41 protein-coding genes, 2 pseudogenes and 1 other annotated feature (1 of these 44 running past the window's edge) are annotated in these 57,671 nt (G+C 59.2%); of the genes and pseudogenes, 21 read left to right on the forward strand and 22 right to left on the reverse strand.

Annotation, left to right across the window (positions count from 1 at the left end):
• Positions 1–336 precede the first annotated feature (336 nt).
• The gene (locus WH303_RS16585; RefSeq protein WP_339519845.1) at positions 337–663 is read right to left on the reverse strand and encodes a helix-turn-helix domain-containing protein; all 327 of its coding nucleotides are present in this window, start codon (positions 661–663) and stop codon (positions 337–339) included.
• 534 nt (positions 664–1,197) lie between these two features.
• Here WH303_RS16585 and WH303_RS16590 point away from each other — a divergent pair.
• Positions 1,198–2,250 (forward strand): hypothetical protein, encoded by a 1,053-nt coding sequence (locus WH303_RS16590; protein ID WP_339519846.1) that lies wholly within the window; start codon positions 1,198–1,200, stop codon positions 2,248–2,250.
• 432 nt (positions 2,251–2,682) lie between these two features.
• Here the strand turns inward: WH303_RS16590 and WH303_RS16595 are convergent, their stop codons facing one another.
• Entirely contained in the window at positions 2,683–7,218 is a 4,536-nt protein-coding gene (locus WH303_RS16595) for an AAA domain-containing protein (protein ID WP_339519848.1), read from the reverse strand.
• Positions 7,219–7,241: 23 nt separating this feature from the next.
• The gene (locus WH303_RS16600) at positions 7,242–7,652 is read right to left on the reverse strand and encodes a hypothetical protein (RefSeq protein ID WP_339519849.1); all 411 of its coding nucleotides are present in this window, start codon (positions 7,650–7,652) and stop codon (positions 7,242–7,244) included.
• A 411-nt stretch (positions 7,653–8,063) separates the two neighbouring features.
• Between WH303_RS16600 and WH303_RS16605 the strand changes: the two genes are divergently transcribed.
• Positions 8,064–10,112: an IPTL-CTERM sorting domain-containing protein gene (locus WH303_RS16605; protein ID WP_339519850.1), complete on the forward strand. Its 2,049-nt coding sequence runs from the start codon at positions 8,064–8,066 to the stop codon at positions 10,110–10,112.
• 268 nt (positions 10,113–10,380) lie between these two features.
• Here the strand turns inward: WH303_RS16605 and WH303_RS16610 are convergent.
• From WH303_RS16610 to WH303_RS16620, 3 genes and pseudogenes are all read right to left on the reverse strand, one after another.
• Positions 10,381–11,248: pseudogene (locus WH303_RS16610) on the reverse strand (IS5 family transposase).
• 202 nt (positions 11,249–11,450) lie between these two features.
• Positions 11,451–12,773 (reverse strand): PDDEXK-like family protein, encoded by a 1,323-nt coding sequence (locus WH303_RS16615; protein ID WP_339519851.1) that lies wholly within the window; start codon positions 12,771–12,773, stop codon positions 11,451–11,453.
• 714 nt (positions 12,774–13,487) lie between these two features.
• Positions 13,488–14,719, reverse strand: a pseudogene (locus WH303_RS16620) (IS3 family transposase).
• Positions 14,325–14,441: a sequence feature (AL1L pseudoknot), on the reverse strand. It overlaps the preceding pseudogene by 117 nt.
• 317 nt (positions 14,720–15,036) lie before the next feature.
• On the opposite strand from WH303_RS16620, the gene WH303_RS16625 reads away from it, so the two are divergent.
• Positions 15,037–19,548: a tetratricopeptide repeat protein gene (locus tag WH303_RS16625; protein ID WP_339519852.1), complete on the forward strand. Its 4,512-nt coding sequence runs from the start codon at positions 15,037–15,039 to the stop codon at positions 19,546–19,548.
• 137 nt (positions 19,549–19,685) lie between these two features.
• On the forward strand, positions 19,686–20,048 hold the full coding sequence (locus WH303_RS16630; protein WP_339519854.1) for a hypothetical protein: 363 nt from the start codon (positions 19,686–19,688) through the stop codon (positions 20,046–20,048).
• Between the two features lie 155 nt (positions 20,049–20,203).
• On the opposite strand, the gene WH303_RS16635 is transcribed toward WH303_RS16630, so the two are convergent.
• Positions 20,204–20,752 carry an HAD domain-containing protein gene (locus WH303_RS16635; protein ID WP_339519856.1) on the reverse strand — a complete coding sequence of 183 codons (549 nt, stop codon included), beginning with the start codon at positions 20,750–20,752 and terminating at the stop codon, positions 20,204–20,206.
• Between the two features lie 37 nt (positions 20,753–20,789).
• The gene (locus tag WH303_RS16640) at positions 20,790–21,344 is read right to left on the reverse strand and encodes an HAD domain-containing protein (protein ID WP_339519857.1); all 555 of its coding nucleotides are present in this window, start codon (positions 21,342–21,344) and stop codon (positions 20,790–20,792) included.
• A 558-nt stretch (positions 21,345–21,902) separates the two neighbouring features.
• On the opposite strand from WH303_RS16640, the gene WH303_RS16645 reads away from it, so the two are divergent.
• From WH303_RS16645 to WH303_RS16670, 6 genes are all read left to right on the forward strand, one after another.
• Positions 21,903–22,163 carry a helix-turn-helix domain-containing protein gene (locus tag WH303_RS16645; RefSeq protein ID WP_339519858.1) on the forward strand — a complete coding sequence of 87 codons (261 nt, stop codon included), beginning with the start codon at positions 21,903–21,905 and terminating at the stop codon, positions 22,161–22,163.
• A 905-nt stretch (positions 22,164–23,068) separates the two neighbouring features.
• A complete protein-coding gene (locus WH303_RS16650) occupies positions 23,069–24,775 on the forward strand; it encodes an electron transfer flavoprotein-ubiquinone oxidoreductase (RefSeq protein ID WP_339519859.1) in 1,707 nt (568 codons plus the stop codon).
• A gap of 211 nt (positions 24,776–24,986) precedes the next feature.
• Positions 24,987–25,655 carry a lipocalin family protein gene (locus tag WH303_RS16655; protein ID WP_339519861.1) on the forward strand — a complete coding sequence of 223 codons (669 nt, stop codon included), beginning with the start codon at positions 24,987–24,989 and terminating at the stop codon, positions 25,653–25,655.
• A gap of 343 nt (positions 25,656–25,998) precedes the next feature.
• A complete protein-coding gene (locus tag WH303_RS16660; RefSeq protein ID WP_021025994.1) occupies positions 25,999–26,967 on the forward strand; it encodes an ABC transporter substrate-binding protein in 969 nt (322 codons plus the stop codon).
• A gap of 116 nt (positions 26,968–27,083) precedes the next feature.
• Entirely contained in the window at positions 27,084–27,968 is an 885-nt protein-coding gene (locus WH303_RS16665; protein WP_021025995.1) for an ABC transporter permease, read from the forward strand.
• Between the two features lie 13 nt (positions 27,969–27,981).
• The gene (locus tag WH303_RS16670) at positions 27,982–28,776 is read left to right on the forward strand and encodes an ABC transporter ATP-binding protein (protein ID WP_021025996.1); all 795 of its coding nucleotides are present in this window, start codon (positions 27,982–27,984) and stop codon (positions 28,774–28,776) included.
• A gap of 65 nt (positions 28,777–28,841) precedes the next feature.
• On the opposite strand, the gene WH303_RS16675 is transcribed toward WH303_RS16670, so the two are convergent.
• Positions 28,842–30,296 (reverse strand): MFS transporter, encoded by a 1,455-nt coding sequence (locus tag WH303_RS16675; RefSeq protein WP_339519865.1) that lies wholly within the window; start codon positions 30,294–30,296, stop codon positions 28,842–28,844.
• A gap of 88 nt (positions 30,297–30,384) precedes the next feature.
• Here WH303_RS16675 and WH303_RS16680 point away from each other — a divergent pair, with 88 nt between their 5' ends.
• Positions 30,385–31,023, forward strand: coding sequence for a helix-turn-helix transcriptional regulator (locus tag WH303_RS16680; RefSeq protein ID WP_339519867.1), 639 nt, complete (start codon positions 30,385–30,387; stop codon positions 31,021–31,023).
• Between the two features lie 15 nt (positions 31,024–31,038).
• On the opposite strand, the gene WH303_RS16685 is transcribed toward WH303_RS16680, so the two are convergent.
• A complete protein-coding gene (locus tag WH303_RS16685) occupies positions 31,039–32,517 on the reverse strand; it encodes an MFS transporter (RefSeq protein ID WP_339519868.1) in 1,479 nt (492 codons plus the stop codon).
• Between the two features lie 162 nt (positions 32,518–32,679).
• On the opposite strand from WH303_RS16685, the gene WH303_RS16690 reads away from it, so the two are divergent.
• Both WH303_RS16690 and wrbA read left to right on the forward strand, forming a co-directional pair.
• Positions 32,680–33,570, forward strand: a complete 891-nt coding sequence (locus WH303_RS16690; protein ID WP_339519869.1) for a LysR family transcriptional regulator — start codon at positions 32,680–32,682, stop codon at positions 33,568–33,570.
• Positions 33,571–33,763: 193 nt separating this feature from the next.
• Positions 33,764–34,363, forward strand: coding sequence for an NAD(P)H:quinone oxidoreductase (gene wrbA / locus WH303_RS16695; RefSeq protein ID WP_339519870.1), 600 nt, complete (start codon positions 33,764–33,766; stop codon positions 34,361–34,363).
• Between the two features lie 130 nt (positions 34,364–34,493).
• Here wrbA and ppsA read toward each other — a convergent pair whose 3' ends face one another.
• Entirely contained in the window at positions 34,494–36,887 is a 2,394-nt protein-coding gene (gene ppsA, locus WH303_RS16700) for a phosphoenolpyruvate synthase (protein WP_021026839.1), read from the reverse strand.
• 299 nt (positions 36,888–37,186) lie between these two features.
• On the opposite strand from ppsA, the gene ppsR reads away from it, so the two are divergent.
• Both ppsR and WH303_RS16710 read left to right on the forward strand, forming a co-directional pair.
• Positions 37,187–37,999: a posphoenolpyruvate synthetase regulatory kinase/phosphorylase PpsR gene (gene ppsR / locus WH303_RS16705; RefSeq protein WP_021026838.1), complete on the forward strand. Its 813-nt coding sequence runs from the start codon at positions 37,187–37,189 to the stop codon at positions 37,997–37,999.
• A 197-nt stretch (positions 38,000–38,196) separates the two neighbouring features.
• Entirely contained in the window at positions 38,197–38,652 is a 456-nt protein-coding gene (locus tag WH303_RS16710) for a hypothetical protein (protein WP_148293148.1), read from the forward strand.
• 40 nt (positions 38,653–38,692) lie between these two features.
• Here WH303_RS16710 and WH303_RS16715 read toward each other — a convergent pair whose 3' ends face one another.
• The 9 genes from WH303_RS16715 to WH303_RS16755 all read right to left on the reverse strand — a co-directional run bounded on the left by WH303_RS16715 (position 38,693) and on the right by WH303_RS16755 (position 48,368).
• Positions 38,693–39,559, reverse strand: coding sequence for a heme ABC transporter ATP-binding protein (locus tag WH303_RS16715; protein WP_339519874.1), 867 nt, complete (start codon positions 39,557–39,559; stop codon positions 38,693–38,695).
• A gap of 12 nt (positions 39,560–39,571) precedes the next feature.
• Positions 39,572–40,777, reverse strand: a complete 1,206-nt coding sequence (locus WH303_RS16720; protein ID WP_445228300.1) for a FecCD family ABC transporter permease — start codon at positions 40,775–40,777, stop codon at positions 39,572–39,574.
• Entirely contained in the window at positions 40,774–41,718 is a 945-nt protein-coding gene (locus WH303_RS16725; protein ID WP_339519876.1) for a heme/hemin ABC transporter substrate-binding protein, read from the reverse strand. Before WH303_RS16725 ends, WH303_RS16720 begins: the two co-directional genes overlap by 4 nt.
• Positions 41,719–41,728: 10 nt before the next feature.
• On the reverse strand, positions 41,729–42,898 hold the full coding sequence (locus WH303_RS16730) for a hemin-degrading factor (RefSeq protein ID WP_339519877.1): 1,170 nt from the start codon (positions 42,896–42,898) through the stop codon (positions 41,729–41,731).
• A gap of 64 nt (positions 42,899–42,962) precedes the next feature.
• Positions 42,963–45,251 (reverse strand): TonB-dependent hemoglobin/transferrin/lactoferrin family receptor, encoded by a 2,289-nt coding sequence (locus tag WH303_RS16735; protein WP_339519878.1) that lies wholly within the window; start codon positions 45,249–45,251, stop codon positions 42,963–42,965.
• 424 nt (positions 45,252–45,675) lie between these two features.
• On the reverse strand, positions 45,676–46,464 hold the full coding sequence (locus WH303_RS16740) for a transporter substrate-binding domain-containing protein (protein WP_339519879.1): 789 nt from the start codon (positions 46,462–46,464) through the stop codon (positions 45,676–45,678).
• A 163-nt stretch (positions 46,465–46,627) separates the two neighbouring features.
• Positions 46,628–47,176 (reverse strand): glycine zipper 2TM domain-containing protein, encoded by a 549-nt coding sequence (locus WH303_RS16745; RefSeq protein ID WP_339519881.1) that lies wholly within the window; start codon positions 47,174–47,176, stop codon positions 46,628–46,630.
• An 81-nt stretch (positions 47,177–47,257) separates the two neighbouring features.
• Positions 47,258–47,707, reverse strand: a complete 450-nt coding sequence (gene dut / locus WH303_RS16750) for a dUTP diphosphatase (RefSeq protein ID WP_021026601.1) — start codon at positions 47,705–47,707, stop codon at positions 47,258–47,260.
• Between the two features lie 169 nt (positions 47,708–47,876).
• A complete protein-coding gene (locus tag WH303_RS16755; RefSeq protein WP_339519882.1) occupies positions 47,877–48,368 on the reverse strand; it encodes a hypothetical protein in 492 nt (163 codons plus the stop codon).
• 260 nt (positions 48,369–48,628) lie between these two features.
• On the opposite strand from WH303_RS16755, the gene trxA reads away from it, so the two are divergent.
• Positions 48,629–48,961, forward strand: a complete 333-nt coding sequence (gene trxA / locus WH303_RS16760; RefSeq protein ID WP_027010832.1) for a thioredoxin TrxA — start codon at positions 48,629–48,631, stop codon at positions 48,959–48,961.
• A 363-nt stretch (positions 48,962–49,324) separates the two neighbouring features.
• On the forward strand, positions 49,325–50,587 hold the full coding sequence (gene rho, locus WH303_RS16765; protein ID WP_021026598.1) for a transcription termination factor Rho: 1,263 nt from the start codon (positions 49,325–49,327) through the stop codon (positions 50,585–50,587).
• A 55-nt stretch (positions 50,588–50,642) separates the two neighbouring features.
• Here the strand turns inward: rho and WH303_RS16770 are convergent, their stop codons facing one another.
• Positions 50,643–51,608: a helix-turn-helix transcriptional regulator gene (locus WH303_RS16770; RefSeq protein WP_339519883.1), complete on the reverse strand. Its 966-nt coding sequence runs from the start codon at positions 51,606–51,608 to the stop codon at positions 50,643–50,645.
• A gap of 230 nt (positions 51,609–51,838) precedes the next feature.
• Between WH303_RS16770 and WH303_RS16775 the strand changes: the two genes are divergently transcribed.
• The 4 genes from WH303_RS16775 to WH303_RS16790 all read left to right on the forward strand — a co-directional run bounded on the left by WH303_RS16775 (position 51,839) and on the right by WH303_RS16790 (position 56,609).
• Positions 51,839–52,864, forward strand: coding sequence for a methyltransferase (locus WH303_RS16775; protein ID WP_339519884.1), 1,026 nt, complete (start codon positions 51,839–51,841; stop codon positions 52,862–52,864).
• A 203-nt stretch (positions 52,865–53,067) separates the two neighbouring features.
• A complete protein-coding gene (locus WH303_RS16780) occupies positions 53,068–53,313 on the forward strand; it encodes a type B 50S ribosomal protein L31 (RefSeq protein ID WP_021026595.1) in 246 nt (81 codons plus the stop codon).
• A 195-nt stretch (positions 53,314–53,508) separates the two neighbouring features.
• Positions 53,509–55,221 (forward strand): hypothetical protein, encoded by a 1,713-nt coding sequence (locus WH303_RS16785; RefSeq protein WP_339519886.1) that lies wholly within the window; start codon positions 53,509–53,511, stop codon positions 55,219–55,221.
• Between the two features lie 8 nt (positions 55,222–55,229).
• Positions 55,230–56,609, forward strand: a complete 1,380-nt coding sequence (locus WH303_RS16790) for an MATE family efflux transporter (protein WP_339519887.1) — start codon at positions 55,230–55,232, stop codon at positions 56,607–56,609.
• Here WH303_RS16790 and phoR read toward each other — a convergent pair.
• Positions 56,606–57,671: the 3' portion of a phosphate regulon sensor histidine kinase PhoR gene (phoR, locus tag WH303_RS16795; protein WP_021026592.1), read on the reverse strand. 284 nt of this gene lie beyond the right edge of the window; 1,066 of the gene's 1,350 nt are visible here — the last part of the coding sequence; its start codon lies beyond the right edge, outside the window; it ends in the stop codon at positions 56,606–56,608. The genes WH303_RS16790 and phoR overlap by 4 nt on opposite strands.

The following is a 57,671-nucleotide window of genomic DNA, read 5'->3' on the forward strand; positions in this document are numbered from 1 at the left end:
TTTACCATTCAGTTCGGAGACCGCATCTCCATCAACTGAAGCCCGTCCCGTTTACACAAAATATCGGACACGCCCCGAGAAAGAAAAGTGAGTCTTCCTTTGTCTCGGGCCGTCTGGTCTGGGACCCGGGAGTGGCAGCAAGGTCCGGAGATAGGTTGAATGTGTCAGCGTGCTCGAGCCACTCCTGGAAGTAGCTGAACTGCGAGAGTGCTCGCGGTCCGTTGCGTACAAAAACGAGCTTGCCCACGGGAGTGCCCTTTTTTCCCAGACACACATCCAGTTCCATCTTGATGTTTTAGGCAGCAACACTTGCTCTAGTCACCATCGCGGAAACTTTCAGAAAGCTATGGGGGTGCCACGACGCTTGCTATGAATCCGAGTTGGGAGTTCTGCGTCCATGAGCGCGAGTCCAACGGAATCCGTCTGCGTGTCCATCAGGAGGCTTAGCTTCTCCAAATCGCCAAAAACCTCAAGCGCACTAGCCAGGTAAATGAGCGCAGTGCCTTGGCTGCCATCTTCCAGCCGGCGCACCGTGCTCACCGAGATGCCCATGCGGGAGGCCAAGTCAGCCTGGGAGAGTCCACGGCGCCTGCGAGCGAGCTCAATGTTCTTACCCAAAGACTTGAGAGCCCGGTCTACAGCCAGGTTAGGAGCAGAAACCATATAAGCATCCTCAGAAGAGCATTTAAATCACACAAGAGCTCTAATTGGAGCAATTGTATGACATTTTTGCGACTTTTCGAGATGCACTCTTATCTGAATGCTTATCTGCGATAGGCTATCTTAAAAGATGACCAATTGCGAACATCTGCACACAATTCAATATTCTCGCTGAGAACAGAAAAAAGGATTTGGTCCTGGCTCACACAGATTTGAATCTAAGGTGCGTTACCCGCTTGTGTACCGTCGCACCATGCGTACGGCACGCTCACGAACCTGAGGCGACAAATTGTTGACCACTTCCTGGCTTCATCATTTCAGGAGTTGAAGCGTCCTCAAAAGCCAAATCACTTACTGATGCTTCTCATACGGCACGGAGCGTCCACTCATGGGTGAGCGTGGCAGCTTTTTCGAGAAACTAGGCAGTGAATGTCATGAAGCTGCCTTATAGCCCTCTGTTTAATGAAAAACGTATAGAATTTTTGTGGCTGCGACTATCGCGGTGCTTCTGACTTGCTACCAGCCAGCTCATATCAAATGTCTGAATATCAAAAAAGTATCTTTGACAGCCCATCCCCCTCTCTAAATCTTCAGCGTCCGCTCAGTGTATTTGGAAAGGCTTTCAAAGTGAGCTATTCATCCAAATTATCACTTTGTCCGGAAACAGTCTGTCGAGCCGCTATAGGGAAAAGCATTGTAACGTTACTAAAGGAAAACGAGGTCTACCAACCTTTCAGGCAACTTCGATATGGTCTGCAGGGTAGGCATAAGCTATCCGAGACAAGCAAAAACAATATCCGTCAACTTTTTGGATGTCTTGGAGATAAAGTTGTTACCATTCTTAATGGTGCACCTATTCCCAAAGAATTTCTAGAACCTTCTCTCTGGGAAATTGTATCCTTTACCTGGAATACAGAAAATCCAGAAAACACGCTTGATTTGGTAGCCAGCTCTTTTATTGAACTAGAAAAATTTGCGACTTCTGTTCAAGTGCTCGCAGCTGACGGAGAGGCTCAAAAAGCGAAAACTCTAATTGAAAAGCGATTTGGAAAATTAGATGATTGGTCAAACTTTCATTTTGACACTTTTGCAGAATGCATCTTATTAATTGAGTCAAGTCTCCATGTTATCGTTAATTTGGAGATTTTTTCGGGCTTTTCTTTGCAAGACTGCTCTCCCACTGAAAGCCTTCTAAAGCTTGGAACTAAGCCCCTAGGAAATTGGCTTCGGCAAGTCGCCAAAGAAGTAGATTGCGATAACTACAAGGAGCTCGCAGACTTTCTGCTACGCAGCAATATTGACTCGAACCATAAGTTTATTAGTCATGATACGCTAAAAGGATGGTCTTCAATTAAAAAGGGAATGCTTATGCCCCTTGATGCGTGTAATTTGCTGCTTCGAATTCTCCCACCTGGAAAGGTTCAGGAGAATTTGCTTTCTAGGTTTGCTCTTGCCCGATTTCTTACGTTTCTATGCGACCTACTACGCTCATGTGTCCAACCCGGTACAATTAACTGGAATAATGCTCAGGAGCTGATTTACAAGCGCTATTCGGCGGTAGCCGCATTAAAAATGAAGACCAGTCACTAGGGGGTAGTTGAAATCTCCCCCCTTACTTCAAGCCTTAGACCTCTTTGATAATTCAGAAAATTATTTCCCGACCATCTTTTCTCGACTTTGCATACGCGACTTAGCTTCTTCTCGCTGGACGCGAGCATCAACCACAGACGCAAAGCTCCCTGCAGGTATCTTGCCGTCATGTATTGCGGAGGTGGCACGCGCAATTCGACTAGCGGCAGCGCGGTCAAAGGGTTTAGATTTCTTGCTCATTTCGGAATCCTACAACTTACACCGCGAAATTGCGGCTGGTGTTAGTGTGGCCCCGCTTTAATTTTTTGGAGTGAAGTATTCAGAACAAGTTTACTGGAGTCCATAAGAATGGGCCGCATTCCAGGAGGGATGCGGCCCATCGAAATGGTTGCCAGGACTGTGATGGTGTCCAAGGACAGTCACCCTAGTTCATCATTTGGCTGAAGCAAGCTCTTCCAACGAATTGTGCTCAGTAGGACCGCTGGAGTCCTCAGAGTTCGGCTGAGGCTTAGGATATTCACGTGTTTCCACTAGCTGAGGTAGCTGGGCTACCTTCCCCAGAGGCTGGATACGAAGAGCAGCCAGTCTCGTCAACAAGTCATTGAGACAAACCTCTCGTGAGGCCTTCCAGGATGACGCAAAGCAGCGCCAGAATTCCCATCCAGCTCGCTCAAGCACGCGCTGGCGGGCCATATCTGCCGGCCATCTGTCAGGACCGTGAAAAGCGTCTCCATCACATTCAATTGCCAATCGTCTGTCATCGGCACCTTCAACCACCATATCGATGCGGTAGGCACCTGCTTGAACCTGGGGGGTGACTCGATATCCACGTTCAGTCAGTGCCAAAAACACTTGGCGCTCAAAGCCAGATTCGCAGAGTTCAATGAGACCTTCTTCATCTATTTCTGGGCCGATAGTTGGGCGTGCGAAATGCTCGAGCAATCCACGACGCAAGTCAGCCGGAGAAAGCTCAGCAAGTTCCACCGAACGCACGAGGTACATGCGGTCGCGTGCTCGACTTGCAGCCACATTGAATCGCTGTTCATATTGGACTCCCGACAATGCCCTGCAATCGCCTGCGCTGACGACCATCGACAAGAACATAATGTCTCGCTCACCACCCTGGAACATACGTGCGTCCCCGCAGTAGAACTCCCGGTCCAGCAGTTCCTTCCCATCGATATGCATGCGGACCAAGGTGTCGATGTGCTTGGCCTGCTCCAAGCCAAGAAGTGAAACGACGCCTAAAGTCCGATTTGCCATTTTGGGGTCCGAAACGATAGCTTTGATTTCCTCAAGAATCGCCTCGGCTTCAAGCTTGTTCAAATCTCGGCCGTCCCGAACCCCACCACGAACAAAAATGTCCACGAGTGGAGGGTCTAGGCGTTCAGACACCTTGGGGATGCGCAAGGGCTGAATCTGGTTTCCGTAGAAGGCTTGATTGCTGTAGGAGATGATGGTTGGAACACACCGAAAGTGCTCTCTCAACATCACCCGTTGAGAGGCGAAAACTGTCGAGGCAAGGTCGTACAACGACTTGTCCACCGTCAGCACCGATTCGAAGGGCTGTTCAGTCAAGAAGCGGCGGCGAAGCTCTTGTATTCGAGCGCCCAAGATGAAGCTTCCGTCAGGCGACACCTGCTTGTCGTCACCCACCACCAGAATCTTCTTCGCGCGCAGGATGGCAGGAAGTGCCCAGAGGTTGGATTGACTGGCTTCGTCCACGATAACTAGGTCAAAGGAGCCAAGGTGTGAAGGCAGCGTCTCTGAGATTTTCGCGTGGCTCATAATCCAGCACGGCACCGCTCCTTGAGCGTCTTGCATCGCTTTCTGGGCGTCCCGGCGGTGTATGCCTGCGCTAGCGCCAGTGCCCTTGCCGAACTTGCGTACAGCAACCTTGTATGCTTCTAGCGCTGATAGCACGCGTCCCGAAGCGATGTTCTTTGTCGATAGCCACGCCGACTCTGACACCAAGTTGGTGTAGAGATGCGATAGCGCGTCTTCTAACTCGCGACGCTTCGTGCCAAGGACACTTAGCTCATCAATTTGTGGCAATCCTGCGATGTGGCCAGCAATTCGCTGGTACTGCCATGCACGGCTCCAGTTGACTGGCCACTGAGGGTCATCGCCGCTTTCGGGAGCAGCCAAGTTGCGAAGCCGGCTGGCCAAATTTGGGGCTCCAGCTTCGTCAATGCGGGCTGCCAAACGCCCCACTACGTCGAAGTGAGGTTTCAAAGAGTAAACACGTTTGAGCTCATCCAGTTCTGCGGCGTACTGTTCAGTGACCGCCGCAACTGACAGGCCAGTATTGCCCAATCGGTGGGCTTGAATCTCTCGCAGTTCAGGTATGCGGTAGCCCATGATTGCATGCAGCTGCTCGGCAAAGCGGGTCGCTGCAAGCTTTGCCTTCACCAGTTGCGCCTTGCTCAGTTGGCGAATCAGCTGGCTACGGATATCAAGCAGTTCAGCTTCATCGCCCTTAAGCTGGGCAAGTGGGGGCGCCGAAAAAACTTTCTTTGCAAGCTCGACTGTATGCCGGTCCAGTTGTGTCGCAAGGGCATGCACTCCATGTGCAGAAGTGGAAGTGAGGGCGAGTTCGCGCAGTATTTCTACACCACCTTGGAATTTCGGAATCCCCAGCAAGCCGGCGACTTCATTCCAGCGGGTTGTGAACGTGAGCACTTGAATGTGCAGCTTTTGGTAATTCTGGATGTGCAGCCAGTCGTCAGCTGTTGCGGGCTCCAGGCCGGAGACACGCATTTGGCTCAGAAGAGCCTTAGTATCCCCCGCGCCAAAAGCAAACATGCCGAACGGCTTACCTGTCTGGGCGCCTTTCGCAATTGCCTCTCTAACTTTGAGTTGAGCGAAGGCATCGGGAGGTACAACGACAGGACGCTGCAAGAATGCGGAGCGTGCAGCCTCAAGCTTGTCGACATCTGCGAACAAAGCTTCGAGTGCCAGTCTTTCCGTCTCAAATTTCTTCAACGACAGTCGCTGACGGAGAACATTCCACCATTGGTCTCCGGATTCGTTTAGCTCATGGATGACGGAGATGACCTTGTCAAGGTGAGCCTTAAGCTCCATCGCATGAACCATAACAGGCGGCTCGGCTGACTGCAGAGGCAAAAGGCTTCCATCACGCTCAGCGTCATCCAACCTTTGCGATTCGAGCAGCGCGCCGTGCCACTCTCCGACGTCGGAAGGTTGGGGAAGGCTATCGATTGCAGGTAGAGGCACGCTAAGCAATGCCAGGTCTTCGCCAATCAAGCGGCGAGCGTGTCGCAGTTGCACACCTTCTTCGTCAGTCAAAGGAACTCGGTGTACCTCGCCCAACGATAGCTTGTCATCAAACCAGTCGTAGGCGCCAAGACCTTCAACCACCATCTCAGCCAGTACTTCCGCTCGCTTGGGTACCCCGTCAACTTCAATTTCCGTCAAGTGCTTCATCGCCACTTCATGGATTCTTCGGTCGACTTCAATTTGTTCAGCTTGCGCGCGTGTGATGGCACTACGCAAATTGGCAATCTTGGTCTCGGTTTGAGCCGGCTGCAGCTGCGTAATTCGGTGGGTGATGCTCTCGATGGAGGCCTGGAACTGACGCATGCCTTCGCGGTCGCCTGCCAGCAGTGACACCGTGAGGGAGCGTACCTCTTCTGGAATCTTGCTTTGAAGAACAGCCAAGGCTGGCTCACCCTTTGAAGTGACCAGTACCTTTCGTCCCGTAGCTAGGTAGTGGCAGATGATGTTGGCGATGGTATGTGTCTTGCCCGTACCTGGCGGCCCTTGCACGACCACTCCATCGGTACGCTCAAGCTGCTCCACCACAGCGACCTGCTCTTGGTTGTACGGGAGCGGGAAGTAGAGCTCACGCGCGCTCGTCAGCGAATGACCTTCTCGCGTCATACCGGACATGCCGCGGAAGACCACAGGAGTGATGTCCGGTGCACTGTCGCTTGGAGGCGTCACCAGCGCGAGGGTCGCGCTGGGCAAAGAGTCGCCGCAATTGATGCGGTCCTTGAGGCGGTTGATGTCCTCATGCAGGTAGTTGCTGGGTTTAGGACGACCCAAAAGCATGCATCCGCGAGTAACAACGAGGTCCTCGCCGATGGGCGGGATGACATCAATCGCATCGAAGCGTCCGCGCTCGCTCAAGTTGCCAGCTACGAAGCGCGCGACCGGCTCGAAGGTGGCTGGTTGAAAGGGCGAGACGTCCGCACTGGACTCTTCCAGCATCTGACGCGCCGCTTTCTCTGTCTCAGTAGACAGTGGGACCTGGGTGCTGGCAATAGCATCAAACTCTAGACGTGGAGGAACGTTGCGAGGACGGACCTCCAAAACAAGGGACTTGGGGTCCAAGCTGATTTCTACCGCCTGAGTAATCAACGGGTATTGGTAGCTGACTTGGCCATACTTTTCATGGTGCAGCATCCACGTTGCCATGGCCATGCCCCACACAAGTTCAATAGGCTTGGCAGTCTCCTCAACCTCCATCTGTGTCTTGCAGGCAAAGAGTTGGCTGTATAGCTCGATAGTGCGTAGACGTATGCGCTGCCGTTCAGCCCACTCTAGCCATTTGGGCGTGTAGTCAGCTACCAGCGAATCCAACAATGCGTCAAGCTCTTCATCTGTCAAAGCGAGCTCGGTCGCAGTTGACTCGAGCAAGCGCTCGCGTTGTGCATATGGTGGCGACCCATGCGGGTCGCTGGAAACAGCCACACCAGAGGCTGCTACGGTGTCTGGAAGGTCGGGCAGCGGCTCAAGCTCAAGACGGGGCACTCGCAACCAAATTGGACCGTCCTCATCTTCAAGACTGAGCTGAACGCCGATATGCTCAGCGAGCTCTGCCTGTGTGCGCTTAAAAATTTTGGAGCTTAGGGCCATGAACCCTCGAGGGTCCACATCCTTATCTTGCTCAATGACGTAGTCGAGAAGTTTTGTGAGCAGCTCGCTCGCCTGTGCGTTCAACATTGCCTGTCAGCTCCGGTATCCAGTTATCCCAAGTGCCATTCCATGGTCAGCGTTGCAACAGGCACTGTCAAGCGGTTCTCAAGCTCGCGGGAGACCACTGATTCTCGGCTATATCGCGAGAGGTGGTCGTGAACTTGCGAGTGTTTTGAGACTACTCGATGTCTGCTGAGCTGGGCAATCAATCGGGGGCGGCCGGCCAACATCCAGCTGTGAGTTATCTCGTGAGCGATTTTGTAGCGAGCACAGTTGTAGAGCTCCAGATGGTCAAGCTCAGTTTTCGCGATTGCCCGAATGGCCGCTTCATCCTTCTTCTCCACCAGCGCTTCTGCTACCGCGTCTTTAAGGGCCTTGCAGTGGACCACCGCCCTCTGCATTACCTCAGTCAGCGACTGTCGGTACTTGATGCGAAGCGGGTCGGGTGCATGTACCTGCATGCGTGGCAGCCGAGTTCGATGAGGATGATGCCTAGCTTGGCATGTGAGCAGCCATAGTCTTGGCTCCCTCATCTCTACTACGCGCTCTCTGACGTGTAGTTGCACTAGATGTGAGAGTGAGAGTGAGAGTGAGAGTGAGAGGGTACCCTCGTTCAGGGTTACAAGTTTTGGTCAAATACCTGATTTGCGGGATAGACAGATAAGTTCACATTTCATAAGAATCAGAATGTAAACAAATATTTCACATTGCGCTATCTCCCAGCCTCCACACCTCACGCGCTCTCGGGGGGTGTTTTTGCCACTTCTTGCTAGATTCGCTTTTCCCGGATTTCCGCGTCTGAGTGAAGCATGACTGTAGCTTTCCAAGGTGTGGCGTGTGGAAATGGTTTATTTATTTAGAAGGAGCCAAACTTGCAACACACCAATACACTTAGCTCAGACCAGATGAAGTGGTACAGCCATGCTCAATCACGGAGAGCCAATAGCGCGCATGAGTGCTCCAAACCACTCCATTGCCAGCTAAACCGCACTAAGCAGGCGCAGGCAAAAGTGGCTGTCCTGGGTCTGCGTCACTGGGCGCGACTTGCTGCCGCAACTCTGCTGAGTGCCGTCTGGGTTAGCGCGAGTCATGCTGCGCTGCAAACCTATACCGATGCCGCCAGCTTTACGCCTTTGCTTGCACCCGGCTATTACTCGGAAGGAACATGGGCAGGCGCAAACGGACTAACCTCTTTCACTTTTCAGGGGCCGAGTCCTGCGAACAGCTTCGGCATGACATTTACTTCACCAGGGCCACAAGACAGTTTGATTTATGTTGGTAATGGATTCATTGGGAGCAACAATGCAACAAGCACGCTCACCATTACCTTCCCCAGCACCAAACAACCCAACATGTTTGGGGCAGATGCATTTGGCACAGATAGAATTGACACCCCTGATGCACGTGATGTCACGGTTACAGCCACTAGCAATTTAGGAGCTACCGCAACGCTTCTTCGCAACAAAGACAGTCGCTTTGCTGGATTTAGGGCGACGGCTCCAGGCGAGTTCATTACCCAGGTGACTGTCTCCCATACGCACGTGGCCAGCAATCAGATGTGGGACAACATTGACAATGCTTTCTTGGGTCTGTCCGCTGTTATTGCGCCGACGACTTCAGTCAGCCCCCCAAACACAGGTACGCTGGCGTGTACCACTGTGAATGCTGGCGATGCAAGCGCTTGCACGGCAGAACCCGCCATTGGCTACATCACCCAGTCCATCGGCGGCTGCGGCGGGACGGCTACAGTGTCGGGCGTTAACAGCTATACCACGGGTAATCTGAGTGCAGCATGTACAGTCACGGCAACGTTTGAACAGCTGACTTACAACATTGTCGCAACGCCTACGCCAGTAGACGCAGTCACGGCAGGGGGCAGCGTGAGCTGCAGCCCTAATCCGGTAAATCACGGCAGTGATGCTACATGCACCGCGACTGCACAGCCTGGTTATGCTTTCGGCAGCTGGGGCGACGATTGCACGGGCACGATGGCGAACAGTTGCACCCTGAGCAATGTAACGACTGCCAAGACGGTGTCGGCAAACTTCACGCTCAACAGCTACGACATCGCCACTACCGCCACCCCTTCAGAGGGTGGTAGCGTTAGCTGTACGCCTAGCACGGTCGCGCATGGCGGTGGCGCATCTTGTTCCGCTACGGCCCAAGCTGGATATACCTTTGCGAGCTGGGCAGGCGATTGCACGGGCACAGCCGCATCCTGCGTGTTGAGCAATGTGACAGCTAACAAGGCCGTAACCGCCAACTTCAGTCTCAACAGCTACACCATAACAACTTCTGCTAACCCACCAGAAGGTGGCAACTTGAGCTGTACTCCCAACCCAGTTGCACATGGCAGCAATGCCACTTGCACAGCTGTCCCTGCGGCCGGGTTTGCGGCGGCTAGCTTTTCGGGCTGCACGCGCGTTGGTTCCACCAACGACTGCGCACTAACCAATGTGACTGCCGCAGCAATTGTGTCGGCGGCATTTACGACGCTGCCAGTCATCACGAACACTGGTAACTTGCCCGATGCGACCGAAGGCCAGACGTACTCCCAAAGTCTGGAAGTGACAGGTGGCACAGCTCCTTACACCTGGGCGGTTGTGGATGGCAGCTTGCCTCCTGGCATGACGCTGGATACAGCCACAGGCGTCATCAGTGGAACGGTGCCCAAGCAGGCTGTTCAGAAAGCAGCATCCATAGCGAAAGCAACCGGAGCGTTTAGCTTCAGCGTGCAAGTCACTGACAGCAGCATTCCAAAGCTTCAAAGCACTGTGCAGCAATTGAGCTTGCAGGTGGTCGCAGCACCGGTCGCAGCGACGGCGACGCCAGTTCCAACTATGGGCACTTGGGCCTTGGCTCTCTTGGGCTTGCTCATTGCGGGTGTTGGCTTTCAGCGGCGAAGCACGATGCAGGGATAGCCATGGGGTGATGACCAATCTACCCGGCGACGGGTAGGTTAGGCCAAGTTCTGGGCGGTCTCCTTGCCGAGTTCAACTGCCCGTGAAGCACTGAGCATCTTTTCAAGCTCGAGCATTGGAGGCGTTGTTCGCCTGCCTGCTGCTGCAGACTCAAGGTAAGTGCCACGAGCATTACGCAAGCACAGTGCTCCCATGCGGCTGAAGTCATCAACTGGGCGTTGTTGCATAAATCGGCCATAGACCGAGGTATCCCCAGCCCCAGATGCAGTTATGCAGCAGCGACCGTCTGGGGTGTGCCCAGCGCGGTAAATTGATTGAGGATAGATGCACGGATATTGAGCTCGGCCAGCTGCCGCTCAAACGTCCTGGCCATCACCTTCTCGCCCAGGCGCCTGAAGCAATTCATCTTGGTCTCCACCAGAGACCGTCGGTGGTAGCCGCTCCAGCGTTTCCAGATAGTCCGCTCCAACAGCCTACACGCCTTGACCGCTTCATTGCGGTGAGCAAATGCCAGCCCTTTGCGCAGCTTCGCTCCTTTGCGTGGCGGCATGATTGGAATGGTTCCCCTCAGGTAGCACGCCTTATGTACATCCTGCGTGTCGTACGCTCCATCACCGGTAAAACTAGCTATCTCTTCATTGCTTGGGATTTAACCCTAGCAGGTCAGCTGCCATGGGCGAGTCGCCCACTTCATTGGTTGTGACTGCGATGGCCCGAATCTGCAGCGTCTGGGCATCAATACCCAGATGCACTTTGCGCCACTGGCGGCGGCGCTCGGCACCGTGCTTTTTGGTCTTCCACTCACCTTCGCCCAAGAACTTGATGCCCGTGGAGGCGGCCAGCCGGTGTAAGCCTTTCTCGCTTGCTCGGTAGTGCACCTGCACATTCAAGCTGTTTTGCCTGCCACACACCGTGCTGTAGTCGGGCACTGGCCAAGGCCGGCCTGCCATACGCAATAGCGATTGCACCAGGCCCAGTGTCTGGCGCAAGGGCTGGCCAAAAAGGCTCTTGATGGTCAGGCAAAACTGGATGTCCGTATCTGAGAACTTCTGGCAGCGACCACGCGTACCCGTGGGCAGGGCTAGCCACTGCATGTCCCTATCCAGCCTGATGCTCAGGTCCCCTCGCGCCTTCAACGCTGCGTTTTACGCCTTCCAGTTTGTGGTGCGGTATTTGCGCCGTCCCCAGCTCGTCTCATTCATCTCCTCAGCCTACGCTAGCTGAGGACGGCATTTGTGCAACAACGCCTACCTCCTACTGCTTGATATAGCTTATAAAGCTTCAAACCCTTAGCCCCATAAATTTACAAAAAAGATATTACAAATCATACGATAGACATTAATTTTTTCTCAATTTATCCAATAAAAATATTGTCAACCTTATAGCTGCATCTTTTTTCAAATCTCCATTTATTTGAATTTCAGAAGTTACTCTTTCCTTTTGAGATGCGAATTCAGGACTGCATGCAATAGTCTTTTTGTGAATTTCTTCAAATTCGTCTGAATGCATGCCCGGGAGAATATGCCGGGTTACCCAAACCCTAAACTCTTGATTACTTTTTTCTCCGAATGCAATAGTTAGATACAGTGGCCAATCACTCCCATCCTCCCACCCCTCAGGGCAGACATGCAAGTAATTCCTAGTTGTCTCGTAATTTATCTGAGAGAGATTAGGTAGCCTCTTTTCTAGGGTTATCCTGAAGGCATTTAATCCCTTTGCCTCTTCTAGCCATCTCATTACATATTTATTCTGTAGTGTAAAAATTAATTTAAAATTGTAGTTGGCATCGCTAAACCAAGTTGCTGGAGAGCAGGTCTTGCTAATATTTATTAATTCCCGCACTGTTTCGGGGTAGCGCTCGGTGAGCAAAGCCGCAAGTTCAACGCATCGCTTCTCTTCTGGGTCATTATGCCAGTCAGACTGCCTCTTACAGTAGCTCACGACCAACTGAGCAGCCGCATTACCTCTAGAGACGTGCTCAAGCGCTCGGGTAGCTGAGCTTTTGAGCCAGTCGTAACCGATGTGCAGCCAACCCACTTTACCAGGGGTCTGCGAGATTTTTCGTTCTCGCTTTTCAGAATCAAGCTTTTCCATCTCTTCGGGAGAAAAAAACTCCGAGAAATTTTTATCTAATGCGATATAAGCAAATTGATAGCTGGCTAGATGCCGATTTTCTTTTAGAATATTTTCAAAAGAATTCTTATATTCGCTTAATTGCTTATGATTGTGAGAAATTCCTGATTTATTTTCTATCAATATAATAAATTTATTTTGAGGGTCTATGATGTACAAATCCACTCGTTGTGACCTGTTGTGTCCAAACTCTCTTGCGTAGAAAACAGAGCCAAATCCTGAGGTCCGAATTTTCGCAGGCGTCCACTCTCTAAAAAACATCGCGGTTTCGCTATTAGCATCCAGCCACCTATCGTGCTGATTCGCCTGCACAGAAGCAGCTACCAGCAAGTCACGCAAGATGTTATCCCCTTGGCCATGACCTTCCCTAGGGTCTAGCAACCATGCCAATATGTCTGAGTGCTGATTCTCAGATAAATTAATTACATCGAGAACCTCATCCCCAATTCGCTGCAGCTCGCACAGAGTCAAAAGATTTTCATCAGCTGCAAAGAGATTAAACTGCCAGTCAAGTTCTTTTTCTGTCATTTTCATATTTATTTAAAAAGCTTTGTATTGGCTGCATACTAAGTTTTAAAGATACGCAGCAATCAATCATTAGTGAGGATTAAGCTAATTAACTGTAAACTAGTTAGTGCAGCAGTCAAATTAATAGCAATGCTCGCATTTTCCGCCAAGTGTCCAATGACACGGGTACACCAGCGCAGCCATCATAGTAGTTGAGCCTAGGAGTAGCGGTGCTTCGAGCCATCCGCGAGGCGACAGTTGCCGCCGCTCGGTTGAGCAAAAGAATCAAGCGCTGCAATCTATGGGGCTCACATCCGTGAAAGCGCCAGAAGTATGAACATCTAGTGCTTTGCAATACAGTTTCAGTCATGTCGGCTTGGCATCTGTCTGCCCGGCTCAGACGGAGGGACTTGGTCGGAATCTCCTGGCAATCTTCTCACTGTGATAAGAATGTGATGAGATTGATAAGATTAGTCTGCATGCAAGCTCATCGGGCATCAGAAGCTGAGCAGCCCAACCAGCTCAGGCTCCTTCACCGGCGAACTTTGTACTCCGGCTCCAGGGCCCTGAGAATCTTCGTCACAGAGCGCCGAGGCCAATCACCACCGCGAGTAGCTAGTGCTTCCACGTCGTTCAGCCTGAGGCCCTGTTTCCACTACCTGAGAGACTAGCTAGTCAACTCGCCACACCTAAGTCTGAATCGCCCCGAGATTCGCGGAGGCTGTGTTGTTTAAGTCAGGCCGCAACCGATGTAGCTTGACTGGCGAGTTGCCGGTAGTAGTTTGCCTCAGCCTCTGCAGGCGGGATATATCCGATGGGCTCGAGCAGGCGGTGGTGATTAAACCAGAAAACCCATTCGAGCGTCGCGAACTCCACCGACTCCTTTGTCTTCCAGGGTGCTCGGCGATGGATTAACTCGGCCTTGTAGAGCCCATTGATGGTCTCGGCCAACGCGTTGTCGTAGCTGTCGCCTTTGCTGCCCACGGACGGCTCGATGCCCGCTTCGGCCAGTCGCTCGGAGTAGCGGATGCTGACGTATTGGGAGCCTCTATCGCTGTGACATATCAGGCTTCCATTGCGTTCGGGTTGCCGGGCGTACAGGGCTTGCTCCAGCGCATCGAGCACGAAGTCCGTGCGCATTGAACTGCTCACCCGCCAACCCACGATACGACGGGCAAACACGTCGATGACGATGGCCACGTACAACCAGCCTTGCCAGGTCGAGACGTAGGTGAAGTCGCTGACCCACAATTGATTCGGTCGTTCTGCTTGGAACTAGCGGTTGACGCGGTCCATCGGACATGGCACCTTGCCATCACTGACGGTGGTTCGCACGACCTTGCCTCGCATCACCCCGCGCAGCCCCATCCTGCGCATCAGGTGCTCTACCGTGCAACGGGCCACCGTCACGCCTTCGCGTGCCAGTTGCCGCCATACCTTGTCGGCGCCGTATACCTGCACGTTAGCCTGCCAGATACGTTGAATCTCAGGCGCCAAAACTTCGTCTCGAAGAGAGCGAGCACAGCGCTTATGGGGCTCGCGAAGCAATGCGGCATGTCTTCGATATGCCGACGAGGCGACCTGCAATACCTTGCAGAGCGGCTCGACCCCAAAGGCATTGCGGTGTTGGTCGATGAAAGCTCTCACGACTTTAGGCGGCGGTCGAGCTCCGCCTGGGCGAAAAATGCGCTGGCCAGCTTCAGTATCTCGTTGGCCCTGCGCAGCTCCTTGACCTCACGCTCCAGGTCCTTGACTCGCTGGGCCTCACTGGTCGTCACGCCCTTGCGTACGCCGGCATCGACCTCGGCTCGCTTGACCCATTCGTTGAGCGTCTGCGGCACGCAGCCAATCTTGGGCGCGATGGATTCGATTGCCGCCCACAGCGACCGATACTCACCACGGTGCTCTTGCACCATCCTCACCGCACGTTCACGGACCTCGGGCGAGAACTTGTTCGACTTCTTCATAGCTTCATCTTCTCAGGAGTTGAAGCCTCCTCAAAACCCGGGGCGATTCATCAACGTTCATTTTTCGACATCTTAGCTTTGGTGTTGACCATCTTGTCGTATATCCTGTTGAAAATTGCGAACACCACTATCTTGGCCAGCACCTTGTCTGCTGTTCCGCTGGTAAACACAGGGAAGGTGATGTTTCCCTAGACTACAAGCTGGTCAGCAACTTAGTTGGAATTTAATAAATAGGTATGGATACGAATTCCAGGAATTGAGTCTGGAAATTATCGAGAGGCTTATGCCAAGTAATGCGTGGTTCATGCGAAGTTTGCATGTACCGACTGGGAAAAAAATTTCAGAAGTTCATTTCAATGAAGTCTAGTAAGAGCAAACACACTGGCAAACCAAAGGCAAAGCGACAATCGAATCCTGCCTCAACCGGAGGTAGTGGCATTGCCTTTGAAAATCGAGTGCAAGCTACAAGACTGTTGGCTATGTGTTTGGGCAACGGTGTACCCGGAGCTCCTGATGGACGGATATCTGCGCTTCAATTCCAAGCACGTATCCATGGCCATCATACTGATGACTTGGTCTGCCATATTGAGATGAATGATGGCAGACAATTTCGTACACTGCTACAGATGAAGAGAACACTGTCTGCCCGCGCGAACAACAAGGCATTTGTGGAATGTATAGAGGCAGCTTGGACCGACTTTAATTCCACCAACTTTGTCAGTGGCAGCGACTTAATATTTTTCATTTATGATACGGCAAGTGCCTCCACAATGAAAGGTGCTTCTACTGTATGCAGTTGGGCTCGATACTCGGCTTCATCTAGCGAATTTATTATGAAGGTGGATGCAGAGGGCTTCAGCAATACTGCAAATCGCACCGCTCTTTCTACGATTAAAGAAATCTTAGAGTCTTACGCCAAACGAGCTATCAATGACCAAGAGCTATTCGAGTTCGTCAAGCATTTGCACTGTTTGTCTCACGACCTTGATGGAGATAATACTTCTGAAATCTACAATCACCTGAATTCCATACGGCAAGCTCTAGCGCTGGTGGGTGAACAGGCTAACTCTCAAGACATCTGGTCGTCGCTAGTGATGGCTTGCATAAGTGCGAACGGAGCTGCAGGAACTATCACTTTTGAAAATCTGAAACTTCACATTGGCGAGCCCTTAAATGGCATATTCGGAGCAGCTCGAAGTCTTTTTACGTCACCTTATGCTGTTGCACCGACAGCAAGGCAATCGCATAACGAAATACCAGCAAATTTGTCTAATGAGCTTGCACGTCTCACAAATATGGTCGAGATGCTCGCTCATCGCCAACCCACAACTCAGGACCATCTACCAGCAGCTCGAGATGAATCTGTAAATAAACTAATTTCTCAGCAATTGGATGGAGCTCACTCCCGAATTAAAAGCCTTCGCTACAATGATGGTCTTGAGGACTTGTTGAGGTTGAGTGATTCACACGAACAGTTCGATAATCATCAGAAAGCGCGTTGGCACCTTCTTATAGCCACTTGCAAATGGCATGTTCAAGGTGCCGATGCAGCGGCCGAAGATTTTTTACGTGCAGCAGAACTTGTCAAAGATGAAGACAAGTTTGCTGCTGCTGGTGTTCGCGGTTTGCTTTTGCAAGCCAATGCCGCTGAAGCAGCATTGGCTGGAGCAAAGGCAATGAAGGCCTTCCCCGAATCAGTTGCCGTTTGGCAAGTGACTGCAAATGCTCGATTAAACCTAGGAGAGAAGCTATCACTTGAGGATGTACCTGCAGAACTTAGAGGGGACGCAGATGTGTTGCAGACGCTCGCATGGAGTCGACGCCGAGAAGGCGATATATCTGGTGCTGTGGAAATAGCGCTTCAAGCGGTCGATTCAAATACATCCAGTTTTTTTACTCGTGATACCGCTTTGTCCATATGTCTAGACCATGCCATAGGCGGCGAAATATGTACAGCATTGCATATAGTTAATGAAGAGGAGAAAAATAATCTTAACCGCTGCATAAATGAATTCTCTCCACGTTCAGAGCGTTTGTGGTCAGTTCAAAGTATTGATGCGGTATCAACTGTTGCAGCAAATTTAGCCATTGCTCATCTGCTGCTTGCACAACCAACAGTTGCACTGAATATTCTTCATGAGGCGCGTTCTCATGACGTATCGTCGCCGCATTTTATGCGCATAGAGATTGAAGCCTTAATTGCCGCAGGTAACCGCGACGAAGCAATGGCTTTGGGTAGGGCTAACATTGACAATATGCCTATCGAAGCACTTGTAGTTTTTGGTCAATTAGTAGGCGAAACCGGTGACATGGCTGCTTTGAACCACGTTATTGAGGCGGCAGAACTCCATCACGCTGAGCAGACAGGGCTGTTGCAAAACCTTAAAGGCATGCGATGGACGGTGCTAGCCAAATCTGATTTGCCCGCAACTCTCGACGCAATTCGGAGTAGTGATTGGTCGTCAGCGCATTCAATACCTGAACTCGTAGCAGGGGCGCAAGTTTTATGGACTAATGCATTTAACGATGAGGCAATGGAGCACCTACAGCGTGCGGTGGAATTACTCCCAAATAGCAATCACCAGGGTGAAAAATATTTAGTGGCGCATTCTTTGCTTGTAATGCGTGCATATACCCAAGCGGCGCAAATATTTGAACAGATTGCACCTAAAGACAAGCACAGCCAGTTCCACACAGATTTGCTGTTCTGCTATTTACGGACTGGGCGACGCGCGAAGGCCAAAGAGCTTATTGATGCCCTCCCTACTGGCTGGGAGTTGCATGCAGACACTCGGCATTTGGCTATGGAAATTGGCCAGCTTGCGGGTGACTGGGAACTATTGGCAAAACTTGTTCCTGTGGAATTTAATCAAGCCCCTACAGAAATAAGAAGTTGGCTGTTGAGAGTTATGGTCGCTGCGCGCACTTCTCCTGAGGATGTTAGTGCAGCACTTCAAAATGCGCCACTTGAGCTGACCGGAAGCACGCAAGAAATTACCCAGCTAGCTTCGCTAGAACTTCTGCATGGGCACAAAGAGCAAGCCATGCGCCGACTTTACGTCATGCGTCGGAACCATTTATATAGCACAGAAACTGCAGCAGCCCATATCATGGTTCTTTTGGCAAATTCTGAAGAGCTTCCATTCATGGAGGAAGAGTTAAATTTTGTAGGTCCTGCAACCTCTGTGACCTTAACAGACAAAGATGGGGGCAACCATGTCTTCACACTCGACCCTACAGATATCCCCCCACTCCCCGCCACACAAGAGTTCTTGAAATTCAACTCAACGGAAGCCTCTAGCATTTCGGGCCTTGTTGTTGGAGCGGAATTATCCATTCGTGAGATTCACGGGGAGACTCGAGTTCTAACGGTCACGCGTATTTGTTCAGCCTATCGACGTTTACTCGAACTATCACACATTTCGCTTAATACTCCCCTAGCTCCTTCCCCTATAGCGCAGGTCCTCACAGTTCACAACGAGAAAACTGGCGAGGTGGATTTTTCTCAGCTTACACACCAGCTTCAGCTGGCGAACGAGCATACCAAGAAAACTATTGAAATATATTCTTCCGCTCCGATTACGCTAGGGCGTCTCGCGATTTTACTTGGGCGAGACGTAATTGATGTTGTGCGCGGATGGAGCTCGGATGGTCCAGCCATTCAGGTTAGCGGTGGCAACCCCACAGAAAGAGCACAGGTAATCGAATCGCTAAGGACTGGAGGAGGAACGCATCTAATTGATGCAGTTACTCTCGTCGAACTCGGTCAGTTGGAATGCCTTAGTGCTCTAGAGACCGTGTCCAACCTACTTGTTACTTCACAAACGAGAGATGTTTTGGAGGCGAAGTTAGGCGCGGCTCAGAGTGAGCGCACGATGGGCAGAGCATTTGAAGAAGAAGGAAAATTAGGATTTATTGAAGTCACAGCTGAGCATCGTAAGCGAGAAGTTCAACTTCTCCAGACTATTGTTGATGCAGTACATAAGTATTGCCGTGTAGTTCCTGTCTATGGCAAAGATAACATCCCCCCAATTGTCTACCAATTAGAGCAGGTAATATCAGCTGAGGAATATTCCTTAATTCTTGCATCAGTGGAGCATCAGTCTACTTTGATTTCACTTGATGCGAGATTACGCGCAATAGCTTCAGTCATTAATATCCCGGGTGTGTGGCCTCAAGCGTTAATGATGCATGCCCGTGATGTAGGGAAAATTTCTGGGATGTCGTATTCGTTAGCTACCATACGACAGTTAATTGCTAACCGCACCTTCGTCTCGGTGGCCGCTGAAGACCTGACCGCGATGGCATACCAAGGCACGGAATGGCTCAAGTTGGGAATGTCTAGATTCACTAAATATATCGCGTTTGGAGATACAGAATTTAATTCCGCATTGACTGTGTCAGTAGACTTTATTCAATTATTAGCTTACCAAGGTCCCTGCCACTTCGGGGCACTTTGTAAGATTCTTGAGCGTCTTGTCGAAAGTCTTTTCCGACATAAAGATGCACCAGTAGCGCTTCCGGAACTAATTTTGCGTGAAGTATTGCAGGCTATCTCATTAGATAAAAATATCGACCCTTACAAAATTCATCTGCAAAAATCAATCCTAAATGGATGCATTGCCGCCAAGAACGCCGAGTTTGCCGAGCTTACAGATGTTCAAGTTCTCATGTGCAGCTCGCCCCCTTGGCTTGCCTATGCGGCACAAATCTCAGTAAGCGAGCAAGGTGAAAACGGCTTAATAAATGCCACCGCAGATGCTGCAAAGCCAGAATCTGACGCAATATCCACTTCTGCTGCAGAATCAGCAAACAACCCATTTAGATAAGTGCAATTATTGAATTTTAAATATTTATTGCATAAGAAAATTATTAATGTGAAACCATCTTACATTTTCCATTGCTAAGATAATTTATCGAGACAAGCATTTTAAATATTTTCAAAGATTTAAAAGAGGTTATTAAATTGGTAGATAGCAAAACCATTGCATCGATGGCTGGCAAGGTAGCATTTGAGCTCTTTGTTCCCGACTATATGAGAGCGGCATACGAGGCTCTCTCATCCTCTCAAGATGAATTAAAACAAGCCGAGTCGAAAGGGATTCACTCTCTAGAGGAAGAGGCAAGGAAACAGAAAATTGTAATGGAGTTCCAAGCTCATAAAGCACGCGTTGCTCAAGAACTTGCAATCGCTGAACGCATTGCTGCATCCTTCGAAGTTGTTATCGAAGAATATTATGAGCGGTCTGGAAAAGGACATGCAGGATTAAAGACTGAAGGTGACTCGATATCTTTGGGTGCTGGAGGCGAGGGCCAACGTGTCACTTAACGAGTGATTCGATTTAGTGGCTGGGGAGAGCCGTCCTCCAGTGAGGAGAAGGTCTAACTCTGTTTTCAGGGCACTTATTAAATAAGTTTTGATTCATAAGGCTTGAAGTGACGCTGGCATACAGTGTCGGCAACCTTACCTTTTGAATGACCTTCCTAAATCTTGCGCAGAGTGAGCGCTTCTCGTAGCCGCATTAGTTCGAGCTCCTGCAGCCCCACCCCTTCCTGGCATAGAACAACGAAATTCTCAAGATGCCACTGCCAAGTGGAAAAGCCAGTTCCTGACAGCTCATCATCAAGTGCAACCCATGAATTCGCACATTCAGGATGATTCGAGAGCCAACGCCGAATGTCCACTGCACGTTGCGCATTGCGCGAAATTTGAGGTGTGGACCAATCCTCGTGAAGATTTCGCGCAACAAAAGCGAGCCCAGAAGCCTCAAGAGTCTCTACGAACTTGGCACGGTCGAAAAACCAACGCCAGCTTGTCGACAACACATACAGTGGATGAAATTCTTCATTGAATTGAGTTAAGTTTTCTTTGGCAGATGAGTCGAATAACTCCGTCCACAAGTCGTCACTTCTATCTATTGGCAAACCCTTTCGTTCTGCATCACGAAAAGCATAGAGCACATCGTAGCCGCCGTAGGGATTGTTAAGGCAGATGACATCATCAAAGTCAAGAAACAGCACAGGCCTTTTCATCTTTCAACTCACGGGTGATTTTTGGAGTGGAGAGAGCTCAAGCTCGACATAGCCAAGCTTGTAATTTTTCTTGCACACTGGGCTTTGCAATGCCGAATTTGGCCTCACAAAGAATGAGCGTTGACCAAGCCCCAGGAAAGTACTCCTTCATATCATCAAGCACCACAAAGTCTTGAATGCAATTCACTTGTAGCCACTTTTGAATCGCTATGTCCCGCCCAAGATATTCACAGCCAGTTGTACCCACATACCAAGCACTGATAGGCGTCAGAAGTTCCCCAATTTGCTCATCATCTAAAAACATGCGCCAGGCGCTGCTGACGACAACTCCCACGTCCGCGTAGCCTTGGAGGAGCGCCTTAAGGATAGGCAGATGGAGGAAGGTACCAGGCCATCCAGTCCGTATTTGGGATGGTGTCAACGGTGGTCTCGCACCTTCTATTGCAGATGGCGGGTGTAAAACTCCGTCAAAGTCCAAGAAGATGACTCTACGACAACGCTCACGCGCTTCCGGTCTCATCAGTCTGGGCTCGAAGCGCGAGGCAGTTAGCTCACAGGCTTCACTGGTGGAGCTTAGTAATGGAGAACCCATGCAACCATCCTCATATCAAAAAAATTGAGTCCTAAAGTTATCAATCTCAGTACAGCATGAGTGTTAGCTCACAGACTGCGAACCTGCGAAGCCTTCAACCTCAGTTCTGTATGCCACCAAAGCACGTAATGCAGCCTCGATAAAACTCGCGCCCTCGCATCGCATCGCCCCGATGGTGCAGAAGTAGTCATCCCCACTTCTATGGAGAATTGCTCCAAGCTCTAGAGCGTCACTGAGCACCTCTCCCGCCAGCTCCTGATGAAAAGACTGACGAGTCAGTTCCTCTGCGTTCATTTGCCCAAATAGGAACAGCTTCCCTTGTTCTCCGTCAGCCAAAACGAAAGCGTCTGGACCACACCTTAGATGTGCGAATCCGCGAGACTTCGCATAGGCAAGCTCCAATGCCACCCCCGATAGCGCTGTTTTAGATAGGCATGCGCTGCTCGCCCGAGACATGATTTCTGGCATTAAATTACATCAAATTGGTGTACATCATTTTGGTGTAATTCTAATTCTATTGCAACCTACAGCCTCTTTAGTTACGAAAAGCCGCTGGGCATGCCTCTCCACACGCCAGAGTACAAAAAATTCTTAGAAATCCTAGTCCGTGCTCGTGTCGAAAAAAATGTCTCCCAGATTGAGCTTTCAAAGAGACTAGGCAAGACGCAGCAATTCGTCAGCAGGTGCGAAGTGGGAGAACGCCGTCTTGACGTCATTGAGTTTTACGATTGGTGTGAAGCGCTGGGTGTTGATGGAGAGTCCATGTTTAGGGCTCTCGGGGCTTGGCTACAAACGACAAAAGTTGAACCGCTCACTTGATGGTTCGTCGATAACCACCCTCAATTGATGTTGCGTAGTGGGAACGCATGAGACGCCAGCGGTTCAGGCCTGTTCTTCGTAAACGTCCTAGGACCGAGAGCGGTGCGTATCTGACTCCACCCTCGTTGTCTTGAAATTTCCCTGGTGTCGCAACCACGTAAGCAACATACCGCATGACGCTAGGCCTTACCCAAGACATGCCTGCATATGAATCAGGCTAGTACGGAGCGGCGGTCACATAGATAGACCCAAAATGCGAAACGCGCGCCTAAGGTCCTAAATGAGCTCGCGGTCACTCTTGAGGTGTCGGGGTTATATGCACCTCCGGCCCACACCGCCCCCTGGGGACGAAGAGAGGTGCTGCCATGACCGGACTGCTTTTTGACCTACTACACCCCTTACCTCGGTGGGAGAAGTGGCGCAACTTAAGATGTTGCCAGCCGTCTAAACAGCTATTAGATGAGGTTGGCGCGTCAAGTTCAAACCTACACCTTCATCTACTGAATCATGCATTAGATAAGGTTATTTTCCTATAGGATTTAACTGCATCTAACGTCGCGCCTACTATAACTAGCTGGCCCAGACTGTCCATATCTCCCCAGCGAACGTCCATCACCGAGTCATGAACCCAGCGTTTGTGGTCAGGCAGCAAGATTTTCATAGACTCGCATCTTACGGTGCGTCCATGAACGCCGGCGACAGCGCCTTGTCGCCGACTTTCACAAGCACAAAGCCCCTGTCTCAGAAATCAGAGCGGAGAAGCGCCTAAATCTAGGGCTAACCCTAGGATCAGGGCGGTTACCGCACTGCAACATCCTCATAAAATCCATGGCACTGCATGCAACCCAGGCTCAGATCTGCCGCATGCCTGCCACCCGCTTGAAAAGAATTTGTACGGAGCCCCGATGACCAACGAAGAAATACTGGCCCAATATGGCCCCCGCGAGTCGATGGAGTACGACGTTGTCATCGTCGGCGGCGGCCCAGGCGGCCTGGCCACGGCCATCCGTTTGAAGCAGCTGGCAGCGGAAAAAGGCAGCGATGTCTCCGTCGTCGTGCTGGAAAAAGGGTCCGAGCCTGGCGCCCACACCTTGTCGGGCGCCATCATGGACCCGCGCGCGCTGACCGAGCTGATCCCCGACTGGAAAGCCAAGGGCGCGCCTTTGACCCAGCCGGTGACCGAAGACGCGATGATTTTCCTCAGCGAAAAATCCGGTCTGCGCACGCCCAACTGGCTGCTGCCCCCCTGCTTTCACAACGAAGGCAACTACATCGTGCAGCTGGGCTTTGTCGTCAAATGGCTGGCCGAGCAGGCCGAGGCCCTGGGCGTCGAGATTTTCCCCGGCTTTGCCGCCGCTGAAGTGGTCTACAACGACGACGGCTCGGTCAAGGGCGTGGCCACCGGCAACATGGGCGTCGGCAAGAACGGCGAGCCCACCGGCGAGTTCCAGCTGGGCATGGAGCTGCATGGCAAATACACCATCTTTGCCGAAGGCGCGCGCGGCAACCTGGGCAAGCAACTGATCGCCAAGTTCAAGCTCGACGAAGGCAAGGACCCGCAGACCTATGGCCTGGGCGTCAAGGAACTCTGGGAGATCGATCCGCAGCGCCACCAGCCCGGCTTTGTGATGCACACCGCCGGCTGGCCGATGAACAATGACACCTACGGTGGCGCCTTCCTCTACCACCTCGATGACAACAAGGTCACCCTGGGCTTCATCACCGGTCTGGACTATTCCAACCCCTACCTGTCTCCGTTCGAGGAGATGCAGCGCTGGAAGACCCATCCCAACATCCGCTACTACCTCGAAGGCGACGAGTCCAAGGGCATCAAGCCGGCCAAGCGCATTGGCTATGGCGCCCGCGCCATCACCGCCGGCGGCCTGATGAGCCTGCCCAAGACCGTGTTCCCCGGTGGCGCGCTGGTGGGCTGCGATGCCGGTTTTCTGAACGTCAGCCGCATCAAGGGCAGCCACGCGGCCATCAAGACCGGCATGCTGGCCGCTGAAGCCGCTTTTGAAGCCATTGCCGCTGGCCGCCAGGGCGATGAACTGAGCGCCTACCCCGCTGCCTTTGAAAAGAGCTGGCTGTACGAAGAACTCAACAAGAGCCGCAACTTCAAGAGCTGGTTCAAGAAGGGCCTGGTCACCGCCTCGATCATGAACGGCCTGGAGCAGTTTGTGCTGCGCGGCAATATGCCCTGGACACTGCACCGCGACAAGCCCGACCACGCCTACCTCAAGCCCGCGTCGGAATGCAAGCCCATCGTCTACCCCAAACCCGATGGCAAGCTGACCTTTGACCGGCTCTCCAGCGTCTTCATCAGCGGCACCAACCATGCCGAAGACCAGCCCGTCCACCTGACCTTGAAAGATGCCAGCGTGCCGGTGCAGATCAACCTGGCCCAGTACGCCGGCCCCGAGCAGCGCTACTGCCCGGCGGGGGTCTATGAGTTCGTGGCCGACGAGAGCCAGGGCGGCAACGCCCAGCGCCTGCAGATCAATGCGCAAAACTGCGTGCACTGCAAGACCTGCGACATCAAGGACCCGACCCAGAACATCGTCTGGGTGACGCCCGAGGGCGGTGGCGGACCGAACTACACGGGCATGTAAAGACCGGGCTTGCTCGGGTTTCCATGGCAGGGCAAACACGGGCCGGCCCGCAATGGATTGCCGAATTTGGCCGACAAGCGCGCCCTGACGGGCGTGCGGACAATGGCCTATGTTTGTCTGGTCCCGCTTTTCCCGCCGTTCAGCCCGACCCGGGCCCTGCCAGGTCCGGGATCTGGCGGGTGTTGCCCAGACCCCTCTTCTGCGCAAGCTCATGTGTGTACTGCTGGCCGGTCTGGTCTGGGCCAGCGCCAGCCACGCAGCCCCTGCGGCCGTCGGCACAGCGCCCGCAGCGCCCAGCAAACGCGCCAAGCGCCCCCCTGCACCTGTAGCATCCAAGGCCGCAGCGCCATCCGCTCCCGCAGCAGCGTCCGCCCCCGCGCCTCTGGTATCGGCCACCGACCTCGATCTGGAGCGCTTTATGGGCCTGTGGTACAAGGCCGCCAAGGTCGAGGAGCCGCAAGATGCGCTGCGCACGCGCGAGCGCTATGAGTTCCTGCAACGTTACGACGGCGGCGTGCGGGTGATCGCCACCTCCTACGATCCGCTCTCCAACCGCTGGGACCGCCGGCAGGACTATATGGCCCCGGTCGATGCCAAGGGCGCGGCGCTGAGCAGCCACTACCAGCTGCCGATGCCGGTGCATTTCAGCATCAGCCGCTTTGGGCCCTTTGGTGTCAGCTACTACGTCGTGGCCCTCGACCCCCACTACCAATGGGCGATGGTGGCAGGACCCGGCCCCAAGTCCTTTTCCATCCTCAGCCGCCGCAGCGAGCTGGAGCCGGAGTTGCGCACAGCGCTGGAGCAGTTGGCGACACGCCAGAACCTGCTCAAGGCCGCCTTGCAATGGGCCGCGCCCGACCAGGAAGCCCCGCCTCGGTGAATACCCTGGGTGCGCAAAATCGGCAGGTCACAGGCTTGCCGCAGGCCAAATTTCAGGCACAGTTTTATTGCCAGAGCGCTGCATATTTTTCAGCCAGACACATTTTTATTGATTAAAAAGACTATTAAATGAAATTTAGCTGCAAGCATGCGCCAACTTGCGCAAGCCAACACAGCTTTTCAGGCAGGGCTGCAACTAGGGCAATCCCATAGATCACAAATGTGTCATCCCATGGGTGGTGGGGTGTAGACTGCTGCTACCTGTTTGCCACCTGTTGTTACAGGGGGCGGATCAAGCAGCAGTGCTGCAAACGCAATTCAACATATTTGGCGGAGATATACGCATGAAGAAATTGGCTTGGGCCCCCTTGGGCGCAGTGGCACTGGCAATCGCGGCCATCGCGCCCGCACAGGCAGCAGACCAGAAATCGGTGGCCGTGACGGCCATCGTGGAACACCCTGCGCTGGACGCCGTGCGCGACGGCGTCAAGGCGGCACTCAAGGCCGAGGGTTTCGAAGAAGGCAAGAACCTCAAGTGGCAGTACCAAAGCGCCCAGGGCAACCCTGGCACCGCCGCGCAGATCGCCCGCAAGTTTGTCGGTGACAAGCCCGATGCCATCGTGGCCATCGCCACGCCATCGGCCCAAGCCGTCGTCGCCGCCACCAAGACCGTGCCGGTGGTGTTCTCTGCAGTGACCGACCCCGTGGCCGCCAAGCTGGTGCCCAGCTGGGAGCCATCGAAGAACAACGTGACCGGTGTCTCCGACCTGCTGGCGCTGGACAAGCAGATGGAGCTGCTCAAGAAAGTGGTGCCCAATGCCAAGCGCGTGGGCATGGTCTACAACCCCGGCGAGGCCAACTCTGCCGTGGTGGTCAAGGAACTCAAGGAGCTGCTGCCCAAGATGGGCATGACCCTGGTCGAAGCAGCCGCGCCCCGCTCGGTCGATGTCTCCAGCGCAGCGCGCTCGCTGGTGGGCAAGGCCGATGTGATCTATACCAACACCGACAACAACGTGGTGTCGTCCTATGAAGCCCTGGTCAAGGTCGGCCAGGATTCCAAGCTGCCGCTGGTGGCCTCGGACACCGATTCCGTCGCCCGTGGCGCCGTGGCGGCCCTGGGTATCAACTACCGCGATCTGGGCGAGCAGACCGGCCGCATGGTGGCGCGTATCCTCAAGGGTGAAAAGCCCGGCGACATCAAGACCGAAGTCTCCAGCAAGATGGAACTGCATGTGAACCCCGGTGCCGCTGAGAAGCAAGGCATCAAGCTGTCCGACGAGCTGATCAAGTCGGCTGCCAAAGTCATTCAGTGATGGATGCCGCCTCACCTGTGGCTGTGCAACCCGCACAGCCCAGGGGGTGACAAGACGCAGCCCCGCCAGAAGCGGGGCTTGTTTGTTATCCGGACTAGCTCTGATAAGAAAACTCCATGACCTTATTTTCATTTTTGGGAGCCATCGAGATCGGCCTGATCTTTGCGCTGGTCGCGCTCGGTGTGTTCATCTCCTTTCGCCTGCTGCGCTTTCCTGACCTGACGGTCGATGGCAGCTTCCCCCTGGGCGCGGCCGTCTGCGCGGTGATGATCACCGGCGGCTACAGCCCGTTTCTGGCCACCATCGGCGCCACCTTGGCCGGCGCAGTGGCTGGCCTGATCACCGGCTGGCTCAACGTCAAGCTCAAGATCATGGACCTGCTCGCCTCCATCTTGATGATGATCGCGCTGTACTCCATCAACCTGCGCATCATGGGCGGCCCCAATGTGCCGCTGATCAACGACCCCACCCTCTTCAACCAGCTGCAGCCGGCCGGCATCGAAGACTATGTATTCCGCCCGCTGCTGATGTGCGCGATTGTGGTGCTCGCCAAGCTGGCGATGGACTGGTTCTTCCTGACCGAACGGGGCCTGGCCATTCGCGCCACCGGCACCAATGCCCGCATGGCCCGCGCGCAGGGCGTCAACACCGGCGGCATGATCCTGCTGGGCATGGCGGTCTCCAACGGCCTGGTCGGCCTGGCCGGCGCACTGTTTGCGCAGACCCAAGGCGGCGCCGACAGCTCGATGGGCATTGGCACCATCGTGATCGGTCTGGCAGCAGTGATCGTGGGCGAATCCATCCTGCCTTCGCGCAAGCTGATTTGGGCCACCCTGGCCGTGGTCCTCGGCGCCATCGTCTACCGCTTCTTCATTGCACTGGCACTCAACAGCGATTTCATCGGCCTCAAGGCCCAGGATCTGAACCTGGTGACCGCCTTGCTGGTCACGATCGCGCTGGTCATCCCCCAGCTCAAACGTCGTTTTGCGAAAAAGCACTGACAAGGAGAGAGACATGCTGAGCGCAAAAGACCTCAAGATCACCTTCAACCCCGGCACCCCGATCGAAACCCGCGCGCTGCGTGGCATGGCGCTGGATATTCCCGCCGGCCAGTTCGTCACCGTCATCGGCTCCAATGGCGCGGGCAAATCGACCTTTTTGAACGCCATCTCCGGCGACCTGATGGTCGACTCGGGCAGCATCGTCATCGACGGTGAAGATATGACGCGCAAGCCCGTCTGGGACCGCGCGCACAAGGTGGCCCGCGTGTTCCAGGACCCGATGGCCGGCACCTGCGAAGACCTGTCGATCGAAGAGAACATGGCCCTGGCGCATGAGCGCGGCAACTTTCGCGGCCTGTCCAAGGCCGTCAAGCAAGCCAACCGTGCGCTCTACCGCGAAAAGCTCGCCACCCTGGGCCTGGGCCTGGAAAACCGTTTGACCGACCGCATCGGCCTGCTCTCGGGCGGCCAGCGCCAGGCCGTGAGCCTGCTGATGGCAGCGCTCCAGCCTTCGCGCATTCTGCTGCTCGACGAGCACACCGCCGCGCTCGATCCGCGCACCGCCGACTTTGTGCTCAAGCTCACCGCCCGCATCGTCGAGGAAGGTCAGCTAACCACGATGATGGTGACCCACAGCATGCGCCAGGCGCTCGACGTGGGCGACCGCACCGTCATGCTGCACCAGGGCCAGGTGGTCCTCGACGTCAGCGGTGAGGAGCGCGCCCAGATGGACGTGCCCGATCTGCTGCAGATGTTCGAGAAGGTGCGCGGCGAAAAGCTCGCCGATGATGCGCTGCTGCTAGGCTAAACAGCCGCTCCAGCACCGCCACAACAGCGGAGACCACCCAGGTGGCTCCGCTGTTTTTTTATGCCTCAGAGCGCTGCAGCACGGCGCAAAAACCGCCGCAGCGACCAGGCCGCCAGCGCCGGGAACAGCGCAAACACCGCAAACAACCAGAGCGCGGAGCGGCCCAGCGCTGCCGGTTCGGCCAGCGCCGTCAGCCCCAGCGCATTGGCTACCAGGCCCACCAGCGCCGCGCCAACCGCCATGCCATAGAGTTGCACCGTCGTGATGCCCGAGGCGGCGCTGTCGGCCTCCTGCGCACTGGCGCTGTGCATGATGGCATTGAGCACATGGGGCCAGGCCATGCCCACCCCCAATCCCAGCACGGCCAGCGCGATGCCGCAGACCACCAGGGCCGCCATCCCCTGCCAGGGCATCGCAAGCGCCAAGGCCACCAAGGCCAAGGTGCAAAGCACCGGTCCGATCAGCATCAGCGCCCGGCCCGCCCGGCCGCTCTTGCCCGAGAACAGCACCGAGGCCACGGACCAGCCGCCCGCAAGCAAGGCCGTCACATAGCCGGCTGTCAAAGGCTGCAGGCCATGCAGGTGCTGCAGCAGATAGGGCACAAACACCTCCGTCATCGTGCCCACCAGCAGCAAGGCGACGGCGGCGTACAGCATGCCCAGCGGCTGACCGAGCGCCGTGCCGCCCTGGGGCAGCAAGCGGCGGCGGGCGCGGCGCTCATGCCAGATCGCGGCCGCACCGGCCAGCAAGCCGGCTGCGCTCAGCAGCCATTGCCAGAGCGGCGCAGTCACCACACTGGCGGCAGCCACCAAGAGCACCGACAGCGCCAGCAGCGCGATCTGCGACCCGGCAATGCCGCCATCCTGCGCGGGTGTGCTGCGCAGCAGGCGCTGCGGTGCCAGCTGGCGCTGCACCAGCAGCATTTGCAGCACCAGCAAGGGCAGCAAGGCGCCAAAGGCCAGGCGCCATTGGCCGGCCTGGGCAAACAGGCCGCCCACCGCGGGACCGCTGAGCGTGGCCACACCCCACATGGCCGAGATCAGCCCAATGGCACGCGGCCACAGCGCGGGTGGAAACACCAGCCGGATCAAGGTATAGCTCAGTGCCCCCACCGCGCCACCGCCCAGGCCCTGCACCGCGCGGCCCAGCAGCAGCATCGGCATGGATGGCGCGGTTGCACACAGCAGGCTGCCCAGGCCAAACACCAGCAGGCCCGCCAGCATGGCACCGCGCGCGCCCCAGCGGGCCAGCATGCGCACCGCCAGCGCCGCGCCAATGATCGAGGCCACAACAAACAAGGTGGTGCTCCAGGCATACCAGGCGAGGCCGCCAATCTCCTGCACCACCGAGGGCAGGATGGTGGTGACGATATGCACATTGATCGCATGCATGGCGACCGCGCCGGTCAGCGCCAGCGCCTTGAGACCATGGGGCCGGCCCAGCAGCTGGGCCCAGCCGGCAGCTGCTTCGGGCACCGGCACAGCGGCCGTGGTGAGGGGTGATGAAGAGGACGATGCCATGCCATTCCTGGTTATGAAATAATGCAAGCATTGTCTTTGATAATTCCCCGCCCCAAATAATAAAACAAGCTATCACTTGTATAAATAAATGCCATCGACCCCCATCGATCCCTCGTCCACCATGCGCATGCTCGAGGCCCTCAAGCGCCAGGCCCCCGCCAGCACCGCCGACCTGGCGCGCGCGCTGCAGATGACGGCCGAGGCCGCGCGCCAGCAGATCAACAAGCTGGCCGACCAGGGCCTCGTGCAGGCCGATCTGCAAAAGCCGGCCGGTGCGGGCCGGCCGCGCCAGTTGTGGACCTTGACCGCAGCGGGCCAGCGCTACTTCCCCGACGCCCATGCCCAGCTCACGGCGCAGCTGATTGGCGCGATCGAAAAACTGTTTGGCCAGCAGGGCATGGACGGCCTGATCAGCGAGCGTGAAGCGCAATCACGCAGCCGCTACCGCCAGGCCTGCACCGCCCCCGGCCTGCCCGAGCGCCTGGCCCAGCTGGCCGAGGTCCGCACGCAAGAGGGCTATATGGCCCATGTCGAGCCCCATCCCCAAGGCTGGCTGCTGGTGGAGCACCACTGCCCCATCTGCGCGGCGGCGCAAAGCTGCCGGGGCTTTTGCCGTTCGGAGCAGGCGCTGTTCCAGGAGGTGGTCGAAGGCCTCGCGACCTTGGAGCGCAGCGAATACCTGCTCGAAGGCGGCCAGCGCTGCGTCTACCTGGTCCAACCCCTGTAGCCGCTTAGAACAGGCTCAGGCGCAAGCGCTACTGCTGTCGCCCACCGGCTGGGCATCGGTGAGTGACTGCGCCTGCGGCTTGGCCATGCGCAGGCAGACCAGCCAGGCCAGCAAGGCCAGGCCCGCCGCGCCCCAGAGCGCATGCTGCAGGCCCTGGGCATTGGCCTGGCGCAGGGTCTCGGCGCTGGCCCCTTCCAGGCCGGCCAGCGGCGCTGCTGCCAGCATTACCAGCAAGGCCAGGCCCAGCGCCGCGCCCACCTGCTGCGCGGTGGCGGCCACCCCCGATGCCACGCCTTGGCGCGCCGGCACAATGCCCTGGCCCACGAGGACCCACATGCCGGTCCAGCTGGCGCCCTGGCCCAGGCTCATCACCACAAAGCCGGGCACCAGCCAGGCATAGTTGCCCGCCAGCGGCAGCACCGCTGCAATCCAGACCATGCCCAGCACACCGGCCGCCCAGCCCCGCAGCAGCACGCTGCGTGTGCCCTGCTGCGCCAGGCCGCGCTCGGCCAGGCGTATGCCCCAGGTGCACACCGCCGTTGGCAGCACAAAGGCCAGGCCGGCCTGCAGCGGGCTCCAGCCCAGCACCTGCTGGAAATACAGGCCCAGAAAGTAGTACTGCACGCCATAGCTGCTCATGAACAGCATGGCCAGCAGCATGCTGGTCTGCAAGCTGCCCACCCGCAGCATGGCCAGTGGCATCAAGGGCGCTGCCACCCGCGCCTCGGTGCGCCAGAACAGGCCCAGCGCGGCCAGCGCCAGCAGCAGCAGGCCCGCCGTGCGCCAGTCAGCCCAACCCCATTGCGGGCCCTGCACCAGCAGCGCCACCAAGGCGCTGGCACCCACGGTCACGCTGATGCAGCCCAGCAGGTCAAAACGCCGCTGCGCAGCGGGCACTGCAGGCATCGCCGGCAGGTAGCGGCCTGCGGCAATCGCGCAAGGCCAGGCAATCGGCACCAGCACCCAGAGCACCCAGTGCCAGCCCAGGGTCTGGGTGAGCAGGCCGCCCAGCAAGGCACCGGCCGCCAGGCCTCCAGCACTGGCCATGCTCCACACGGCCAGCGCGCGGTTGCGCTCAGCGCCTGCGGCATACAAGGTATTGATCATCGACAAGGTGGCCGGGAACAGCAGCGCCGCTGCCACGCCCTGCCCGGCACGCGCCGCCACCAGTTGCCAGGGCAGCTGCGCAAAGCCGCCAGCGAAGGAGGCCAGGCCAAACAGCGCCATCGCTGCCACATACATGCGGCGCTGGCCCAGCAGGTCCGCACAGCGCCCGCCCAGCAGCAGGCAGCCGCCAAAGGCCACGCTGTAGCCGCTGATGACCCATTGCAGGTGGCGGGCATCGAGCTGCAGCTGCTGGCCCATGGCGTCGAGCGCAACAAAGACAATCGTCGCATCGAGCGCAATCAGCAGCTGCGCAAACGACAGCAGGGCCAGCGCGGCGCGCGGATGGCGCAGCACCCCAGCGGGGTGCAAAGGTTTTTCAAGGGTCACTTCATCACTCCAAAACATACGAACCTGCAGTGCTGAGGCAGCAGCTGCAGGCGGGTGATGACCGGTCATGGCAGCATGGTATTTAAATCAATAACGAAGATAAATAGCAAACCCATCTTTTACTTATGCAAAAATGAATCAATAGTTGGCAGGAGCAGCCCCATGGATTTGAACGCAGTACAGATGCTGATCAAGGTGGCGGAGCACAAGAGCTTTACCCAGGCCGCGCACTGCCTGGGCACCACGCAGTCGCGCATCTCCCGCGCCGTTGCGCAGCTGGAGACCGAGCTGGGCACGCGCCTGCTGCACCGCAATACCCGCAATGTGTCGCTGACTCCCGATGGCTGCCTGCTGGTGGACCGCAGTGCCGCGTTGATCGCCGGGCTGGACGATGCCAGGCAGCAGCTGCTGGACCGGCGCTGCGAGCCCACCGGCGTGCTGCGCATGACAGCACCCTCGGTGCTGGGCCGTGTGGTGCTGACGCCCCTGCTCGGCCAGCTACTAGAGCAGCACCCGGGCCTGCAGATCGAGGCCAGCTTTACCGACCGCCTGGTGGACATGGTGGATGAAGGCTATGACGCCGCGGTGCGCATTGGCCCCCTGCTCGACAGCCGCATGATCGGCCGGCCACTGCCGCCGCTGCACTGGGTGACGGTGGCATCTCCCGCCTACACGGCCCGCCATGGCCGGCCACAAAACCTGGAAGAGCTGGCCAGGCACCGCTGCCTGTCGGTCTACAACCACTACCGGGGTTTTGCCGTGCCCTGGCAGTTTCGCCTGCCCGATGGCAGCACCATCGACTGGCCCGCACCCCATGCCATCCGCTTTGACAGTGGCGACCCCTTGATAGAAGGCGCGATCGCCGGCCTGGGCGTCGCCCAGGTGATGGGCTTTGCGGTGCGCGATGCACTGGCCGATGGCCGGCTGGAGCGGCTGCTGCCCACGCTCGAAGGCCGCAGCCGCGAGCTGTCGCTGGTTTACCCGCGCACACGCCATGCCTCACCCAAGGTGCAGGCGCTGTGCAAGCTGCTGCTGGGGCGCAGCGCCTGGTGATGGCCGCCAGCCTGTTGGCGGGTGGGTGGGCTTGCAGCGATTGTTCAAATCCATGCAACGCTGCGTTCAAACCAGCGGCACCCCAAACTAGCAGCCAAGCCCTACAGTGGATACAGGCGCCAAAAACAGATCGCAAGCAGGCGCTCCTCACCGCGGTTGCGGTCCGTATTTATCGACAAAGGAAATATTCACCATGGCTAAAGTTCTGGTTCTCTACCATTCCATGTACGGTCACATCGAGACCATGGCCGGCAAGATCGCCGAAGGCGCGCGCAGCGTGGCGGGCACCGAGGTCGTCATCAAGCGGGTGCCCGAAACCATGCCCCAGGAAGCCTTCCAGGCCGCCGGCGGCAAGGTGGACCAGGCAGCGGCTGTGGCTACGCCCGCCGAGCTGGCCGACTACGACGCCATCATCTTTGGCACCCCCACCCGTTTTGGCAATATGAGCGGCCAGATGCGCAGCTTCCTCGACCAGACCGGGGGCCTGTGGGCCAAGGGCGCGCTGTCGGGCAAGGTCGGCAGCGTGTTCACCTCCACCGGCACCCTGGGTGGCCAGGAAACCACCGTCACCTCGTTCTGGAACACCCTGGCCCACCACGGCATGGTGATCGTGCCCGCTGGCTTTGGCCTGCCCTCGCAGTTTGACCTGTCGCAGGCCAAGGGCGGCTCGCCCTACGGCGCCGCCACGCTGGCCGGTGCCGATGGCTCCCGCCAGCCATCTGCCCCCGAGCTGGAGCTGGCCTTTGCCCAGGGCGCCGAGGTCGCCGCACTGGCCGCCAAGCTGAGCGCCTGAGCCTTTAGCCGGCCTGGCCGGCTGCAGCATCCCGAGAACGTAAAAAAGCCAGTCAGAGGTTCTGACTGGCTTTTTGATTTTGACGCCTTGTGAGGCGCCTGCCACCGTGCTGGTGGCAGGGCAGTGCCGCTTACTTGGCGGCCAGGCGCTGCCAGGTGTCGATGACGCTGTCGGGGTTCAGCGAGATCGAGGCAATGCCCTTGTCCGCCAGCCACTGCGCAAAGTCCGGGTGGTCCGAAGGGCCCTGGCCACAGATACCGACGTACTTGTTCTGGGCCAGGCAGGCGGTGATGGCGCGCTCGAGCATCTTCTTGACGGCAGGGTCGCGCTCGTCAAAGTCGGCGGCCAGCAGCTCCAGACCGGAGTCACGGTCCAGGCCCAGGGTCAGTTGGGTCAGGTCGTTCGAGCCGATCGAGAAGCCGTCGAAGTACTCCAGGAACTCATCGGCCAGGATGGCGTTCGAGGGCACTTCGCACATCATGATGACCTCCAGACCGTTCTCGCCGCGCTGGAGGCCATTGGCCGCCAGCAACTCGGTCACGCGCTTGGCCTGGTCCAGCGTGCGCACAAACGGGATCATGATCTTGACATTGGTCAGGCCCATGTCGTTGCGCACGCGCTTCAAGGCCTCGCATTCCATCTTGAAGGCTTCGCCGAAATCCTTGGAGATGTAGCGCGCCGCACCACGGAAGCCCAGCATCGGGTTTTCTTCATCGGGCTCGTAGCGGCTGCCACCGATCAGCTTGCGGTACTCGTTGGACTTGAAGTCCGACATGCGCACGATGACCGGCTTGGGGTAGAACGCCGCAGCGATCGTTGCCACACCTTCGGTGATCTTGTCCACGTAGAACGCGCGCGGCGAGGCATGGCCACGGGCCACGGATTCAACGGCCTTCTTCAGGTCGGCATCCACAGCGGGGTAGTCCAGGATGGCCTTGGGGTGCACGCCGATGTTGTTGTTGATGATGAATTCCAGACGTGCCAGACCCACGCCATCGTTAGGCAGCTGGGCAAAGTCAAAGGCCAGCTGGGGGTTGCCCACGTTCATCATGATCTTGGTCTTGATGGGCGGCATCTCGCCGCGCTTGACCTCGGTCACTTCGGTTTCGAGCAGGCCGTCATAGATGCGGCCGGTGTCGCCTTCTGCGCAGCTGACCGTCACCAGGGTGCCGTTCTTCAGCAGCTCGGTGGCATTGCCGCAGCCCACGACGGCAGGGATGCCCAGCTCGCGCGCAATGATGGCAGCGTGGCAGGTACGGCCACCGCGGTTGGTGACGATGGCCGCGGCCTTTTTCATCACCGGCTCCCAGTTCGGGTCGGTCATGTCGGTCACCAGCACATCACCGGCTTCGACCTGGTCCATCTGCGAGATGTCGGAGACCAGACGCACGCGGCCGGTGCCGATCTTCTGGCCAATCGCACGGCCTTCGGCCAGCACGGTGCCGCTGCCCTTGAGCTTGTAGCGCTGTTCGGCCTGGCCCTTGGACTGGCTCTTCACCGTCTCAGGGCGTGCCTGCAGAATGTAGAGCTTGCCGTCGGTACCGTCCTTGCCCCATTCGATGTCCATCGGGCGGGCATAGTGCTTCTCGATCACCAGCGCGTACTGCGCCAGCTCCTGCACTTCGGCATCGGTCAGCGAATAGCGGTTGCGCAGCTCGGGGCTGACATCGGTGGTGCTCACCAGCTTGCCGGAGGCGGCTTTTTCTTCAGGCGTTGCAAACACCATCTGCAGCAGCTTGGAGCCCAGGTTGCGGCGGATCAGCGCCTGCTTGCCCGCTTCGAGCATGGGCTTGTGCACATAGAACTCGTCCGGGTTCACGGCGCCCTGCACCACGGTCTCACCCAGGCCGTAGCTGGAGGTGATGAAGACCACCTGGTCAAAGCCCGACTCGGTGTCAATGGTGAACATCACGCCTGCGGCACCCTTGTCCGAGCGCACCATGCGCTGCACACCGGCCGACAGGGCCACCACGTCGTGCTCAAAGCCCTTGTGCACGCGGTAGGAGATGGCGCGGTCGTTGTAGAGCGAGGCAAACACTTCCTTCATCTTGTGCAGCACATCGTCGATGCCCACCACGTTGAGGAAGGTTTCTTGCTGGCCGGCGAAAGAGGCGTCAGGCAGGTCTTCTGCGGTAGCTGACGAGCGCACGGCAAAGGAGGCCTCGGTATTGCCCGCTTGCAGAGTCACAAAGGCCTCGGCAATGGCTTTTTGCAGATCGAGCGGGAAAGGCTGGGCCTCGACCATGGCTCGGATTTCGGCACCGACCTGGGCCAGCGCGCGCACATCGTCCACATCCAGCGCCGCGAGCTTGGCGCTGATCTTGTCAGCCAGGCCTTCGTGGGCCAGGAACTCGCGGAAGGCGTGGGCCGTCGTGGCAAAGCCGGTCGGCACGCGCACGCCTTGCGGCAGTTGCGAGATCATTTCGCCGAGCGAGGCGTTCTTGCCGCCTACGACCTCGACGTCGGTCATTCTCAGGTTCTCAAACGGTACGACCAGGGCGGTCGCGCTGTAGAGGTTGGACATGGTGAAGCTCCGGAAGTTAAAAACTGGCTCGGGCGCCCATGGCCGCAGTGGGGGCAATGGCACGCACGCATAGACTCCTGCCCGGCCGCTGCGGGCTCGGACATCTGGCTTTGTATTTGTACTGGTAGGCCGGAGTACATGCGGGAAATGTGAATAATGGGCGTCATTGTAGGCGTGCCGCCGCCGTTTTGCTTGCGACTTGCTGAACACCGTGGTCAACAATGACAAACCCCGCAGGCAACCGTCCACCGCCTGCGACAGAATTCGCCCGTTACCGCCGATGTAGCATTAGGCCCAACATGCACCAACGCACCATTTTCTTTATCTCTGATGGCACCGGCGTGACAGCCGAGACCTTTGGCCGCGCCATCATGAAGCAGTTCGACATCACCACCCGTGCGGTGCGCTTGCCCTTTGTGGACACGGTCGACAAGGCCCACCAGGCCGTGCACCAGATCAACCACACGGCCGACAAGGAAGGCAAAAAGCCCATTGTTTTCACAACCTTGGTCGAACCCGAGACGGTCAAGGTGGTGCATGAGCACTGTAAGGGCCTGGTGATGGACATGTTTGCCACCTTTGTCCAGCCGCTGGAAGACGAGCTGGGCGCCAAGTCGCACCACCGCATTGGCCGCTTTACCGATATCAGCGAGAGCAAGGAATACTTTGACCGCATGGAGGCGATCAACTTCAGCCTGGCGCACGATGACGGCCAGACCAACCATGACCTGGCCGGTGCCGATGTGATCCTGGTGGGGGTGAGCCGCAGCGGCAAGACGCCTACCAGCCTCTACCTGGCGATGCAGTTTGGCCTCAAAGTGGCCAACTACCCGCTGATCCCCGAAGACTTTGACCGCCAGCAGCTGCCCCCGGCCTTGCTGCCTTATAAGAAGAAGATCTTTGGCCTGACCATTGCCCCCGAGCGCCTGTCCCAGATCCGCAATGAGCGCCGCCCCGACTCGCGCTATGCCAGCCTGCAGAACTGCCGCATGGAAGTGGCCGAGGCCGAATCGATGATGCGCCGCGCCGGCATCCAGTGGCTGTCGACCACGCACAAGTCCATCGAAGAGATTGCCGCCGTGGTGCTGCAGGACCTCAAGCAGGACGAGTGAGCGGCGCGCAGCCAATCGCTGCCCATTGCTGCTGATGGCTGCCCATCGCGGCCCCTGGCTTTTTCCCTAACGCTGCGCGGTAGGGATGCGCAACGTTACCCTTGCTTCGCACAGCTTTACAGCAGGCCGCATGCGCGCCTGCTATAACCAAGCGATCACGGCCCCGTGTGGATGGGCCGCCGCTCAGGAGTTCAAGCATGAACACAACTTTGACCTGGATCGCCAGCGCCGGCCTCTGTGCCGCGCTGCTGGCCGCCCTGCCCGCCCAAGCCGCCCAGCCGGGCGCTTTTTCCGTGACCGAGACCAAATCGGCCATCGGCAACAAACCCGCCAAGGCCCCCCGCACCAAGGACCGCTGCATCGGCCCCGAGCTGGTGGACAAGGAAGGCTTTCTCTACCCCGATCTGATCTTGTCCAAGCATTTCAGCCAGTGCCGCATCAAGGACAGCAAGCTCTTGGACAAGAACAACAAGAGCTGGACGGTGACCTGCGGCAAGATGCTGACGGCCCAGGCCAAGCAAACCAATACCGGTGACAACTTTCATCTGCACATCGATGCAGCACTGCTGGGCGGCGCGATGAAGCAGACGCTGGACTATGAGGCGCAGAGCTTGAAGCGCCAGTGCACGCCCGACGACGAGCCGCTGGAATAAGCAAGCACGCAATCAGCAAACTCGGCGGGCTGAGGCCCGCTTAAGTTTGCGCGAACAGATACTGGGCCGTGCCATCCGGCGCCTGGGTGGCAAAGCAGCCCACGCCCCAGACCTGGGCAATGGTCTCGGGTGTCAACACCTCATGTACGGTGCCATGCAGGCAGCCGCCACCATGCACCAGCAGCACATCGTCGGCATAGCGCAATGCCAGGTTCATGTCATGCACCACGGCAATCACACCCACCCCGGCAGACGGCCCCGCATGCGCCCAGTCGCGCAGCAAAGCCATGGTCTGGTGCTGCCAGGCCAGGTCCATCGCAGCGGTGGGCTCGTCAAGCAGCAGCCAGCGCGCGCCGCCGCAGGCTGCTGGCTCCCAGAGCTGGGCCAGCACCCGCGCCAGATGCGTGCGCGCCCGCTCCCCGCCTGACAAGCTGCGCACGCTGCGCTGGGCAAAGGCGCTGACCTGGGTCAGCGCCATCGCACGCTCCACAATGCCGGCCTCATCGGCGCTGGGCTGGAGCCGGTGCGTATAGCGCCCCAGCTCCACCACCTCCTGCACCGTAAAGTCAAAGGCCACGCCACCGTCCTGCATCATCATCGCGCGGCGCAGCGCCAGCTGCTCGGACGACCAGCGTGCCAGCGGCTGCCCATCAAAAAGCAGCTGACCACCATGGGGCTGCCACTGGCCCGTCATCGTGCTCAGCAGGCTGGATTTACCCGCGCCATTGGGCCCGACGATGGCGGTGACCCGGCCTGCCTCAATGCGGGTGTGCAGGCTCACCAGGGTATCGCCGCCGGGCACGCCGACGGCCAGGTGCTCCAGGCGCCAGCTGCTGACGGGCCCGCTGGATGCGGACTGCGGCGCAGGCCGCTTGGCAGGGCCCCCAGTTTTGAAGGGATTGAACATCTGCAGCCTCCCTCAGAGCTGGCGCCGGAACTGGCGCAGCATGGCCAAAAACAGCGGCACGCCGACCAGGGCGGTCAGCACGCCCAGCGGCAGCTCGGCCGGCGCCACCACCGTGCGCGCAAAGGCATCGGCAAACACCACCATCGCAGCGCCCAGCAAGGCCGATGCGGGCAGCACCACCCGGTGGTCCGGCCCGGCCAGCATGCGCACCCAGTGCGGGGCCACCAGACCGATAAAGCCAACCATGCCGCAGCCGGCCGTGATGCAACCCACGACCAGGGCGGCCAGCACCACGGCCAGGCGCTTGGTGCGCTCCACCCCCACGCCCATCAGGCTGGCCTGGGCCTCGCCCAAGGCAATGGCATTGAGGGGTTGGGCCAGGCGCTGGGCGATCAGCAGGGCCACGGCCACCACGGCGCAGGTCGCCATGGCCACCGGCCAGCGCGTGCTGCCCAGGCTGCCCATCAGCCACAGCTGCAGGTTGCGCAGCTGCTCATCGGTGGACAGAAAACTCAGGAGGCCCAGCCCAGCCATCGCCAGCGCATTGATGGCCACGCCCGCCAGCAGCATCACGCCAATGCGCGTGCCGCCCCCTGTTTGGGACAGGCCATAGATCAAAAACGTGGTAACCAGGCCGCCGCCAAACGCGGTCAGCATCAGCGGCCAACTGCCCAGGCTGCGCGGCAGCGCCGGAAACCACAGCGCGCCCATCACAATCAGCGCAGCCGCCGCCAAGGCCGCGCCGCTGCTGACCCCAATCAGGCCCGGGTCGGCCAGCGGATTGCGAAACAGCCCCTGCATCAGCGCCCCGGCCAGCCCCAGGCCCGCACCGGCTGCCAGGCCCAGGATGAGACGCGGCAGGCGGATGGTGGCAAACACCAGTTGCTCGGTGCTGGCGCCCGGGCTGGCAGCGCCCGCGCCCTGCCACCAGTGCAGCCAGGCGTTCCAGGTGATGCCCGGCAGGCGCGCCGCATCGATCGCAAACGCGCCCTGCCCGGCCGCAAACACAAAGGCCGCCAGCACCAGCAAGGCCATCAGGCCCAGGGTGCTGGATTTGCCCAGGCGCCGCTGCGCCGGGCGCCGACTGGGCTTGCGCGCGGCGCTGCCAGCCGCCCCCGCAGCGGGGGCTGGCGATGGCGCCACCGCATGCAAACCCGCTGCTGCCGGCTGGCTGTGCGGGGCGCCCGCGCTGATGCGCACACGCGCCGCTTCGCTCATGGCTGGATGGCGTGCAAGCCCTGGTGCAGCGCCTGCACGGCCTGCGGCAAGCGCGGGCCATAGCCCAGCAGCTGGCTTGCCTCCAGCGCCACCATGGTCTTGTTCTTGAACGCAGGGGTCAGCGCCAGCTCGGGCCGGGCCCAGAACTTCTCCGCACCGCCCACCGCCTCCAGGCCCTGCGTCGTGGTCACGATCACCTGCGGCGCCGCCTGCGCCATGGCCTCGGCCGTCAGCGGCCGGTAGCCTTGGAAACCCTGCATCACATTGGTGGCACCGCCCAGGCGCAGCAGCGCATCGGCCGCCGTGGCCTGGCCTGCGACCTGGGGCGAGCCGCTGTGCGACAGCACAAACAGCGCACGCGGCGCGCGCCCGGCCGCCACACTGGCACGCACCTGGGCCTGGGTCTGGTCCCAGTCGGCCTGCAAGCGCTGCGCCAGCTGCTCGGCCTGGGCTTGCTTGCCGGTGGCCTGGCCCACCAAACGGATCTTGCGCAGCACCTCGTCCCAGCTGTGGTCGGACTGCACCAGGGCCACGGTCACGCCGGCCTGCGCAATCTGCTGCAGCACCACCGGCGGGCCGGCCTCGGTCGTGCCGATCACTGTATCGGGCTTGAGCGAGAGCACGCCTTCGGCCGCCAACTGGCGCACATAGCCCACCTTGGGCGTCTTGTCGGCGGCCTCCGGGTAGTTGCTGGTGGTGTCGCTGCCCACCAGCAGTTGCTCGGCGCCCAGCAGGTAGACGATTTCGGTGAGCGCACCACTCAAACTAACCAGGCGCTTGGCCGCCACCTGGGGCTGCACGCCGACAAAGGGCTGCAGCACCGATTTGGCACCGGCATCGGCCACCGGCCGGGCGGGCTGCGCCCACAGCGGGCCCGCCACGGCTGCAGCGGCAGCGCCAGCCGCCCAGGCCAGGCAATCACGGCGATTCAATAAAGCCATCTTGCCCTCCTCAAGCGCTGACCGGCTCGGCGTTCAGGCGCGGCAGGCCGGTTGCCAGCGCGCGCCAGCCCGCCAGCTCCGGCTTGCCGGGCTTGCGCGCGCCAAAGAACATGGCCATCAGGTCGCCATAGGCGTCGAACAGCTCGACCGAGGTGACGGTGCCATCGCTGGTTGGCTTTTCCACCAGCCAGGCATGGGCGATCAGATCGGTGCGCAGATGCAGGTTGAAGCCCTGGTCCAGCACATTGATCCACTCGGCGTTGGGGCTGCTCATCGGTTCGATGCGCTGCACCGGGCCGCTGTGGATCTGGATGCAGCCGCCGCTGCTGACAAACACCATGATCGGCGTGGCCGAGAAGCTGGCCTCGTTGAGCAAGGCGGTCACGCTGTCTTTGGCCAGGGGCCAGGCAAACTGGCCCTGCACCAGGCGGAAGGACTGCTGGCGCTCGGCGCCAGCTTTTTTGATGATGCTGAAGAATTCATGCGTGTCCTTCATGCCGGCCCAGGCGGCCTGCAGGGCGGGCACATCCACGCTGCTGTCGGCAGAGACGCTCACGGGCTTGCGCGCCTCTGGCGCATCAAAGCCGGGCACGCTGGCGCCCGCCGCCACCGCAAAGCGCTCGACCAGCGCCTGCCAGGCTTGCAGATCGCTGGCGTCGCGGGCATAGACCTTGTGCACTGCCCGGCCTGCGCGGTTGTAGAACTGCAGGCTGCGCAGCACCGTGCTGCCGCCATGGGCGGAGGTCTCGGTTACCGCAAAGCCGGCATGCCAGCTGGCAAAAAACAGGCGCAGGTCAATGTCTTCGTTCAGCGCAATACCCACCTGGGCCCCCAGCTCACCGCCCGCGCTGAGGTTGGCATAGACGCCGGTCTTCTCATGCACGGTGCTGGCATTGCGGGTCAAGGCCATCACCGGGCCGCAGGCTTCCAGCGCCTTGAGCACCTCTACCCAAGCGCCCCCGGGTGCTGCCAGTACCTGCACCTGCATGCTGCTGCCCTCCGGCTGCCACTGCTGGGCATGGGCGGCAATCGCCTCGCCTTCGCTGGTGCCGGCAGCTTCGGCCGCTTCCTTGGCGCGCAGGCCCTTGGCACGTTCTGCGGCAAAGGCCTGGCGGATGTCTGCGGCACGGGCCGCGCTCAAGGCGGCTGGCGCAGCGGCGGGAGAAAGAGACGGATTCATGGGGGGACTCCTTATGGAAAAACCGGCAGCGTGCAGACCGTGCACGCTGCCCACAGAGGCAGATTCAGAACTCGGCGACCAGGCTGACCTTGGCCGAGCGGCCCGGCTGGGTGTAGCTATCGATAACGCCTGAGCTGGACGCGAGACCACGCACATCGGACCAGCGCCAGTACTTCTTGTCGGTCAGGTTGTAGATACCCACGTTCAAGCGCAGGTCCTTGCGAATGCGCCATTGCGCTGTCAGGTCCACCAAGGTGGCCGATGGGTTCAGGAACTGGGTGCCACCGCTAGGGTTGGTCGTGTCCTTGGCCTTTTTGCCCTGGGTGTAGTTCAGACCCAGCTGCGCTGTCCAGACGGCGGCCTCGGCACGCAGGCCCACGGTAAAGCGCTGCGGATCGATGGACGACAGCGGCTCGGCGCTGGTACGGTCACGGCCCTGGGTGCGGCCCCAGGAAAACGGTGTGCTCCAGCCGATGCCGGCATAGCGCCCCCAATCGGCATCGCCCTTGACTTCAAAGCCACTGATGTTGACTTTGCCTCGGTTGACCGACTGGAACACCAGTGGATCAGCAGCGGTACCCACACCGCCCACCTGCACCAGGTCGTCGATAAAGTCCTTGTAGCGGCCGGTGAATGCCGCCACATCCAGCGCCACATTGCCCAGCCGCCCACGCACACCCAGCTCCAGGTTCTGACTGGTTTCCGGTTTCAGGTCGGGGTTGGGGATGGTCTTGTAATTGGCCACCGGGTTTTCAAAGAAGGCATTGACCTGGCCGGCGTTGGGCGCGCGGAAGCCCTTGGCGTAGTTGCCGAAAACACTCCACGCCGGATCGACCCGGTACATCACACCCAGCTTGGGCGAGGTGGCATTGCCCGACAGCGACACCGCATTGGCGCCAAAGCCGGCCTGGTCGGCCTTGATGCTGAAATGGTCGTAGCGCAGGCCGGGCGTGAAGGTCCAGTTGCCCAACACCAGCTCATCTTGCGCATAGAGGGCCCAGCTCGATTCGGTGGTATCGGGAAAGCGCTTGAGCGGGAAGGTCTCGCCCACCGGCGGCGTGATACCCGTCTGCAGGTTCTCGACATCGCTGCGCACATAGTCGACGCCGTAGGTGATCTTCTGCGCCAGGCCCGCATCGCCGCGCAGCAGCTTGCTGGCCTGCACATTGGCCTGCCAGGTCTTTTCCTGGTAGGTCACATCGCGCGTGCGGTCGGCGGCGGTCAGGCGGTCTTCGTAGATGAACTCGCGCGAATCGGCATTCTGGTAGCTCAGGCTGGCCTTGATGTCATCCCACGCGGGCGTGCTCAGGTTGCGCCACTCGCCCGCCCAGCTGCCGCGCGTGCGCTTCATGTCGGTCGACGATCCGGAATCGATGACGGCCGTAGCGGCGGTGACCGGCGGCGCCGTGCGTGCGGTGTAGAGCTGGTAGTCGGCCTTCTTGTCGACATGCTCGACGGTGAAGGTGTGCTTCTGGTCTGCATTGGGGCGCACGATCACCTTGCCCAGCACCGAGGCATCCTTGTCGCGCTGCGGATTCGGTGTGGTACGGCGCGTATCGAGCGTGTCGATATCGCCCATGTTCTTGAGCTCGCGGCTGCGGCCCAGGTTCACACCCAGCAGCCATTCAACCGTCTCATTGGGCTTGCCAGCCAGGGTCAGGCCCAGGTTCTTGCCGGTGTTCTCGCTGTCATAGCCTACGCTGGCACGGCCGCCAAAGGTCTGGCCGTCCTTGAGCAGGTTGCGGGGATCATTGGTGATGAAGTTGACCAAGCCTGCCATGCCGTCGGAGCCATAGAGCGCCGAGGTGGCCCCCCGCACCACTTCCACCCGCTGGACCATGCCGACATCGAGGTAGTCACGACCAAAGGCATTGGCGCTGAACACATAGCTGCGCGGCAGGCGGATGCCATCGACCAGCATCAGCACGCGGTTGCCGTCCAAGCCCCGGATATTGAAGCCAGCGTTCTGGTCGCGGCCGGTGGGGCTGGACGCCAGGGTGAAGCGCGCCGGTGCGCGCTTGACCGAGACATTGGGCATGTCGCGGGCAATATCGCGGATATCGCGCATCTGCTGCGCTTCCATCTGCCGGGCATTGATGACATCAATGCTCATCGGCAGCTCGTCGGGGTCCTGCTCGTAGCGCGAGCCACTGACCACCATTTCCTTGAGCAAGGGCGCATCGGCCGCAGCCACCTGCACGGCGCCAGTCGCCTGACCGGAGCTGGCCGCTGCAGGGCTTTGGGCCTGTGCTGCCTGGGCCACACACAGCAGTGCAGCCAGTGCCAGGGGTTGCAAGGCCAACGGCTGGCGCGCGGCACTGGAGGGGCGCGACACAGGGAGGGACGAAGACACGCGATGCGTGTCGCAAGGGGGATGAGCAGCCACGGGCCGAGCTTTCAGACAACAGGGTTGAACAAAGAAGCTGGCAATGACGGCCCGCTGTAAGGCAGGGGCGGCAGCACGGCTGGCGTGCGGGTCACAGGCTGGCGATGTAACAATTATATGAGAATAATTCTTATTTATCGAGGCAATAGCCCTGCAAAGACTGGGTGCTGCTGCGAAATAGCGACAGTTGCAGCGGAATGCGCAAGATCTGCGCTTGCTCGAGCCGTCATCGGCAACCCCCGCGAAGCTTTTGCAGCCGGCACGCACCAACAAAAAAACCGCCTGGTCTGCAACGCCTGCACCGGTGGAGCACCCCCTGGGCGCCCTGTACCTTGGCAACGGCATGCAGACCAGGCGGCTTGCGCGCTGGCCTTGCTGGCGGCTTAGCGGCTTATTTCAGCCATTTCTGCGCCTCTTGCTGCAACACGCCGCGCAGCGCCAGCACATCCCAGGTGAACTGCATCACGCGCTGGTAGTCGGCATCGTCCACCGGCAGCATAAAGCCCAGCTGGTTGACGGGGGTCAGCGGCTTGTCCAGGTAGGCGGCGTAGAGGCGCGGGTCGGCCTTGCTGTAGTGCAGCGCCTCATAGGTCTCGGTGATCATCGCATCGCCCTTGCCGTCGGCGATCAGGCCCGGAATCTCGGCGTTCTTGTCATGCGTGCTGACCTGGGCATTCTTCAGGTTCTGCAGCACATAGGCCTCGTTGGTGCCGCCGGGATTCTTGATCACGCGCACGCTGGCCTGGTTCAGGCTTTCGGGCGTGGTGAACTTGTCCTTGTCGGCCGCACGCACCAGGGCTACCTTGCCAAACGGCGCGTAGCCCGGCAGCATCTGCACCTTGCTCAGGCGCGCCACATTGCGCGTGATGCCGCCCACGGCCACATCAAACTTGTTGTCCTGCAGGTCCTGCATCAGCTTGGGCCAGCTGGTGTCCACATACTCGACCTTGACCCCCAGCTCCTTGGCCATGGCCTCGACCACCTCGATATCGTGGCCGGCGTATTTGCCATCGGCCTTCATCGCAAAGGGGCGGTAGTCGCCCGGGGTGCCCACGCGCAGCACCTTGGCCTGCATGATGGCATCGAGCCGGGGGCCCGCCTGGGCAGGCAGAGACAGCGCTGCAAGCGCCGTCGCGCTGAGGGCCATGGCGGCGAGGGTGTTGGTTTTCTTCTGGAACATGGTGGCACCTTGGTGTGGTCGACAATCGGGAGGGAAGATCACGCAAAAAAAGCGTGCACACCGTTGCGGTGTACACGCTTTTTGAGACACGCGGCGCCATTGTGTCCCAGCGCCAGCCGCCTGCCCATCGGGGTTCACCCAAGCCTGGCAGGCGCTGCGCCGATCAATAACGCGAGATCTGGCCCTGGTTGATCTGCACGCGGTCGCCCGGGCGCAGATCGCCGGGGTTGGGCACATCAAAAATGCGCTGGCCGCCGTTTTGCAGGTTGATATGGATGCGGTAGCCGCTGACGGTGCTGCGGCCGCTGCCCGACGACTGCTCCAGCGCATTGCCGGCCGCTGCGCCACCGGCCACACCGGCTGCAGTGGCGGCCATGCGGCCAAAGCCGCCGCCGACCTGGTTGCCCAGCACACCGCCAACCACGGCGCCCAAGATGGCGCCTACGCCGGAGGTGCTGCGCGACTGCGAGCGCAGCTCTTCAATATTGCCCACGGTGCCGTATTCCATACCGTACGGTGCTTGCTGCTGCGGATAGCCGCCCTGCTGCGGGTAGCTGCCCTGTTGCTGGGGCGCCGGGCCTTGCGGGTAGCGGTTGTCATAACGGGGAGGTGCCTGCACACAGGCCGCCAGTAGCGAGGCGGCCGCCAGGGCCAGGCCCAGCTTGCCTGCACGTTGCAGCAGGCTGCGCGAGCTTGGATTTGTTTGAGACATTGCGCTCTCCTTTCAGATCACAAAAATGACGAGGGGGTCAGGGCCACCAAGGGCCCGCCAGGTTCAGTAGCTTGCGGTGGCTTACTTGGTGCCGGTGGAGCCATAGCCCCCGGCGCCGCGTTCGGACACATCGCCAAAATCTTCGACCACCTGAAAGCTCGCCTGCACCACCGGCACGATCACCATCTGCGCGAGGCGTTCCATCGGCTGCAGCACAAAGGGCTGGCTGCTGCGGTTCCAGGCGCTGACCATCAGCTGGCCTTGGTAGTCGCTGTCGATCAGGCCGACCAGGTTGCCCAGCACGATGCCATGCTTGTGGCCCAGGCCCGAGCGCGGCAGGATCATCGCGGCATAGCCAGGGTCGCGCAAATGGATGGCCAGGCCGGTGGGCACCAGCTGCCAGGCATTGGGCTCCAGCGTCAAAGGGGCATCGAGGCAGGCACGCAAATCCAGGCCGGCGCTACCAGGGGTGGCGTACTGGGGCAGCTGCTCTTGCATGCGGGGGTCGAGAATCTTCAGGTCAACAATCATGGTGGTGGTTCAGCTATCAATGCAGCGAAGGCTAGCATATACACAACGCCCGCCAGCGCAGTTGGTGCACCGGCCTACAGGCATTTACCGTATGCATACAAATGCAAGGAACTGCACCTCCCCCACCCTGCCCCCTGCGGCATCCGGTGGGGCCGTGTTCTGTGGCCGCCTAGTTCTTTTGCGACCAGCCCTTTTTGAAGGCCGCAATCAGCATCACGATGCCCAGTGGCGGAAACATGATGCCCAGGATCGCGGCGATCAGCACCCCGATGAGCTTGAAGCCGCTGAACGGCTTCTTGCTGGCTGTACTGCCACTGCCGGCAGAGGTAAAAATCGATGTGGTGGCTGCGCCTGAACTGCTGCGCGTTGTAGTGGTCAGCGTCTGCGCCGCGCCCTGGCGCCTGTCCTTGCGCACCTGGTCCATCTGGCGGATGCGGTCGAGCAGCTCCTGGGCCTGGTCGGCGATCGGGTTGCTGCTCGTCTGGCCGGATGGAGCCGATGGCGCCTGGCCATGGCCTGGCCGCGCCGGGCGCTGCATGCTGCCCGTGGTATGGGCGGCACCGGGGTTCTGCCGGGCGATGAGCTGGTCCACATAGCGCACAAAGTCGCCGTGCGGTGGTGTGTCATAGACAGACGCGCTGTCCCTGTTCAGCAGTGCCAATGGCATCTCCTCTTGCCGCCGTCGCTTGCAAGCGGCAGCAGCGATTGATAGTTTCAAACTCCGGCATAGCAAGGCTGCATGCCCGGACCCTCTTGTCCCTCTGAGAGCGCATTGTGCTTGACATCCTGCGCCCCTACAACGCGTCAGATGCAGCGCGCGCTGCCTGCACCCGGCCTTGCTTTCTGTCACAATGGCCTCAACTTTTGTCCATGGCGCAACCCCTGGCGCCAAAAAACCCAAAATTTAACGAGGAACCTGCCATGTCGGAATCCCTGATCAAGCACACCAACGAAGCCAGCTTTGAAGGCGATGTTCTGCAACCCAACACCAATGTTCTGGTGGACTTCTGGGCCGAATGGTGCGGCCCTTGCAAGCAGATCGCTCCGGTGCTGGAAGAAGTGTCGGTCAGCTACAAGGACAAGCTGCAGATCGCCAAGGTCAATGTCGATGAGAACCGCGCCATCTCGGCCAAGTTCGGTATCCGCGGCATCCCCACCTTGATGCTGTTCAAGAACGGCGAACTGGCCGCCACCAAGGTGGGCGCGCTGAACAAGGCCCAACTGACGGCCTTCCTGGACGAGCAACTGGCCTAAATCCAGCCCCTGGATGCGCGTCCCGCGCGTCTGCATCCCGGTATGGCTGGCCCAATCTGGCGGCCATCGCCAACAAAGCACGGTTTCTGCCGTGCTTTTTGCATTTTTCAAGCATTTGATTTTTCTGTATTTTTATAAAAAAATCAAAAAACCTAGCCGCTCACTGTCCCGCCTGATACATATAGTTGATAATTCAGGCAGGATGTTCCTGCAGCAACCTGTCTATAATCGACATTTAGATCACCGATCGTATTCCGACCAAGAATAGATCAAGCATGGTCTCCGGCTTCGCGGTCTCCCGCTTATTGCACCGGCTCTGCATTCCCCCTACCTCTAACAGTTACTCCGTTCTGGAGTCTATCCATGCACTTAAATGAGCTCAAGGCACTGCATGTGTCTGAAGTCCTCAAGCTGGCAGAAGAGCTTGAAATTGAAAATACTGGTCGCATGCGCAAACAGGAGTTGATGTTTGCGATCATCAAGAAGCGGGCCAAGGCCGGTGAACAGGTTTTTGCCGATGGCGTTCTCGAAATCCTGCCCGACGGATTTGGCTTTCTGCGCAGCCTCGACACGAGCTTCACGGCCAGCACCGACGACATCTACATCTCCCCCAGCCAGGTGCGCCGCTTCAACCTGCACACCGGCGACATGATTGAAGGCGAAGTGCGCACGCCCAAGGATGGCGAGCGCTACTTTGCACTGACCAAGCTCGACAAGGTCAATGGTCTGCCACCCGAGCAGAACAAGCACAAGATGATGTTCGAGAACCTGACGCCGCTGTTCCCCAAGGAACAGATGCGTCTGGAGCGCGACATCAAGGCCGAGGAAAACATCACCGGCCGCCTGATCGACATCATCGCGCCGATTGGCCGTGGCCAGCGCGCACTGATCGTCGCCGCCCCCAAGAGCGGCAAGACGATGATGATGCAAAGCATTGCACACGCCATCACCGCCAACTACCCCGATGTGCACATGATGGTGCTGCTGATCGACGAGCGTCCGGAAGAAGTGACGGAAATGCAGCGCTCGGTCAAGGGCGAGATCATTGCATCGACCTTTGACGAGCCCGCAGCCCGCCACGTGCACGTGGCCGAGATGGTCATTGAGCGCGCCAAGCGCCTGGTGGAAATGGGCCAGGATGTCGTCATCATGCTCGACTCGATCACCCGTCTGGCCCGCGCCTACAACAACGTGGTGCCTTCGTCAGGCAAGGTGCTCTCCGGCGGTGTGGACGCCAATGCGCTGCAGCGCCCCAAGCGCTTCTTTGGCGCGGCCCGCAATGTCGAAGAAGGCGGCTCACTCACCATCATCGCCACCGCCCTGGTCGACACCGGCAGCCGCATGGACGAAGTGATCTTTGAAGAATTCAAGGGCACCGGCAACAGCGAGCTGCACCTGAGCCGCCGCCTGTACGAAAAGCGCGTCTTCCCGGCCATCGAGCTCAACAAGAGCGGCACGCGCCGCGAAGAGATGCTGCTCGCTCCCGAGATCCTGCAAAAGACCCGCATCCTGCGCCAGTTCATGTACAACATGGACGAGATCGAGTCCATGGAGCTGATGATCAAGAACATGAAACAGACCAAGAGCAATGTCGAGTTCTTCGACATGATGCGCCGCGGCGGCTAAACCCCGCCCTGCGCCCACCGGCCTGCCAACCCTCCGCTCAACACGGAGGGTTTTTTCATGCCCGCGTGCGCCAGCGCTCTCCCGCCACCGTTTTGGGCGACCGGCCAAAGTGGCGCTCAAAGGCCGTGCTGAAGCTCGAGACATGCTGGTAGCCCACCTGGTAGGCCACCGCCGATACGCGCTGGCCGCTGTCCAGCAATGCCCAGGCGCGCTCCATGCGGATGCGGGTCAGCATGCGGTGGGGGCTGGTGCCCAAGAGCTGGCGAAAGCCGGTTTTCAGCGCAAAGGCGTTGGTGCCTACCGCTGCGCACAGGTAGGCTACCGTCAAGGGTTGGGCATAGTCGCGCAGCAGGATGTCGCGCGCCTGGAGAATCTTGTCCTGGTCTGCGGGCCGCAATGGGGCCGCCGTGGCTGGCGGCGGGCGCAGCTGGCGGGTCTGCTCGGACAGCAGGCTGAGCGCGGCGATCTGCATGCCCAGCAACGCACCTCGCTCATCCCGCCCCTCTTGCGCATGCCTTGGCAGCAAGGCCGCCGCCCATTGCGCGGTGCTCGCACCATAGGCGCCAAAATGCAGCGCGCGCGCCGATTGGTCAAAGCGCACACCCTCCAGCAGATCGGCCAGTCCATAGCGCTGCAGCAAGGCCTCATCGGCCACCAGCCGCAGCTGACACACCGCCTGCCCGGCCGGAAAGCAGCGCTCGCCCCGCACGGAGGCAAAAGCGGCCAAGGTGCTGTGGCCGGCGACAAAATCAAAACGCTGGCCATCCACACCGGTGGTGCTGGACCGCCCTTGCAGCGCCACGGTCAAGGTCAGGCAGCGGCTCTCGCGCTCCAGCAGGCTGGCTTCCAGCAAGGGCCGGTTGGGCTGGTAATCCATATAGACCAGCGCCAGGCCGGGCTCAATCTGCAGCCGGTCGGTGGCGCAATGGCCCAGCTGCGCGGGCAGGCTGGAGCGCCACCAGGCCGAGGGGCCCAGGCGCTGGGGTGCGCTGGCATCTGCGCTATTGATTCGGTAGACCAAGACTGCCTCTCTGGCCGCAGCAGGCGCCAGCACCGCGAAGGATTCCGCCCTGCCAAAGCAATGCTCCGTTTTGCCTAAATTTCAAATGATACCTATTTGCATTTGAAATTTATAGTGAAGGCTCTGTATCCCCCCCCCCTAAGCACCCGGACCGCAACCATGGCACACCTCCTCTTATCGACAGGCAATCCTCCTCCGTTTCACTGCACAGCGGGGGCTTGACCATGCGCATGGATTTTCAGACCGAGCATCCGCTGCAGCCACTGTGGCGCCTGGCTGCGATTCCACTGCAAAGCCAGGCGCTGGAGCAAGCGCTGGCGCAGCGGCTGTTTGACCAGCTGCGCGAGCCCGCCAGCGCCCAGGCGGTGGCAGAACGCCTGGGGCTGCATGCAGGGGCCTGTGCCGTCTGGCTGGAGCTGCTGTGGAGCATGGACCTGCTTGACCGCCAGCGTGCAAACCATGCGCAAGGCGATGATCTGTTTGCCAGCTCGGCGCTGGCCCAGCGCTATTTTCTGACGGGCGCAGCCGACTACTGCGCGCAGGCCTGGCAGTACCGGCAACAGGCCTTGTCCGGCTTGGCCAGCCAATGGCCGCAGTGGCTGGCAAAAGGCAGCGTGGCCATGACCGCGCCGCCCGGCAGCTGGGCCCAGGCGGCCCGCGTGCAGATCGGGCAAGAGCAGCGCGCGATCACCGTGCCAGCGATGGCGCATCTGCTGGCGCAACTGGGCCCCCTGCCCGCCACGGGGCGCTTGCTCGATCTGGGCGGAGGCCCCGGCCATATCGGCATGGCGCTGGCCCAGCAGCTACCCCATTGGCAGGGGCTGGTCTGCGATGAACCAGCCACCGCCGCCGTGGCCGCCGAGAACATTGCCAAGGCCGGACTGCAGGGGCGCATGGCTGCGCAAGGCTGCGATGTGCAGCAGCAGGACTATGGCCAGGGCTTTGACCTGATCTGGTGCTCGTCGATGCTGCACTTTCTGCCGGACCCGGCCCAGGCCGTGCGCGGCATGTGGCAGGCCTTGAAGCCCGGCGGCCTGCTGCTGCTGGCCCATGCCGAGCGGCCCGATGACCCGGCGATGGCCGCCTGCGTCTGGCCGTTTTACGCCGGCCTGGTGCTGCGCGGCCATTACCTGCCGCGCCCGGGCGATATCGCCCAGCACATGGCAGCAGCGGGCTTTGGCCAGATCCGCGCGTTGGGGCGGCTGGATTTCCCAATGGCGCCCGTCTGGCTGCATGCGGGGCGTAAGCCGGCTTAAAGCTTGCCAAATCAACGCATTGCAATGCTTCAGGCGCAGGCCACCGAAGCCATCAGCCGACTGAAACCCGAGGTTTTACTGAAAACAAGCCCATCCTATGCAATAATGGAGGGCTTTTATTGCGGAAAGTACGCCCAGTTTACTGGGATGCAGAGGTTGCATCCGGCTTGGCACGGCTCCCGCACTTGACCTAAGGAAGAATCATGAAAGAAGGCATTCACCCAGACTACCGCGAAGTGTTGTTCGTGGACCTGTCCAACGGCTTCAAGTTTGTGACCCGCTCCTGCGTGAACACCAAGGAAACCGAAACCTTCGAAGGCAAGGAATACCCGCTGTTCAAGCTGGATACCTCGTCTGAGTCGCACCCTTTCTACACCGGCACCCAAAAGTCGGTGGACAACATGGGCGGCCGTGTGGAGCGTTTCCGCAACCGTTTCGGCAAGAAGTAATTTGCTTTTGGCAAAAGGGCTTCGGGCTGCAAGGCCTGGCGCCCTTTTTGTCTTGGCAACCCAAAGGCAGTGCGACACCGTACTGCCTTTTTTCATTGACCCGCCTGGTGGACGCGCAGACAATGCGCGGTTCTCCTACATTTCTGGTGCAGGGCCTGATAAGCTGCTGAGCCTTGCTCCCTCTGGTAAGCCTGTGTGAATTTTCCAACCCCAGCCATCGTCTCCCAAGCCGCTGTACGCCCTCTGCCGCGTGCGCTTTTGCTGCTGCTGTGCCTGGCCTATGTGGTGCCCGGCTTTATCGCCCGCGCGCCCTGGAAGACCTTGGACATCACCAGCTATGGCTACGCGCTGGCGCTGGCAGAAGGCCGGACTCCGTGGCTGGCGCCGGAGATCCTGGGCCTGAGCCCGGACACCGAGGGCCTGATTCCCTACTGGCTGGGCGCCTGGGCGATCCAGGCTTTTGGCGACTTCATCTCGCCCGAGCTGGCCAGCCGCCTGCCGTTTGCCGCCCTGCTGTGGCTGGCCTTGATGGCCACCTGGTATGCCGTGTACTACCTGGCGCGCAGCCCGGGCGCCGGCCCCGTCGCCTTTGCCTTTGGCGGCGAAGCCAACGAGATCGACTATGCGCGCGCGATGGCCGATGGCGGCCTGCTTGCGCTGATTGCCTGCCTGGGCCTGGCCCAGCCTTCGCACGAGGCCAGCAGCTATGTGGTGCAGCTGTCGGGCGTGTGCTTTGTGTTCTATGCGGCCGCCTGCATCCCCATCCGCTTTGCCACGCCGCTGTGCATAGGCGCGGTAGGCTTGGTGATGCTGGCGCTGAGCGGCGCGCCCACCTATGCGGTCTGCCTCGGTCTGGGCGTGGCCCTGATCCTGGCGCTCACCCCCGTCGATGCCAAGCTGCGCGCGCGCAGCCTGCAGGCGGCCGGTGCCTTTGCCATCCTGGGCGTGGCCGCCTTGCTGCTGGCTGTCTACCTGCACCAGTGGCAATGGCGCATCCTGCCGGCCGAGCATTTCCGCCAGCTGCGCCCGCTGTTTGAGCTGGTGGTCTGGTATGTGTGGCCGGCCTGGCCGCTGGCGCTGTGGTCGCTGTGGATCTGGCGCCGCCAGGTAGCCGACTGGCGCTTTGTGCATCGCCATTTGTGGCTGCCCATCCTGCTGGGCGCCCTGGCGCTGGTCAACACCGTCATCACCACCCCGTCTGACCGTGCGCTGCTGCTGGGCCTGCCCGCATTTGCCGCGCTGGCCGCCTTTGCGCTGCCCACCTTCCGCCGCGCGATGGCGGCGCTGATCGACTGGTTCACACTGCTGTTTTTCAGCGCAGCGGCCATCACCATCTGGGTGATCTGGCTGGCGGTCTACACCGGCACGCCGGCCAAGCCAGCCGCCAATGTGGCCCGTATCGCGCCTGATTTTGTCGCGCAGTTTTCGCTGCCGCAGTTTGTCATTGCCGCACTGGCCACCCTGGCCTGGTGCGCGCTGGCCTTTTGGCGCGCACGCCGCAACCGGCCCGAGATCTGGCGCAGCCTGGTGCTGCCAGCGGGCGGCACCGTGCTCAGCTGGATCTTGCTGATGAGCATCTGGATGCCGATGCTGGACTATGGCCGCAGCTACACCGCCCAGGTGCAGGCGCTGGCCAAGGTGCTGCCCGCCCCCGCCTCGGCCGGCTGCGTGGCCGCCTGGGGCCTGAGCCGCTCGCAGATTGTGGCCATGCAGGCCCAGGGCGGCTGGCAGCTCAAGACCTTGACCGACCCGACCAGCGCATCCTGCAACTGGCTGGCCATGCCGCTCGAATCGCAGCGCACCCCGAGCAACGAGGTGCTGGGCCCTGAGTGGAAGCGCCTGGCCGCCGTGGCCCGCCCGACCGACAAGAACGCGGAGATCGTCATCTACCGTCGTCAACCGGGTTGAAGGCGCGTATGCGGGAGATGTTGACGCGCCTGCTGGCAGGCCGCGATATGCGGGTGCTGGCCAAGCATGCGGGCACGGTGTTTGTCGGCCAGATTGCCGTGATGGGCTTTGGCGTGGTCGACACCATCGTCGCCGGCCGCCATGCCGAGGCCTCGCTGGCCGCGCTGTCGGTGGGCTCGGCCATCTTTGTGACCGTCTATGTCTCGCTGATGGGCCTCTTGCAGGCGCTGATGCCGATCTGGTCGGAGATGCACGGCGCGCGCCGCCATGCCGACATTGGCGCCTCGCTGCGCCAGTCCCTCTACATCTGCCTGGCCGCTACCTTGCTGGGCTGGGCCGTGCTGTTCAATCCCGCGCCCATCCTGCGCTGGACCGAGGTGCCGCAGGAGCTGCAGTCGCTGGTCAAAAGCTACCTGGCCATCATCGGCTGGAGCCTGCCGGCCGCGCTGCTGTTCCGCATTTTCAGCACCTTGAGCCAGTCATTGGGCAAACCCAAGATGGTCACCTGGCTGCAGGCCATGTCCCTGCTGGTCAAACTGCCGCTGTCCATCTGGTTCACCTTTGGCGGCCTGGGCCTGGCACCGATGGGCGTGCTGGGCTGCGCCTGGGCCACCTTTGTGGTCAATTTCCTGCTCTGCGGCCTGGGCTGGTGGCTGCTGCGCAGCCAGTCCGTCTATGCGCCAGCCGATATCTGGCGCCGCCTGGAGCGGCCGCACTGGCCCACCCTGGCCCAGTTTGCGCAGCTCGGTGTACCGGCCAGCCTGTCGATCCTGGTCGAGATCACCTCCTTTACCTTGATGGCGCTCTATGTGGCACGCATGGGCACGGCCTCGTCGGCTGCGCACCAGATTGCGGCCAATGTCACGGCACTGATGTACATGGTGCCGCTGTCGCTGGCGATTGCCACCAGCGCCCGCGCCAGCTACTGGCGCGGCGCGGGTGATGAGACGCGGGCGCGCCAGGTGGTGTTTCTGGGCCTGTTTTCGGCCATGGGCCTGGCCGCCACACTGTCGCTGCTGGTCTGGCTCGCCAAGGGCTGGATTGTGCCGATCTACACCGCTACGCCCGAGGTGGCGGCCATCGCGCTGGGCCTGCTGGGCTGGGTCAGCCTCTACCACCTGGCCGATGCCAGCCAGACCGTGTCCATCTTTGTGCTGCGCAGCTACCGCATCACCGTCACGCCCTTGCTGGTGTACTGCAGCCTGCTCTGGGGTGTGGGCCTGTGGGGTGGTTTTCAGCTGGCCTACCACGGCATCGCCGGCCGCCCGGCGATGGATTCCCCCATCGCTTTTTGGATGTGCGCCGCCTATGCGCTGGTGCTGGCGGCGGCCTGCTTTTTGGTCTTGCTGCACCGCGTCACCAAAAACGCGGTGCGGATGAGCGCTTAGACCAGTTCTTCCGTCAGCTGCTGGCGCACGCGTGACGGTGGAAACACCACGCTGAACTCCGACCCCTTGCCGATCGTGCTGCGAATCTGCAGCTGCGCGCCGTGGCGCTGCAGCACATGCTTGACGATGGCCAGACCCAGGCCCGTGCCGCCGGTATCGCGCGAGCGGCTGCGGTCGAGGCGGTAGAAGCGCTCGGTCAGGCGCGGGATATGCTCGGGCGCAATGCCCGGGCCGGTGTCGGTGACGCTGACGCGCCCCGAGCCATCGGGCTGGCGCATGAACTGCACACGGATCTCGCCGCCCGCTGGCGTATAGCGCACGGCGTTGTTGACCAGGTTGGACAGCGCGCTTTGCAGCTCATTGCCGGCACCGGCCAGCTCGTAGTGGCCGGCATCGGCATCCTCTTGCGGAAAGAACAGCTGCAAGGGCTTGTCGCCATCCTTGGCAATCATGCGCGCCAGGCCATGCGCATCTTCTTCGCAGCGCTTGAGCAGGCTGCCCACGCTGACCCATTCATTGAGGCTGGGCGGTGGGTTGCCCTCCAGGCGCGACAAGGTCAGCAGATCGACCACCAGGCCTTGCATGCGGTGGGCCTGGTTGGACATCAGCGCCAGGTACTGGGTGCGCTCCTCGGCGCTCAGCGGCAGGGTCTGTAAGGTTTCGATAAAGCCGGCCAGCACCGTCAGCGGGGTGCGGATCTCGTGCGAGACATTGGCGACAAAGTCGCGCCGCATTGCATCGGCCAGCTCCATCGAGGTGACATCGCGCGAGAGCAGCAGCTTGCGGTTGCCGCCATAGGGGAACATCTGCACCGACATGCGCATCGGGCTGGCCGCGCGCATCACCGGGCTGACCATCACCACATCCTTGCTGAAATTGTTGGCGTTGAAATAGCCGATGAACTCCGGCGCGCGCACCAGGTTGGTGATGACCTGCATATGGTCGCGCTCCAGATTGAAGCCAAAGTGGTCACATGCAGTCTGGTTGCACCACTCGATATGGCTGTGCTCGTCGAGCAGCACGACGCCGTTGGGCGAGGCCTGGATGGCCGTCAGCACCTGG

This window comes from Comamonas sp. MYb69, from assembly GCF_037479315.1.
GTDB lineage: Bacteria > Pseudomonadota > Gammaproteobacteria > Burkholderiales > Burkholderiaceae_C > Comamonas.

Bases quoted from the DNA above. Each gene is read 5' to 3' on its own strand.
- WH303_RS16585 (WP_339519845.1), bottom strand. From the start codon at position 663: ATGGTTTCTGCTCCTAACCTGGCTGTAGACCGGGCTCTCAAGTCTTTG.
- WH303_RS16590 (WP_339519846.1), top strand. From the start codon at position 1,198: ATGTCTGAATATCAAAAAAGTATCTTTGACAGCCCATCCCCCTCTCTA.
- WH303_RS16595 (WP_339519848.1), bottom strand. From the start codon at position 7,218: ATGTTGAACGCACAGGCGAGCGAGCTGCTCACAAAACTTCTCGACTAC.
- WH303_RS16600 (WP_339519849.1), bottom strand. From the start codon at position 7,652: ATGCAGGTACATGCACCCGACCCGCTTCGCATCAAGTACCGACAGTCG.
- WH303_RS16615 (WP_339519851.1), bottom strand. From the start codon at position 12,773: ATGACAGAAAAAGAACTTGACTGGCAGTTTAATCTCTTTGCAGCTGAT.
- WH303_RS16625 (WP_339519852.1), top strand. From the start codon at position 15,037: ATGTACCGACTGGGAAAAAAATTTCAGAAGTTCATTTCAATGAAGTCT.
- WH303_RS16635 (WP_339519856.1), bottom strand. From the start codon at position 20,752: ATGAAAAGGCCTGTGCTGTTTCTTGACTTTGATGATGTCATCTGCCTT.
- WH303_RS16640 (WP_339519857.1), bottom strand. From the start codon at position 21,344: ATGGGTTCTCCATTACTAAGCTCCACCAGTGAAGCCTGTGAGCTAACT.
- WH303_RS16645 (WP_339519858.1), top strand. From the start codon at position 21,903: ATGCCTCTCCACACGCCAGAGTACAAAAAATTCTTAGAAATCCTAGTC.
- WH303_RS16650 (WP_339519859.1), top strand. From the start codon at position 23,069: ATGACCAACGAAGAAATACTGGCCCAATATGGCCCCCGCGAGTCGATG.
- WH303_RS16655 (WP_339519861.1), top strand. From the start codon at position 24,987: ATGTGTGTACTGCTGGCCGGTCTGGTCTGGGCCAGCGCCAGCCACGCA.
- WH303_RS16660 (WP_021025994.1), top strand. From the start codon at position 25,999: ATGAAGAAATTGGCTTGGGCCCCCTTGGGCGCAGTGGCACTGGCAATC.
- WH303_RS16665 (WP_021025995.1), top strand. From the start codon at position 27,084: ATGACCTTATTTTCATTTTTGGGAGCCATCGAGATCGGCCTGATCTTT.
- WH303_RS16670 (WP_021025996.1), top strand. From the start codon at position 27,982: ATGCTGAGCGCAAAAGACCTCAAGATCACCTTCAACCCCGGCACCCCG.
- WH303_RS16675 (WP_339519865.1), bottom strand. From the start codon at position 30,296: ATGGCATCGTCCTCTTCATCACCCCTCACCACGGCCGCTGTGCCGGTG.
- WH303_RS16680 (WP_339519867.1), top strand. From the start codon at position 30,385: ATGCCATCGACCCCCATCGATCCCTCGTCCACCATGCGCATGCTCGAG.
- WH303_RS16690 (WP_339519869.1), top strand. From the start codon at position 32,680: ATGGATTTGAACGCAGTACAGATGCTGATCAAGGTGGCGGAGCACAAG.
- wrbA (WP_339519870.1), top strand. From the start codon at position 33,764: ATGGCTAAAGTTCTGGTTCTCTACCATTCCATGTACGGTCACATCGAG.
- ppsA (WP_021026839.1), bottom strand. From the start codon at position 36,887: ATGTCCAACCTCTACAGCGCGACCGCCCTGGTCGTACCGTTTGAGAAC.
- ppsR (WP_021026838.1), top strand. From the start codon at position 37,187: ATGCACCAACGCACCATTTTCTTTATCTCTGATGGCACCGGCGTGACA.
- WH303_RS16710 (WP_148293148.1), top strand. From the start codon at position 38,197: ATGAACACAACTTTGACCTGGATCGCCAGCGCCGGCCTCTGTGCCGCG.
- WH303_RS16715 (WP_339519874.1), bottom strand. From the start codon at position 39,559: ATGTTCAATCCCTTCAAAACTGGGGGCCCTGCCAAGCGGCCTGCGCCG.
- WH303_RS16720 (WP_445228300.1), bottom strand. From the start codon at position 40,777: ATGAGCGAAGCGGCGCGTGTGCGCATCAGCGCGGGCGCCCCGCACAGC.
- WH303_RS16725 (WP_339519876.1), bottom strand. From the start codon at position 41,718: ATGGCTTTATTGAATCGCCGTGATTGCCTGGCCTGGGCGGCTGGCGCT.
- WH303_RS16730 (WP_339519877.1), bottom strand. From the start codon at position 42,898: ATGAATCCGTCTCTTTCTCCCGCCGCTGCGCCAGCCGCCTTGAGCGCG.
- WH303_RS16740 (WP_339519879.1), bottom strand. From the start codon at position 46,464: ATGTTCCAGAAGAAAACCAACACCCTCGCCGCCATGGCCCTCAGCGCG.
- WH303_RS16745 (WP_339519881.1), bottom strand. From the start codon at position 47,176: ATGTCTCAAACAAATCCAAGCTCGCGCAGCCTGCTGCAACGTGCAGGC.
- dut (WP_021026601.1), bottom strand. From the start codon at position 47,707: ATGATTGTTGACCTGAAGATTCTCGACCCCCGCATGCAAGAGCAGCTG.
- trxA (WP_027010832.1), top strand. From the start codon at position 48,629: ATGTCGGAATCCCTGATCAAGCACACCAACGAAGCCAGCTTTGAAGGC.
- rho (WP_021026598.1), top strand. From the start codon at position 49,325: ATGCACTTAAATGAGCTCAAGGCACTGCATGTGTCTGAAGTCCTCAAG.
- WH303_RS16775 (WP_339519884.1), top strand. From the start codon at position 51,839: ATGGATTTTCAGACCGAGCATCCGCTGCAGCCACTGTGGCGCCTGGCT.
- WH303_RS16780 (WP_021026595.1), top strand. From the start codon at position 53,068: ATGAAAGAAGGCATTCACCCAGACTACCGCGAAGTGTTGTTCGTGGAC.
- WH303_RS16790 (WP_339519887.1), top strand. From the start codon at position 55,230: ATGCGGGAGATGTTGACGCGCCTGCTGGCAGGCCGCGATATGCGGGTG.